This window comes from Acinetobacter johnsonii (assembly GCF_048551975.1).
Lineage (GTDB): Bacteria > Pseudomonadota > Gammaproteobacteria > Pseudomonadales > Moraxellaceae > Acinetobacter > Acinetobacter johnsonii_A.
In genome coordinates this window covers 1-57,671 of the sequence record NZ_JBIMCF010000006.1, presented here as the reverse complement: position 1 = coordinate 57,671, position 57,671 = coordinate 1, and the positions used below count along the sequence as shown (strand labels likewise).

At 40.7% G+C, this 57,671-nt stretch carries 49 protein-coding genes (1 of these 49 running past the window's edge); 26 read left to right on the top strand and 23 right to left on the bottom strand.

Features of this window, described 5'->3' with window-relative positions; translation table 11 throughout:
* From ACG9ZB_RS07050 to ACG9ZB_RS07000, 11 genes are all read right to left on the bottom strand, one after another.
* Positions 1-2,205: the 5' portion of a TonB-dependent siderophore receptor gene (locus ACG9ZB_RS07050; RefSeq protein ID WP_419325110.1), read on the bottom strand. The gene continues 18 nt to the left of window position 1, outside the view; the window shows 2,205 of its 2,223 coding nt (coding positions 1-2,205); the start codon lies at positions 2,203-2,205; the stop codon falls past the left edge of the window.
* Between the two features lie 415 nt (positions 2,206-2,620).
* A complete protein-coding gene (locus ACG9ZB_RS07045; RefSeq protein ID WP_234304817.1) occupies positions 2,621-2,836 on the bottom strand; it encodes a hypothetical protein in 216 nt (71 codons plus the stop codon).
* A complete protein-coding gene (locus ACG9ZB_RS07040) occupies positions 2,829-3,374 on the bottom strand; it encodes an NERD domain-containing protein (protein WP_419325205.1) in 546 nt (181 codons plus the stop codon). Before ACG9ZB_RS07040 ends, ACG9ZB_RS07045 begins: the two co-directional genes overlap by 8 nt.
* Positions 3,361-4,947: a hypothetical protein gene (locus ACG9ZB_RS07035; RefSeq protein WP_419325107.1), complete on the bottom strand. Its 1,587-nt coding sequence runs from the start codon at positions 4,945-4,947 to the stop codon at positions 3,361-3,363. Before ACG9ZB_RS07035 ends, ACG9ZB_RS07040 begins: the two co-directional genes overlap by 14 nt.
* A 63-nt stretch (positions 4,948-5,010) precedes the next feature.
* Positions 5,011-7,650: a bifunctional aconitate hydratase 2/2-methylisocitrate dehydratase gene (locus tag ACG9ZB_RS07030; protein ID WP_058869839.1), complete on the bottom strand. Its 2,640-nt coding sequence runs from the start codon at positions 7,648-7,650 to the stop codon at positions 5,011-5,013.
* A 294-nt stretch (positions 7,651-7,944) separates the two neighbouring features.
* Entirely contained in the window at positions 7,945-8,214 is a 270-nt protein-coding gene (locus ACG9ZB_RS07025; RefSeq protein WP_419325105.1) for a hypothetical protein, read from the bottom strand.
* 120 nt (positions 8,215-8,334) lie between these two features.
* Complete coding sequence (locus ACG9ZB_RS07020; protein WP_419325103.1) at positions 8,335-8,694, bottom strand: hypothetical protein; 360 nt, start codon at positions 8,692-8,694, stop codon at positions 8,335-8,337.
* Between the two features lie 108 nt (positions 8,695-8,802).
* A complete protein-coding gene (locus ACG9ZB_RS07015) occupies positions 8,803-9,237 on the bottom strand; it encodes an I78 family peptidase inhibitor (RefSeq protein ID WP_419325101.1) in 435 nt (144 codons plus the stop codon).
* Between the two features lie 144 nt (positions 9,238-9,381).
* Positions 9,382-9,585 (bottom strand): hypothetical protein, encoded by a 204-nt coding sequence (locus tag ACG9ZB_RS07010; RefSeq protein ID WP_148825839.1) that lies wholly within the window; start codon positions 9,583-9,585, stop codon positions 9,382-9,384.
* A 206-nt stretch (positions 9,586-9,791) separates the two neighbouring features.
* Entirely contained in the window at positions 9,792-14,309 is a 4,518-nt protein-coding gene (locus ACG9ZB_RS07005) for a translocation/assembly module TamB domain-containing protein (protein ID WP_419325099.1), read from the bottom strand.
* Positions 14,310-14,334: 25 nt separating this feature from the next.
* Positions 14,335-17,088, bottom strand: a complete 2,754-nt coding sequence (locus ACG9ZB_RS07000; protein ID WP_419325097.1) for an autotransporter assembly complex protein TamA — start codon at positions 17,086-17,088, stop codon at positions 14,335-14,337.
* Positions 17,089-17,263: 175 nt separating this feature from the next.
* Here ACG9ZB_RS07000 and ACG9ZB_RS06995 point away from each other — a divergent pair, with 175 nt between their 5' ends.
* Together ACG9ZB_RS06995 and coq7 are read left to right on the top strand one after the other, a co-directional pair.
* Complete coding sequence (locus ACG9ZB_RS06995) at positions 17,264-18,583, top strand: MFS transporter (protein WP_419325095.1); 1,320 nt, start codon at positions 17,264-17,266, stop codon at positions 18,581-18,583.
* Positions 18,584-18,587: 4 nt separating this feature from the next.
* Positions 18,588-19,223: a 2-polyprenyl-3-methyl-6-methoxy-1,4-benzoquinone monooxygenase gene (gene coq7, locus ACG9ZB_RS06990; protein ID WP_183172804.1), complete on the top strand. Its 636-nt coding sequence runs from the start codon at positions 18,588-18,590 to the stop codon at positions 19,221-19,223.
* Between the two features lie 68 nt (positions 19,224-19,291).
* Here the strand turns inward: coq7 and ACG9ZB_RS06985 are convergent, their stop codons facing one another.
* The 8 genes from ACG9ZB_RS06985 to ACG9ZB_RS06950 form a co-directional block, all read right to left on the bottom strand.
* On the bottom strand, positions 19,292-19,729 hold the full coding sequence (locus tag ACG9ZB_RS06985) for a hypothetical protein (protein WP_419325204.1): 438 nt from the start codon (positions 19,727-19,729) through the stop codon (positions 19,292-19,294).
* A 169-nt stretch (positions 19,730-19,898) separates the two neighbouring features.
* The gene (locus ACG9ZB_RS06980; protein WP_419325093.1) at positions 19,899-20,342 is read right to left on the bottom strand and encodes a 2-amino-4-hydroxy-6-hydroxymethyldihydropteridine diphosphokinase; all 444 of its coding nucleotides are present in this window, start codon (positions 20,340-20,342) and stop codon (positions 19,899-19,901) included.
* Positions 20,299-20,679, bottom strand: a complete 381-nt coding sequence (gene folB / locus ACG9ZB_RS06975) for a dihydroneopterin aldolase (protein ID WP_419325091.1) — start codon at positions 20,677-20,679, stop codon at positions 20,299-20,301. Before folB ends, ACG9ZB_RS06980 begins: the two co-directional genes overlap by 44 nt.
* A gap of 146 nt (positions 20,680-20,825) precedes the next feature.
* Positions 20,826-22,124 carry an ABC1 kinase family protein gene (locus tag ACG9ZB_RS06970; RefSeq protein ID WP_419325089.1) on the bottom strand — a complete coding sequence of 433 codons (1,299 nt, stop codon included), beginning with the start codon at positions 22,122-22,124 and terminating at the stop codon, positions 20,826-20,828.
* Positions 22,125-22,181: 57 nt separating this feature from the next.
* Complete coding sequence (locus ACG9ZB_RS06965; protein ID WP_419325087.1) at positions 22,182-22,952, bottom strand: HesA/MoeB/ThiF family protein; 771 nt, start codon at positions 22,950-22,952, stop codon at positions 22,182-22,184.
* Positions 22,953-23,509: 557 nt separating this feature from the next.
* On the bottom strand, positions 23,510-25,156 hold the full coding sequence (locus tag ACG9ZB_RS06960; protein ID WP_419325085.1) for an AMP-binding protein: 1,647 nt from the start codon (positions 25,154-25,156) through the stop codon (positions 23,510-23,512).
* Between the two features lie 259 nt (positions 25,157-25,415).
* Entirely contained in the window at positions 25,416-26,552 is a 1,137-nt protein-coding gene (locus tag ACG9ZB_RS06955) for an acyl-CoA dehydrogenase family protein (protein ID WP_419325083.1), read from the bottom strand.
* A gap of 298 nt (positions 26,553-26,850) precedes the next feature.
* The gene (locus ACG9ZB_RS06950) at positions 26,851-27,621 is read right to left on the bottom strand and encodes a 3-hydroxyacyl-CoA dehydrogenase (protein WP_419325082.1); all 771 of its coding nucleotides are present in this window, start codon (positions 27,619-27,621) and stop codon (positions 26,851-26,853) included.
* A gap of 143 nt (positions 27,622-27,764) precedes the next feature.
* On the opposite strand from ACG9ZB_RS06950, the gene ACG9ZB_RS06945 reads away from it, so the two are divergent.
* The 6 genes from ACG9ZB_RS06945 to ACG9ZB_RS06920 all read left to right on the top strand — a co-directional run bounded on the left by ACG9ZB_RS06945 (position 27,765) and on the right by ACG9ZB_RS06920 (position 34,310).
* Entirely contained in the window at positions 27,765-28,790 is a 1,026-nt protein-coding gene (locus tag ACG9ZB_RS06945) for an AraC family transcriptional regulator (RefSeq protein ID WP_419325080.1), read from the top strand.
* 328 nt (positions 28,791-29,118) lie between these two features.
* Complete coding sequence (locus ACG9ZB_RS06940; RefSeq protein ID WP_419325203.1) at positions 29,119-30,441, top strand: sphingomyelin phosphodiesterase; 1,323 nt, start codon at positions 29,119-29,121, stop codon at positions 30,439-30,441.
* 9 nt (positions 30,442-30,450) lie between these two features.
* Positions 30,451-31,410 (top strand): hypothetical protein, encoded by a 960-nt coding sequence (locus ACG9ZB_RS06935; RefSeq protein WP_419325078.1) that lies wholly within the window; start codon positions 30,451-30,453, stop codon positions 31,408-31,410.
* A gap of 477 nt (positions 31,411-31,887) precedes the next feature.
* Positions 31,888-32,241: a hypothetical protein gene (locus ACG9ZB_RS06930; RefSeq protein WP_419325076.1), complete on the top strand. Its 354-nt coding sequence runs from the start codon at positions 31,888-31,890 to the stop codon at positions 32,239-32,241.
* Positions 32,242-32,529: 288 nt separating this feature from the next.
* Positions 32,530-33,489 carry an aliphatic sulfonate ABC transporter substrate-binding protein gene (locus ACG9ZB_RS06925; RefSeq protein WP_419325074.1) on the top strand — a complete coding sequence of 320 codons (960 nt, stop codon included), beginning with the start codon at positions 32,530-32,532 and terminating at the stop codon, positions 33,487-33,489.
* A complete protein-coding gene (locus tag ACG9ZB_RS06920) occupies positions 33,489-34,310 on the top strand; it encodes an ABC transporter permease (protein ID WP_419325072.1) in 822 nt (273 codons plus the stop codon). Before ACG9ZB_RS06925 ends, ACG9ZB_RS06920 begins: the two co-directional genes overlap by 1 nt.
* Before the next feature lie 56 nt (positions 34,311-34,366).
* Here the strand turns inward: ACG9ZB_RS06920 and prmC are convergent, their stop codons facing one another.
* Together prmC and prfA are read right to left on the bottom strand one after the other, a co-directional pair.
* Complete coding sequence (gene prmC, locus ACG9ZB_RS06915; RefSeq protein WP_126037063.1) at positions 34,367-35,185, bottom strand: peptide chain release factor N(5)-glutamine methyltransferase; 819 nt, start codon at positions 35,183-35,185, stop codon at positions 34,367-34,369.
* Positions 35,185-36,273 carry a peptide chain release factor 1 gene (gene prfA, locus ACG9ZB_RS06910; RefSeq protein WP_419325070.1) on the bottom strand — a complete coding sequence of 363 codons (1,089 nt, stop codon included), beginning with the start codon at positions 36,271-36,273 and terminating at the stop codon, positions 35,185-35,187. The genes prmC and prfA overlap by 1 nt, the downstream gene beginning before the upstream one ends.
* Before the next feature lie 461 nt (positions 36,274-36,734).
* Between prfA and ACG9ZB_RS06905 the strand changes: the two genes are divergently transcribed.
* The 4 genes from ACG9ZB_RS06905 (at position 36,735) to ACG9ZB_RS06890 (ending at position 40,002) form a co-directional block, all read left to right on the top strand.
* A complete protein-coding gene (locus ACG9ZB_RS06905) occupies positions 36,735-37,160 on the top strand; it encodes a glycine zipper domain-containing protein (protein ID WP_058869860.1) in 426 nt (141 codons plus the stop codon).
* A gap of 224 nt (positions 37,161-37,384) precedes the next feature.
* On the top strand, positions 37,385-37,912 hold the full coding sequence (locus tag ACG9ZB_RS06900; protein WP_262470214.1) for a hypothetical protein: 528 nt from the start codon (positions 37,385-37,387) through the stop codon (positions 37,910-37,912).
* A gap of 281 nt (positions 37,913-38,193) precedes the next feature.
* Positions 38,194-39,195 (top strand): LLM class flavin-dependent oxidoreductase, encoded by a 1,002-nt coding sequence (locus tag ACG9ZB_RS06895; protein WP_419325068.1) that lies wholly within the window; start codon positions 38,194-38,196, stop codon positions 39,193-39,195.
* Positions 39,196-39,438: 243 nt separating this feature from the next.
* A complete protein-coding gene (locus tag ACG9ZB_RS06890; protein ID WP_419325066.1) occupies positions 39,439-40,002 on the top strand; it encodes a flavoprotein in 564 nt (187 codons plus the stop codon).
* Between the two features lie 41 nt (positions 40,003-40,043).
* On the opposite strand, the gene ACG9ZB_RS06885 is transcribed toward ACG9ZB_RS06890, so the two are convergent.
* Positions 40,044-40,718 (bottom strand): hypothetical protein, encoded by a 675-nt coding sequence (locus ACG9ZB_RS06885; protein WP_419325064.1) that lies wholly within the window; start codon positions 40,716-40,718, stop codon positions 40,044-40,046.
* A gap of 132 nt (positions 40,719-40,850) precedes the next feature.
* Complete coding sequence (locus ACG9ZB_RS06880; protein ID WP_005400687.1) at positions 40,851-41,687, bottom strand: pyruvate, water dikinase regulatory protein; 837 nt, start codon at positions 41,685-41,687, stop codon at positions 40,851-40,853.
* 156 nt (positions 41,688-41,843) lie between these two features.
* Between ACG9ZB_RS06880 and ppsA the strand changes: the two genes are divergently transcribed.
* The 14 genes from ppsA (at position 41,844) to alr (ending at position 57,588) form a co-directional block, all read left to right on the top strand.
* A complete protein-coding gene (gene ppsA, locus ACG9ZB_RS06875) occupies positions 41,844-44,222 on the top strand; it encodes a phosphoenolpyruvate synthase (protein WP_419325062.1) in 2,379 nt (792 codons plus the stop codon).
* Between the two features lie 343 nt (positions 44,223-44,565).
* Positions 44,566-45,333 carry an RDD family protein gene (locus ACG9ZB_RS06870; protein ID WP_419325060.1) on the top strand — a complete coding sequence of 256 codons (768 nt, stop codon included), beginning with the start codon at positions 44,566-44,568 and terminating at the stop codon, positions 45,331-45,333.
* A gap of 299 nt (positions 45,334-45,632) precedes the next feature.
* The gene (gene cyoA, locus ACG9ZB_RS06865) at positions 45,633-46,706 is read left to right on the top strand and encodes a ubiquinol oxidase subunit II (RefSeq protein WP_419325058.1); all 1,074 of its coding nucleotides are present in this window, start codon (positions 45,633-45,635) and stop codon (positions 46,704-46,706) included.
* A gap of 3 nt (positions 46,707-46,709) precedes the next feature.
* Positions 46,710-48,698, top strand: a complete 1,989-nt coding sequence (gene cyoB, locus ACG9ZB_RS06860) for a cytochrome o ubiquinol oxidase subunit I (protein ID WP_419325056.1) — start codon at positions 46,710-46,712, stop codon at positions 48,696-48,698.
* A gap of 4 nt (positions 48,699-48,702) precedes the next feature.
* Positions 48,703-49,323: a cytochrome o ubiquinol oxidase subunit III gene (gene cyoC, locus ACG9ZB_RS06855; RefSeq protein WP_004696446.1), complete on the top strand. Its 621-nt coding sequence runs from the start codon at positions 48,703-48,705 to the stop codon at positions 49,321-49,323.
* Positions 49,320-49,649, top strand: a complete 330-nt coding sequence (locus ACG9ZB_RS06850) for a cytochrome o ubiquinol oxidase subunit IV (protein ID WP_026056475.1) — start codon at positions 49,320-49,322, stop codon at positions 49,647-49,649. The genes cyoC and ACG9ZB_RS06850 overlap by 4 nt, the downstream gene beginning before the upstream one ends.
* 10 nt (positions 49,650-49,659) lie before the next feature.
* Positions 49,660-50,538, top strand: coding sequence for a heme o synthase (cyoE, locus tag ACG9ZB_RS06845; protein WP_419325054.1), 879 nt, complete (start codon positions 49,660-49,662; stop codon positions 50,536-50,538).
* 105 nt (positions 50,539-50,643) lie between these two features.
* On the top strand, positions 50,644-52,758 hold the full coding sequence (locus tag ACG9ZB_RS06840; RefSeq protein WP_419325052.1) for a hypothetical protein: 2,115 nt from the start codon (positions 50,644-50,646) through the stop codon (positions 52,756-52,758).
* A 7-nt stretch (positions 52,759-52,765) separates the two neighbouring features.
* Entirely contained in the window at positions 52,766-53,521 is a 756-nt protein-coding gene (locus tag ACG9ZB_RS06835) for a DUF3142 domain-containing protein (RefSeq protein ID WP_419325050.1), read from the top strand.
* A 143-nt stretch (positions 53,522-53,664) separates the two neighbouring features.
* On the top strand, positions 53,665-54,051 hold the full coding sequence (rpsF, locus tag ACG9ZB_RS06830; RefSeq protein ID WP_004696436.1) for a 30S ribosomal protein S6: 387 nt from the start codon (positions 53,665-53,667) through the stop codon (positions 54,049-54,051).
* Between the two features lie 11 nt (positions 54,052-54,062).
* Positions 54,063-54,290 carry a 30S ribosomal protein S18 gene (gene rpsR / locus ACG9ZB_RS06825; RefSeq protein ID WP_004278792.1) on the top strand — a complete coding sequence of 76 codons (228 nt, stop codon included), beginning with the start codon at positions 54,063-54,065 and terminating at the stop codon, positions 54,288-54,290.
* A 9-nt stretch (positions 54,291-54,299) separates the two neighbouring features.
* The gene (rplI, locus tag ACG9ZB_RS06820) at positions 54,300-54,746 is read left to right on the top strand and encodes a 50S ribosomal protein L9 (RefSeq protein ID WP_004696433.1); all 447 of its coding nucleotides are present in this window, start codon (positions 54,300-54,302) and stop codon (positions 54,744-54,746) included.
* Positions 54,747-55,018: 272 nt separating this feature from the next.
* The gene (gene dnaB / locus ACG9ZB_RS06815; RefSeq protein ID WP_419325048.1) at positions 55,019-56,464 is read left to right on the top strand and encodes a replicative DNA helicase; all 1,446 of its coding nucleotides are present in this window, start codon (positions 55,019-55,021) and stop codon (positions 56,462-56,464) included.
* A gap of 47 nt (positions 56,465-56,511) precedes the next feature.
* Complete coding sequence (gene alr / locus ACG9ZB_RS06810; RefSeq protein ID WP_419325046.1) at positions 56,512-57,588, top strand: alanine racemase; 1,077 nt, start codon at positions 56,512-56,514, stop codon at positions 57,586-57,588.
* Positions 57,589-57,671: the final 83 nt, after the last annotated feature.

Genomic DNA, 57,671 nt, shown 5'->3' with positions numbered 1-57,671 from the left:
GCTTAAAGTTGCATTTAATGGATCACCCCAAGCCATAGCATTTGGACCAATGCCTTCATAATACTTCTTGTCGAAGATATTATTTACATTTGCTTGCATAATCATATTTTCATCAAATTTATAACCTAGCATCGCATTTGCAAGATACAAATCACCCCGATCAATTCGTGCAGCACCTGTACCGATATAAATTTTACTGTAGTAGTTTAAACCTGCACCTGCATACCACGAATCATTTTTATATTTTACAAAAACATCAGCCGTGGTACGTGAGTTTGTAGGATTATAATCATCACCTTTGGCATCCTTAGCATCAAAATTGGCAACACCAAAGCTGAGCCCCCAGTTTTCATTGATTTCACCATCAACATTCAACTCAACCCCTTTACTCACGACACCATCTGTACCGTAGTAAGCGTTTTCAGAGGTTCCATCAACTTTAACATTTTCACCTTTTTCATTAAGTAACTGTTCTGCCGCATTATCTTGTTCGATACGGAATATTGCCAATCCAGCATTCAAACGACCCTCAAATAGCTCACCTTTGAAACCAGTCTCGTAGCTTTTACCTTCAATCGGGTCTAAATAATCGCCTGATTTCTCTCTTCTGCTTTGCGGTTTAAAAATACTGGTATAACTTGCATACCATGAGTAGTCTTTAGCAAAGTCGAAAATAATACCGGCATATGGCGTCAACTCATTTTCAAACTTACGGTTACCTGCACCCGTTTCAGACTCATATTCCCAGCTCGATACGCGTAAACCAGCAACTGCTTTTAATGGGTCTAGAATATGGAATTTCCCTGATATATAACCCGAAGTTTGCGTGGTTTCATTCAGCGGATTGGTCTTATCCATTTCCAAGGAACCAACCAAATGGGTATTCATGTTATTAAAATCAATAACATCCTGTCCCAATAAATCAATATTATTCTGTTTAGTTAGCGCAGGATTATTTGCAACAAAGGTTTGACCATAGGTGTTCTTTTTCAGCTCGGCTTTATTCCACGAACCACCAATGACAATTTCCTGATTCCTTCCTGCAACGGTAAAAGGTGCAGAAATATACACATCAACATTGTTTTCATCATTTTGTTTATGATCTTTATAAACTGATGCATTTTCAATACCGATGGTATTGGTTGCTTTATCAACTTGTCCTGAAGTATAGAAAATAAAGCTATCAGTATCATCACGACGGTAAGAGTAAGCTACATTTAAATCGACATTCTTAAATAGGTTTTGCTTCAAACTTGCGAAGAATGCAGTATAAGTCACATCCCAATAAGTCCAATCCGAACTCACCGTGAGAGAACGATCAAAATTGGTACGTGTGCCATCGGTGTAAAATGCTGGTAACCCACCCCAACGTACACCATCCCGATTTAATTCTTGATAGGTCGCCCCAAATGATAATGCAGTTTTATCACTTAAGTCATAGTCGATTGCACCATAAGCTACATTACGTTCTTTAGAATAGAAATCCATGTACGAATGTTCATCAGAGTGCTTGACAAATACACGACCACGTAACGAACCATCACTATTGAGCGGTGCAGATAAATCCGCCGAACTCGAATAACTATCCCATGAGCCAACAGACGCATCCACCTTGCCTGTGAACTCTTTAGCATTAGCACGTTTGCGAATCATATTTAAGCCCATCGCTGGGTTACCTGCGCCTGTCATTAATCCATTCGCGCCTTTTACCACTTCGACACGGTCATAAATACTGAGATCTGGATCACCTGCACCCAAAGTTAAGGTACTTGGTAAACCATCCACCAAGTAGTAATCAAGTTCGAAACCACGCGCATAAGCACGTTGACGCTCATCGGTACGAACTGTAGAAACACCAGTAATGTTATTGAGTAAATCTTGGAAAGAATCGATATTACGATCGTCCAAATATTCACGGGTATAGACTTTGACTGTTTGTGGCGTTTCACACAGTGATAAATTTAACTTGGTTGCGGTATTTGTGCTGCTCGTCGTATAGCTGCCTGTATTTTCGGTGACTGCTGTTTTATCTTGGGCTGTAAGGGTAATGGTCGCCAAGTGTGCATTTGGCTGAGACCTTGCATTCGCCTCCTCCTCTTCCACGGTGTTTGCATGTGTTATAGACAGCATGGCAGTTGAAGATAGGAAAATAATTTGCATCGCCAAATAGAGTGGCTTTTGTGTAGACAGAGGACGTTTAAACATATCGGGACATTCACAGCTAATGAGAAAAAATAAGACAATGAATTGATAATTTTAAAGTGCACGCATGCCTACTATGCTTAAGTAAAACAAGCACGTTTGTAGTATCACAAGTTCTAAGATTTATAAAATCCTTTTCGAACATCTCAGTGGTTTGAGTCATTACATATCAATCCATTTCGAAAAATTATAAACAAAAAATAACGCAAGTGATACTAATTATCATTAGCAAATACATCTTTAATTTAGATTTAAGATATTTGTATTGCCGATATACGTTCCTCTTCACAGTAGACTGAGCAAAGAACAAACAATCGCTATTTATAATGCTCTAATTTTTTTATAATTATAAATATCAGAACAAAAAATAGACCAAGTATATTTTGGTCTATTTTTAACTCATAAATCCATTGATGACTTACTCAATGTCATACACCCAATTTCGTGCTTGTTGGTCTGTCGTAGTTTCACAAACATAATAGTCATGATCCCACGAGTCTTGATGGAAAATCTCTATTTTTCGGTAGGTCACTTGTTTTCCATTTTCCACACAAATAAAGCTATCGCCTTGATCTTTAACTTGAGTTCCGTTTAGGAAACCACCGATACAGAGGAAGCGAGATTGTTTAGGCATTCAATTTACTCATCATACGATTCATAAAATTATCATAATTACCTATTTGATGTTTCCAAAATTCATCTTTCTCAATATTTTTTATAAAATTAAGAGGGTCAATATTTTTCACATCACTTTCTTCATCGAATGAACTATTTACAATCGAATCCATAAAATCAACTTTTCCATTTAAAGATATAATTATTTCATCCATTGATATTTTTAAATGATTATCAAAATAGTGATGATCAAACTCTAAGATTGTATCTATAATCCAAGAGTGAATTTTTACATCATCTAAATTTTCAAAAAATTGATTTAAAAAACCATTTTTCACAAATTCAACTTTTTTGGAAAGTTGATAAGCAGCCTTATTCAGAGTGAAATTTCGATATTCATAAATTTCTTGAATACTACTTTTAATATAAGTCGATTTAACCTCTACGACGATAACATGATTTTCACATATAGCAATAAGATCAATTTCACCAACTTCTCTATCTGCAGGTTGATATTGGCAAAATACATTAAACCCAGCATTCTTAAACTTTTTCAGCTAAATTTAATTCAATATTATCTGTTTCACTTTTAAGTTCTAAACGATTTTTATGCAGCTTACGCACATAATTAATCATCATCGTATTTACATTTTGAAATGCAGTTAGCCATGGAAATTGAAAAATGAAATTATCGATTTTGTAAAATGGCTTTTGTTGAAATGTTGAATGATGATCTTCACTATACAAATCACAAGTCCAAAAATTCAAAATTTGTTCCATTTTATTTTTTTTGACAGTATTTGAACTGCCTTTTACCCATGATGACATTCTTTTAATCTTATCTTCTTGCCTTGCAAATGTGAAAGGCATTCTATTTTCACCTATTACAAAACCATGCATAGTTAGTTCTGTTAAAGCATGCAAATTACTTTCAGCATGAGGTAAAAAACCTATAAATTTTTCTATATGATCTTTTAAATAATGAGCTTGTGATAAAGTCATAGTAATCATGATTTCATAAGCATCTAATTTTTGTTGATTAATAATGAAGTCTAAAATCCCATAAACTTGTTCTAATTGTTCTTTAACAGCAAAAGCCTTAGATAAAGCAACTGCATTAGCTTCTAAGTTATGACCAGTATTTATAATGCTATATATAACATCGGAATTTAACAGTTTTTTAGTACCAATACCCAACCAATAACTTATGAGTAATGAATTTTTCTCTGACCAATTATCTTTTTTATCTTTTGTATTAGTATAAATCAATTCTGAATTTTTCAGCTCGTAATTTACCTGCTTATTAAAACTAAACGACTCTAGTACATTTCTTTTATAATTTATAATCTCAATTTTGATAGCCACAAGCTTTTTATACAATTCATACTGCTCTTGAAGAAACGGAGTCATTCCTTCCCCGATTAAGAAAGGCATTAATTTATTTTTCAGTGCTAATCCTATTGATTGATCCGTCAGTTTTTTAGTATTTTTTTTAGAAAATTTAACTATTTCATCAAAAGCTTTCCAAACTGTTTCTGCTGAATTATTTTCATTTTCATCAAACTGATAAGGCAAATAATTAAAGTAATCCTGATTTGGAATCAAATATTCATATGCATATAAACTGCCAAAAGCCATAGCCGTAATTTGACCAATATTCAGCCTATTCTTAATATCTTCATAAATGTCTAATCGATGCTTATATTGTGATTGTAAATACTCTTCAGTCTGAAAAAATATAGACAGTTTTTCCATATTAACTTCTTGTTTAATTTCATTTAGTACAGACCAGGAATGATGTTCCGCATTAAGGATTATGCCAGAATAACGCACCGCTAAAATAAAGCTTTGAACATCAAGTTTTAAATAATTTAGACAAATACTTTTATCAACCAAATTAAAGCGAACATATTGGCTTAGTGCGAGAATATAATTTTCACTTTGTGCATCATCAACTGTCAAAAATTTAATAAAACTTGATTGCCAAAACATATCAAATTTATTTTTAAATGTACCAAGCTTGGGTTGTGAACTTTTATATAAGAGGTTTTGGACAATTTTTTCTTTTGCTACTTCAAAACCAAACTCTGCTACAAGAAATTCAAATTTATTTTCGTAATAATTTTGCATAAAAAATAAGGGCTGATTACTCAGCCCTTATTTCTAACTCAATTTAATTTATTTTTCAACAAATTAAGCCAATTGAGCAGCAGCAATTTTCTTAGTATCGATGTCTTTAGCAGCATCTGTATACTCGCTCATCTTGTCGAAGTTCAAGTATTGGTAGATGTCAGCAGACATACTGTCGATTTGAGCAGCGTACTGTTGGTATTCTTCTGGAGAAGGTAATTTACCCAATACAGCAGCAACAGAAGCAAGCTCAGCAGATGCCAGGTAAACGTTCGCACCTTGACCTAGACGGTTCGGGAAGTTACGAGTAGAAGTCGATACACAAGTAGTGTTCGGAGCTACACGTGCTTGGTTACCCATACATAATGAACAGCCTGGCATTTCTGTACGAGCGCCCGCTTTACCATAAGTATTGTAGAAACCTTCTTCCATCAATTGGTGTTCGTCCATACGAGTTGGAGGAGCCAACCATAGACGAGTAGATAAAGAACCACCAGGTACTTTGTCTAGAAGTTTACCAGCTGCACGGAAGTGACCGATGTTAGTCATACAAGAACCGATGAATACTTCATCAATTTTTACGCCTTGAACGTCAGAAAGAAGTTTCGCATCATCTGGGTCGTTCGGGCAGCAAAGAACTGGTTCTGTGATTGTAGAGAGGTCGATTTCATACACTTTAGTGTATTCAGCATCAGCATCAGCTTTAAGAAGTGATGGGTTAGCCAACCATTTTTCCATGTTCTCAACACGGCGCGCCATAGTACGAGCATCGCCATAGCCTTGTGAAATCATCCACTTCAGCATAGTGATATTAGAACGTAGGTATTCAGCAACTTTCTCTTCAGAAAGAGTGATCGCACAACCAGCAGCAGAACGTTCAGCAGAAGCGTCAGAAAGTTCGAATGCTTGCTCAACAGTCAGGTCAGTTTCCATTTCTGTCAGGTCGATCTCAAGGATACGGCCAGAGAAGATGTTTTTCTTACCTTTCTTCTCTACAGTCAGGTCACCTTCTTGGATCGCTACGTAAGGAATTGCATGTACTAGGTCACGTAGAGTGATACCAGGCTGCATTTTACCTTTGAACTTCACAAGAACAGACTCTGGCATATCAAGTGGCATAACACCAGTTGCTGCAGCGAATGCTACAAGACCAGAACCCGCTGGGAATGAAATACCGATTGGGAAACGAGTATGTGAGTCACCACCAGTACCAACAGTATCTGGAAGAAGCATACGGTTTAACCAAGAGTGGATAATACCGTCACCTGGACGTAGAGAAACACCACCACGGTTCATGATGAAATCAGGAAGCGTGTGTTGCATTTGAACGTCAACTGGTTTTGGATACGCAGCTGTGTGACAGAAAGATTGCATTACCAAGTCAGCAGAGAAGCCTAGGCAAGCCAAGTCTTTCAGTTCGTCACGAGTCATAGGACCAGTTGTATCTTGAGAACCAACAGTGGTCATACGTGGTTCACAGTAAGTACCTGGACGGATACCCTGACCTTCAGGAAGACCACAAGCGCGACCAACCATCTTCTGAGCAAGGGTGAAGCCTTTGCCAGTGTCAGCAGGTTGTACTGGAGTACGGAACAGAGTTGATGGCTCAAGACCAAGCTCTTCACGTGCTTTAGTTGTCAAACCACGACCAATGATCAGGTTAATACGACCACCCGCACGAACTTCGTCTAGAAGTACTGGAGTTTTAAGGTCAGCTTCAGCGATTTGAGCGCCGTCTTTGAACGCAGTTACTTTAGCAGTAGCCTTGTCGATTTTAAGAGTGATTTCATCACCCATGTTCATGTTTGCTACGTCAATTTCAACTGGTAACGCACCAGCGTCTTCCATAGTGTTGAAGAAAATCGGAGCAATTTTAGAACCTAAGCAGTAACCGCCTTCTTTTTTGTTCGGGATATGAGCAATTTCGTCACCGAAGAACCAAAGTACAGAGTTAGTTGCAGATTTACGAGAAGAGCCTGTACCTACAACGTCACCGACGTAAGCAACTTGGTTACCTTTAGCAACAAGTTCTTTAATTTGGTTTAACGGACCAACTTCACCAGGAACTTCTGGGTTGATACCGTCACGCACGTTTTTCAACATTGCATTTGCGTGTAATGGGATGTCTGGACGGCTCCAAGCGTCTTGAGCTGGAGACAAGTCATCAGTGTTGGTTTCACCAGTAACTTTGAAAACTGTCAGTTTAATTTCAGTCGGAACGTCTTTGCGGCTGGTGAACCATTCAGCGTCAGCCCAAGACTGCATAACCGCTTGTGCATTCGCGTTACCCGCTTTTGCTTTGTCTGCAACGTCATGGAACGCGTCAAATACTAGAAGCGTTTTCTTCAGCGCTTCAGCAGCAAGTTCACCTAATTCAGCGTCATCAAGAAGAGCAACTAAAGGAGCAACGTTATAACCACCAAGCATAGTGCCTAGTAAGTAAACCGCACGTTCTTTAGAAACTAATGGTGAAGTCGCCTCGCCTTTAGCCAAAGCAGCTAAGAATGCAGCTTTAACATATGCAGCTTGGTCAACACCCGCTGGAACACGGTTTTCTAGTAAATCAACTAAAAATGCTTCTTCGCCAGCTGGTGGGTTTTTTAATAATTCAACTAATGCAGCTGTTTGAGCATCGTCAAGTGGCTTCGGTGGGACTCCGAGTGCGGCACGTTCTGCAACGTGTTGGCGGTAAGCTTCTAGCACAGTGTTATTCCTCTTTTTTAAAAAATTATTTACGTATTCCTGCTTTAAATAAAGCTACGTAAATAATATGGACTGCTTAATTTTACTAAAATTCCAGTTAAAAGTTAATGCGCTACAAGTGTTTCTTCGTGATGCCCATTATTTTCTAACTAAATGATGTTCATATCAATTGCACATAAAAACAGCAATATAGTCAGATCATTTGGAATTATTTCACATTAACTTTGAACTGCCATTTAAAAACAAAAAAGGCAACCTATGTTGCCTCTTTTTACTCAATATAAATATTCAACCTTAGTGTACTGTTGTCGCTTGGATATATTGTTTGAAACTTTCACGACAGCCTTCAAATTTCATTTGAATTTCATCCTCATGCAAATTTTGATGTGCGGAGCTTGCAAAAGAAATTTGCACTGAAATACATGAAGATTCGTGGTCAAGCGCGTGTTTCAAGTATACATGGTCACCCAAGCTAAGGACATAATGACCACCGCCAATTACGGCCACACCATTTTCATCTTCCAAGAGTAAATCTGCGTGATTTAAATAGCCAACAACTTCCATTTTCTGCTCCTCTCGTTTTTTATTTTATGTTCATTATTCTTTATTTTTATATGCTTTGCTATATATATGATTTAGAGTTTTGTCACAAAAAGTTCCATCCAAAAATAAAAAAACCGTTCCTTAGAACGGTTTGTAATCTGGCATTTCAGTATGCGGTGTTGCGATACATTTTTCAGTATATTTCACACGAATTTTTTCACGTGCACCTTCAATATCAGATTTAATTTCAGCCTCAGGTAAAGCATAAACATCTTCAATAATTTCTAATGCAAATGACTTAGTCATTTCATCTTCAACTTTATTGGCATGCTCAATCGCTTTATCTTTTTCAATGGCATTTTGACGATCTAACATAATTGAACGTGCTGCATTACCAATACTTTTACAATAGCCATGCCATTGCTCTTCTGGTGTTAACGGTTTTTTTTCAGCACAACCCACCAGTGCAATCACAGCAGCCAAAGCGAATAACTTTTTCATTACAACTCTCCTATTCGCCCTATCATAATCAAACTTTTTCAAATGAAGAACCATTACCCACGTTAAATAGTATAAAAGCCCAAATTTGGGCTTTTATACTTAGAAAAATTAACCGCAGCTTGCTTGAACGACTTTATTGGTTTTCGGATCAACTGTTACTGTCACGCGGTCTTCGCGATAATCCATAGTCACAGGCTGCCCTGGTTGTACTAAGCGTACCATCTTCGCACTGGTTTTTTGCTTAATCTGTGCTTCAGTTAAATTTGACTGACCAATCAAAGCTGTTGCTTGCTCGGTAACACATTTGCTTTGACTAGCACGTAAAAGCGTCCATTCATCAATGATTTGACCATTCGGCAAATGGCAATAGCCTACTTCACCATTGGGCTCTTTTCGAATCTCTAATTTACCACCCTGTTCAACACAGTATGTACTGGCAGGATTAGCCATACCTAAAGTTTGCTTTTCAGTTTCATTTTTTTGCGCAGTACTACAACCCGAAATAGCTGCAACCATTAATCCAAGCATTACGATTTTTTTCATAAAAAATATTTCTTTAAATAAAAGATCAACATAGCAAATATGTTTGAAAAAAATTGTGCGAGTTTTGCAAAATTTAAGATTGCATAAAAAGCCCATCATTTGACGGACTTTTGTATGCTGAAAGGCTATATTTTCAGGTCATTTTTAATTGACTGAGTGAATATCAAGCTCTTCATTTTTCGCTAAAACTACAGATGCTAGAATTGGAGTACCTAAAATGAACGGCATAGCAAAGATCCAAAAGACCACGGTATAGTGCGGATCAAAGAAAAACTGAATAGCAAGCGCCACTAAAATTAAAACTGAAAATAAAATCGCTGCAAAGCGTACTACAAATTTGATCGGCATAGGGATCATCACTCTAAATTTAGCAAGTCCATTTACTATACACCTACTTTCATTATGGTTTAATTGATTTTAAGTATCTAGTGTCTGTAATTCATAGGTTTTCTTCATCTATCAAATAAAGTTTTATCTAATGTCTTATTAAACTTAAGTGAGCAGCTAAAAATAAAGCCTAGATGATGTAGGCTTTATTCAGCTGAAGAGTGGCTTTAGAACTTCCAGTTATAGAAGACGTCGATAGCACGCTCTAATGACTGACTCGCTTCTAAGTACATACGTTTGTTCATTTGATAGCGTAGAGTCAGTTTATTGACTGGTGTAAAGACACCCACGCCATAACGAATATATAAGTCAGGTGTAATATAACCAGTCAAGCTGACTTGTGTGTCATCCCCTGTACCTTGCGCATCCAATGCTAAACCGCTTAAACCAAAAGTACGTCCAATTTGGTTAGTGAAGGCGCGTGTGCCGCCTAAACCTAAACTAATCCCTGCGGCAGCAATGGTGTTATTAACATCTGACTTAAAGCCTTCCGTTTGACTTAAACCAGTTGTACCTTCATTAATGCGGCCTGTAATTAACGCATTCAAAGCTTCTTGCTCAGAAAGACCTGCATCGTTATAGACTTGAATAGTTGGTGATGTTGCCGTACCCGTCACACGGAAACCCACCGTGCTGCCTTGTACATTTTTATTTGCATCGACATCCAGTGTTGGGTTGCTCAACACACCGTTAAAACGCGCAATGGCACGGTTTAAGTCCAAACTCTGCCCATAGGCTTCAATTTTAACTTTCTGACTTACCCCAATTGCACCATTGGCACGCATTGCGGTTTCAGCACCGCGCTGCGATAGATATAAACGTCCTAACAATGGAATACGGCTATTAAACCCTTGGAACACAACTTGATTACCTAGTCCAACCATCAGATCAGCACGAATGTCCCAAGGTTTTGCGCTATTTAAAATCGCCAATTGGTTTTGACCTTCTCTGACCACGCGTACATCAGATGATACATTCACCACAGGTACAGATGCTTCAGGCATCGAAATCAACGCACGAGGAACTTGAATTTCACCGTTTAAGGTCAACTTCTTACTCAACGGTAAAACATCCAGTGTGATTTTTGGTGTAACTAGCGCGGTAATTAATGGTGCTTGGCGAATCAGTAAATTTTCTCCATTCAACTGAAGCTGAATGCGTGGATCATTTTTCCAATCTACCATCCCTGTAAGTGTGCCTACACCACGACCACTGTTAAAAGCACCATTAATGGTGGCTTGGTCTTGGCGTATAGCGGAATACAGCTGAATATTGGTCAAATTGACTGGCAGTGAGATCATACTAATTGAACCGTCTTTCAGACGGACATCGCCTGTAAGTAACGGTGCTTTTAGCGTTCCATTAATCTTACCTGCATACGAAATTGTTCCGCCCATCGAACGTACATCAGCAATGAATGGTTTAAAGACTTTGAGTTGCACCTGATCAAATGCTATTTCACCGCGCATAGGCATGCTGTCCCGATACGGATCAATAACCACATTGGCATAGCCCATACCAATTTCAGGTGTTTTGACATCCAAACGGATTTGTAATCCTTCTGCGATGCTTTTGGCAACCAAAGCCACTTGTTCGTATTTTAAGGTTGAACCCATATCTTGTGGGTCATCGGCAGCTAGACCAATCACACCATCACGGGTGACTAAGCGCGCATCAATTTTTGGTTTAGATCCTTGTGCCCAAACCGCTTTAGCATGTCCATTTAACTTACCTGTAATTGCTAATCCTTCAGGCATAAAGGCAGCAAAGTCGTTTAAGTCAAGGTTTTGAGTCAAGAATGAAATATTGCCACGTGTTTTACTGACACGAATCGGTTGATCAAAACACAACTGACTTTGTTGACTCATCCAACAATGCGCACCAATCAGCAAATCTGCTTTGGCACTGTTATAGACCACGGCTGCACTTTGGCGCTGTACCAAACGTGCGCGCAAAGAGTCAAAATCACCTTTTTGGATCTGGCCTAACCAATCATTTTGCGCATTAAAACCACCTGCCAATTGCACATAAAATTTCGACTTTTCGTTTTGTGCAGAAACTTTTAATAAATGGGCTTTGCGAATACCTGCCAGTGAAATTTCACCTTGTTGAATTTCACGATTACCACTTCTTAAACTTTCCATTTTTGCAGTCAATAATGACGGTGTTGTTTCCGATGTCGGTAATTGCCCGACAATGCGTAATTTACGCATATCAATCAGATCTTTAAAGCCAAAATTATCCACTGCTAAGTTTGTCGTAGCCCTTAAACGTGGTTGAGATTGGATATTTAAATAGCCGTAGGCACGACCACGTAAGCCCGAATAAATTTCATACAGTGCAGGCGCATTAATATTCAGTCTTAAATTTTGCGCATTACCCGTCGCTTGCACTTGGTTTTTGGCATAAGCCAACAGTAGATTATTCGCTTCAAACTGTTGCGGTAAAAAGCCCTTTTCACTGGATTTGAGCACCAAAGCTAAATTACCTGTACCACGCAGTGGTTTATTATTGAGCATGCCTGCGAGGTTTAAGCTCTCAATGTTAATGCGTTTTAAAGCATCCGACCATGTGCCTTTGGTTTTCACTACACCAGACAATTCGCCTTTAACACTAGATGCAAAATATTGTGGTTTAAAACGAATGAATGCTGCATTCACATCCCAAGTGATACCGTGAATAAAATGCACCAAACCACTGGCATTAATTTGACCTGCCACACCATTGTGTTTCAACTCAGTTACTTTAATAAACTCAGGCGTTCCTGAAAGTTTTAGGTTTAACGCACCCTGACTCGCTTCAAACTGGCTGGCTTTTAAAGCGCCATCATAGTTCACTGCATAGCCTTTGAAAGCACCACCAGCTTTTTCATCATTAAACAGGAGTGCCGCTGTTGACTTACCCGTTAAGTGAACCGTTTCATTATTGCCCACCATTTTTCCAGTCAGATCAATGCCCTGTAGCTGAATGATTTGCTGATTCGGTTTGGCATAGCCACTTGCTTGTAGCTTTCCGTTCAATAGATTAACCGGTGAAGCTTCTGCAACCATTTGCGGATTAAAATCTTTCGCGTTTAAAGCGGCTTTCCACTTCAGTTGACGTTTCTCATCTGGCAGCTCAACCACCGCATTGCCACTTAAGCTTCCCTTACCTGCTACATAACTAAAACTCGGCACATTTAAATTATTATTTTTAAAATTTAACTGCGCGAGGTAATTACCCGCAGGTAACGTCGCTTTTTCGTGTTGACTCACAACAGTAGCAACATGAATATCTTGCTGACCTTCAACCAACGCCAGTTTTACATCCCCTGAAGCACTACTTAACCAGCCGATATAAGGCACGGCACGATCAATATTTTTCCAAGAGACATCCATCAACATTGGCTGGACTTTGTTATTTTTCTCTGGGTTTTGGTCTAGTGCGAGATGCCATGTTTCATAACGATCAAAGTCTAGATCTGCGGTTAAGTGTAAACCCTTTTCAAGCGTACCTTTGGATGCAATTTTTGCATCCAAACTTGGTGGTAGAAAGTCAGAAACTACTTGTGGCAGTACATCATCTTTAGGATTGATTTTATCTAAACGACCTTGTATGTCCCAAGTGACATGATCCTTCCAACTTACCACACCACCCAGATTGACCGAACCTTTCATCAACTGAGCATTTAGGTTATCAATGTCAAGTTGATGAGCCAAGTCGGTATGCATCAAAGCTGTATATTGACCTTTTGGAATATCTTTACCACTCAGATCTGTATTTAAGTCGATATTTAAACGTTCGATATCACCTGAAAATTTAGCAACGCCTTTTTCAGCATAGAGTTTGTAATCGGTCAGGAGCGGTAAGTTGTAATGATTAAATTTAAGCTGACCTTGCATCGGTACATGCTTACGTACAGGGTGCAAAATAGCCCAACCCGTCAACAGGTCAGGTGTCCGCGTTGCAAAACCCGCTTGAATAGTATCCAATGTCCCTGTTGCGTGTACAGCAATATCATGCACATTTAAACTATCACGCAGTGACGGTAGGTTGGCAATAGCAGTCGCCTCAAGTGGATATTTCCCTGAGAATTTCATTTTCCCAGTTGCATTACGAACTGCTAAATAGCCCATGTCCATGCGAGAGTCTTCAAACTCAAGTTCCGTCCCCGACCAGAGGGCATTATTTAAATGCACATCATAAAAATCTACTTGGGCATCGGATGCAGTCCGGATATTTAAATGATCAATATCTGCTGTATCTAAACGTAAAACAAAGGGTAATTTAATTTCGCTGAACTTAAAGGGTTCATCACTCGGTTCACCTTTGGTAATGATGCGCAAATTGCGTACATCAGCTTCACGTAGATGAATCTCCTTATCTAAGATGGCACGCCAACCCAAAATCACGTCAGCACGGTCAATTTTGACATCGACAGGCTTTAAGGTAACCACCACATTTTTAAGGATAATACCTTTCCACAAGTTACCGCCTTCATACTCATATTGGATAATCTGCTGACGTTGTAAAACTTGGTCGAGTAAAAACTTACTGCCTTTGTCGGTAGAAAACATGACTGCAAGCGATATCACCAACAAAATGAGCGTCAACAACAGTGTCAAAATGACACTTCTAAAAATACGTCGCTGTTTGATAAGCGGCGCAGGTGGTGTTGGTTCTTGCTGCTGTTCTACTTCAGCCATAGTCTTCCCAAAAAAGTGTTAAATATTATAATAATGAGCCAATAAAGAAATGCAAACGTATCGGATGACTATCATCAGAAATACCTGAAGCTACATCAATCCGAATCGGGCCTATCGGTGATGCCCAGCGCACACCAAGACCGACACTGTATTCGGTATCATTGCTAAAATCTGTATCATAAGCATTACCAAAGTCGCTGAATACTGCCGCACGCCAGCCTTCTTTAAATTGGTAATTGTATTCCATGGAGCCGACAGCTAAGGCTTGACCACCCACTTTAAAACCATCGACCACAGGTGACAAACTCTTGTAGTCAAAACCACGAATGCCTTGGTCTCCACCCGTGAAATAACGTAAGTTATAAGGAACTTTATTAAAGTCTTCAGTAAAGATATAACCGAGATCACCACGTCCAACAAACTGGTGGTTGTCATTTTCACCCAATGAATAGATAAAGCGCCAACCCGCATTTACGATGGCCATATCTGCCTCTGAAAGTAGGCTTTCGCTTCCAAGTTCAATTTTATAAGTTTGTTTAATTCCCTTACTTGGGTTTACACGTTTATCGCTATCGATTCTAGAAATTTCATAACCCAATAAAAGCGACTCTTGCTCAGGATCATTATTTGCAATAAATGCATCAGGCAAATCATCTACTTTCGCTGAACCCTTTTGCGTCAATCGATCTAAACGGTAACGTACACCATAAGTATGTTGCCAATTTCCCATAGGGTTTTTAATAACACGGTCAGCCCCAGCAACAGCAGACTCAGTGAGTAAGTTTACGCCTTGTCCGATGTCATCTCGTTCTTCACGCTCATACCCGCCCACGAGACTGATATAATCATTTAGTGGATGTTTATAAGGAATATTATAACGACCATCGATAGATTGACGAATTTCTGAAAGTTCTAAGTTGGCATCAAAAGAGTGCCCACGCTGGTTCACAATCGCACGGCGATACTGTGTACGTAAACGAGCACCTGAGTCACTACCATAACCTGCCCCGACTTCTACACTATTTAACTGGTCTGCATTTAAAGTAACTTTAACAGGAATTACTTTTGTTTCCCGAGCTTCAAGTTTTAAACGCTCTTCTTCACTTTGTTTGGTTTCTTGTGCGGTGCGAAGTGCTGCTTGTGCTTGATTTTGCTCGGCATCATTGACACCGGCAAACTGTGCTTCACTGACCACAGACTGTGTCACTTCACGACTCGAAGCAACCTCCTTTTTCTCTTGAACCAAAACATCCTGACGAGAAAGTTGTTGTTCATCGACCAACTGCTGTAAATCAGGCGGTAACTCACGGATTCCTTCAACCGGATCAGGACGAACTGCATCTACCAAGCTGTAGTTGAAGTAACGTGAGTTGGTCAAATTATTGGCCAAACCATTAACACGCCAAAAGGTATAGTCCGCGCCAGGCTCCCAAGTCACTAAACTTTGTAAAACATCTAAATCAATAGGCAGTGGTTTGCTTGGATCACTCATCACAAACTCAACACCGCCGAGTTTATAACGTTGACCTGTTTCATAACGTAAGTTAATGTCTGCCGTATTTTGTGGCTGCTCAACTTTCACATCATGTAAACGCCAGTAACTATCAAAAAAACCGTTATTGCTGGCCGCTTCATTAATTCGTGCTTTGGTCGACTCGTATAAGCCGTGGTGCAATACATCACCGATGTCTTGCTCCGGTAAGACTTTAATCACTTGGAACTGCGGTAAGTACTGACCTGCACCACTAAATTCGATATTTTGTTCTTCAATCCGTATAGGTGTATTCGGTACCACTTGAATGCGCACACGGTTACTGCTGGTTTTTTCAAACTTAAACTCAGCATTATAAAACCCGACGGCTTGAGCGGCTTGGTTGGAAAGTGAACGCAACTGTGGCAGTGCAGAAGGAAAGTCTTCAAAAGACTCTTCGGTAAAGCTAGAAACCTTGCCTTTGATATTTTCTTTTAGATTGACCAAAGCAGCCTGATACGCTTTATTGGATATCTCGCCTTCATATTTCGCATTGATGATTTCGACATCCGCACTGATCCGCGGAACTTTTGCAGTATCCAATTCTCTTGGTGGTCGAATTTTATAAAGCATGCGTTTAAAGAAATTAGGTTCTTTGGCAATTTGCTCTTCAGCACTCATGCCAAAATCTAAAGTATTTCCTTCCGTGTTTGCTTCTACTGAAATTTTACTGTCTGCTTGAATACTTTGCATCAGTTGATCAACATTGACCGGAGCTTGATTGATTTCAGCCATTTCCTGCTGAGTTACATTGCTCAGCACCAACTCGGTCGTTTTACCACTTCGGTAAGCTTGAGCTTCTGCTTTCGCTTGCTCAGCCATCTGATAAATATCATTGGCCATGCCTTGATCAACTTGCACAGTTGGCAAGTCCTCAAGGTCTTCAAACTCAATCGGTGCAAATTCAGGTAAATTTTTTAAAGCCGTCTGCTGCTCTTGCAACATTTGCATACTGTCTGGAACCGTAGGCTGAACCACAGAATTTTCAACTTTTTTTAATTCGTCCGCACTGCCCATACCTTGACGAATCGCTTCTTTTTTTATGTCTTCAGTGAGTTGCGTAGAAGTTTGTGGCTCGACTTGTGCATTACTTGGTTCAATCGCAACGGGCGTTTCAGCCAAAGTGGCTTGTGACAAAAGCGTTAAAAAGATACTCAGACACAAATATTTATTGTTATGATGCCACGGTATGAAAGAATTCATACTCAATGAAAGAGTCGACTTTTTAAATTGTGTTTTGGCAAGCATAGAAAACTCTAAATTTATTTAATCGTTATGGATTTGCTCTAATGAATTGTCACAAAAGAACTGAAATCTATTGATTATTTTACCCAATTTCAGGTTTTAAATATATTACATGATTTTATTGAACGTTTGAGCAATTAGTCACATTTCTTAATAAAACTTAATGCAGTGCAAAAGCATGAAAAACAATGAACATCTATTAAGTACCCGTCGTTTTCTTCCCATGTTTATTACCCAATTTTTTGGCGCTTTAAACGACAATGTCTATAAACAAGCTTTGCTTTTAGTCATTACTTATGGATGGATTAATCAACAAGCCGCGGATGTCAGTACCTTAAATAATTTAGCCGCGCTGTTATTTATTTTGCCTTACTTCATTTTTTCTGCAACTGCAGGACAAATTGCCGATAAGTTTGAGCGCTCACAACTCATTCGTGGCATCAAAGTTCTAGAAATTGTGATTATGCTCATCGGTTCCGCGGGTTTCTTGTTGGGCAATTTATGGCTGCTGCTCTTGGCTCTATTTATGATGGGCACACACTCTACCTTCTTTGGCCCCATTAAATATGCCATTTTGCCAGAGATTCTAAAACCAAATGAACTCATGTCCGGCAATGCGCTGTTTCAGTCAGGCACATCTATTGCTATTTTAATCGGGATGATTTTGGGTGGCGCAGTCATTTCGATGTCTCAAGGCAATCTTATTTGGATCAGTCTGACTGTCGTCGTTATTGCGGTTTTGGGTTATTTCTCCAGTCGATTTATCTTAAAACAAAAAGTCAGCTCACCCGACTTAAAAATTGACTGGAATTTCTTTAGAACCAGTTTTCAAACACTCAAATATGCCAAAAGCATCCCTCTCATCTTTATGATTTTACTGGGAAATTCATGGTATTGGTTTTACGGAGCAACCTATCTCACCCAAATTCCACAGTTGACTCAACAAAACCTACACGCATCAGAAAATGTCGTTAGTCTTTTACTCACGTTCTTTTCTGTCGGGATTGGAGTCGGTTCACTGCTGTGTCGTAGGATTGGTGGCTCTGAAGTGAATATTAAAATGGTGCCAATCGGTGCAATTGGGCTCACCCTATTTGCCTTTTACTTGGCTTTGAGTCTGGCTTTTGTACCTGAGCGTACAGGGGCAATGATGAATGTCGCGGATATGTTTAACCACGGTGCAATTTACTACCATGTCATGCTTGCGGTGACCTTACTCGGCATCAGTGGCGGTTTTTATATTGTGCCGCTATACGCCATGATGCAAGCCTATTCACCGCGTTCACATCGTGCACGTGTTGTTGCCGCAAACAATATATTAAATGCGGTGTTTATGGTGTCTTCTGCTGTATTTTCGATTATCATTTTAAGTGTTTTGAAGATTGATATTAAAATACTTTTCAGCATTACTGCTGTATTAAGTGCGAGCTTTACGCTGTGGTTGTTATATCGACTCAAACCCATGCTAAAAACTGTACAACCTGAGTTAGAGGACTAAAGTTATGCGTCATTACACTGGCATCGATAAATTTATCAATTCTTTTGATCAAGCCCTGCGTAGCTTAGTTCCAGGCACAACGTCTGCTCAACGTGAAAACCCAGGCAAGGCGGTCGAAACCCAACTCGCTGTGAGTGAAGCGCGTCATGTTGCAGGTTTAATGCGGGTCAACCATAGTGGTGAAGTCTGTGCGCAAGCACTTTATCATGGGCAAGCATTAACCGCAAAATTGCCAAATGTACGCCGCGAAATGGAACAAGCCGCGATTGAAGAACAAGACCATCTTGCATGGTGTGAAGACCGCTTAAAAGAGCTAGACAGCCATACCAGTCTGCTCAATCCAATTTGGTACGGTTTATCCTTTGGTATGGGTGCAATCGCAGGGATTGCAGGTGATAAATATAGCTTAGGTTTTGTTGCAGAAACTGAACGCCAAGTGAGCCTGCACTTACAGCATCACATCAGCCAACTCCCTGCTCAAGATGAACGTTCACGTAATATTCTTGTGCAAATGAATGAAGATGAATTACATCACCGTGATACAGCACTGAATGCTGGCGGAGTCGATTTACCGATTCCTGTCAAAATTACTATGACGGCTATTTCCAAACTCATGACCAAGACCAGTTATTTTATTTAAGAAAACATGCTTTAACCCAATAAAAAAGCAGTGGAAAAACCACTGCTTTTTTATTTACACCAATTCGCTTATTCCGCTGATATCGGCAGTAATAAGGTATTACCCGCTTGCTTTAAATTCGCCGTATATTTTGATGCTAGTGATGGATTGGATGGATAGCTTTTCCCATTGTACTTCAGTACAACTTGCCCTAAACCTCGGGTATAGACCGATAAATCACGCCAACCTTGGGTTTGGGTACTCAAAGCATAAATCGGTGTAGATGAGACAGTCATTTTGCTATGCGGTTGGAAACTCCCATCTGCAAGGCCTTTAAAGACCAGCAACGTACAGCCACCTGAACCACACCACTCCATCCCACTTAACAACACCACGGCATCATCGACTCCGTCTTGATTTAAATCATACAGACTACTTTGATAATCCGATTGATCTTGCGTATAGGCCTGTATAGCTAGTTTTAGCCCTTGTTTTTCAGTCGGTTGAGGTACACTCATTGTATCCATAGCTGTTGTAGCTGTCGCCGTCATCTTCGATGGAGTTGAATGACAGCCCGCTAGAAGCACTCCTAAAGAAAGAGCGCTAAAAATTTGTATTTTCATGAAAATAGCTCGCTGCGAATTGTGTTTTATAAGTATGTTAAGCCAGTTTAAGGGCCAATCACACTTCAATATGTTATTTGGCTTCCAAACAGCTCACCGTTGGAAATACATGCGCTTGATGTTGAAATGCCTTATCCTTCCACACATCGAACATTGGAATTTTAACGTCTAGAGCCAAAGGCAATTTTTTGGGATTAAACTGCATATGTTCTAAGTCTCTCCCCCATGCAATCAAATCAACATCTAGTGAAATCTGATGTGATGGACGAACACGCCCAGATGTGGCTTCCATATTTTTCAACAGTACTGAAATATCGGTAACAGACAAAGAAGATTTCAGCAAACAGGCTGCATTCCAATAATCTGCCCCAACCCCATCACGGCATGGAATTAAATAAATATTCGAAAATTGCAGTTGCCCAATTTTAGCAAGTTGCTCAGAGGCATATAAAAAATGTTGCTTTGGATTATTATTACTCGCCAGAGCTAGGGCGAAAATCGTTTCGGTGGCGTTCAAGACGAATTCCTACAGAATTTGCTTGCGCGATAATGGCAGGCTTACGGATGGTAATATTAATCGATTCAATCGCATGAAAGGTAGAAAAAAGTGCGTTGATGACCAATTTTGCCGCATGTTCAATCAGTTCAGGCTTAGCATCTTGAATGACCTTTGCTGCAATTTCACAAATTTCAGCATAATTTAAGGTATGGTCTAAGTCATCTGAGTTTGAAGCTTGCTCCAATTCTGTTTGAATAATCATATCCAACATTAAAGGCTGAATAATCTGACGTTCCCAGTTAAAACAGCCAATCACTGTTTCAACTTTTAAGCCTTCAATGATAATTGCGTCCACATTATTACCTTTAACCGATTTTGACTTTTTAATTCCTGCATTACGAAACCATGTTTCTCACCCCTTTAACAGGAAAGCGTTTTTCAGTCCCTCTTTTCAAAAGAAGGACTGAAAGGGATTTTTTGGTGAATGTGCTTCAAAAGAACTTAGTTTTTTAACAACACATTTGGATCCATAGTTTGCACCATTTGCAAACGCTGGTCAGCATAAATGTCGGTATACGGTGCAAGGATGCGCATGAAACGATCGAAATACAACATCTGTTTAAATAACAAAGCAAAATCACGCGGGAAATGAATACCGTGACGCTCACCTACTGCAACCATATCCATCATGATGTCATTCAAATCTGCTGGGTTTGAACTCAGCAATTCTTGCGGATCTGCCAACAGTACACCACTAAATAAACGCTCAAGATCTGCGGCCAACACTTGCGTATCAATCTGCACTGCGGTCATGCCCATTTTCAGCATATTTTCTGCCATGAGTGCATAATCGGTTTTTTGTAAGGCATCCATAAAGGCGATACAAGCTGTCCATACTTCAGGTTTCAACTGGCCCACAATTCCAAAGTCAATAAAACCGACACGACCATCATCAAGCAACATCAAGTTTCCAGCGTGTAAGTCAGCATGGAAGCTATTACACATCATCAGACTACCAAACCATGTATTCATGGCAGTAATCAGGACTTGTGATGGATCTTTGCAACGCTGTTTCACCACATTAAAATCGGTTAATGGTACACCATATAACCGTTGCATGGTCAGCACACGGCGAGTCGAATATTGGTGATAGACCTTCGGTGCCATGGCTTTATGGTTTTGTGTGATATTGAGATAGTTCACAAAGTCATCCAGATTACTGGCTTCTTCAATAAAATCGACTTCACGAACCATGCGGGTTTTAATTTCTTCCACAATGTCTGCAAGAGATGCAAATTTGACTTTAGGCACCGCTTTTTCCAAGACCTTAGTTGCCCAGTGCAGCACATTTAAGTCTGTATAGAGAATTGTTTCTACACCTGGCTTTTGTACTTTAATCACTACATCTTCGCCCGTTACCAGTTTTGCGGCATGGACTTGGGCAATAGATGCCGATGCTAACGGTGTTTCATCAATCGATGCAAAAATCTCAGACAGGTTTCGGCCTTCAAACTCAGACGCCAAAACCCCTTGTACATAACTAAACGGTAAAGATGGGGTTTGGTCCAAACAGCCTTGGAATTCTTCAACGTATTCACGTGGAAAAAGTGAAGGTGTACTGGCAATAAATTGACCCAGCTTGATATAGGTTGAACCCAAAGACTCAAAGGTTTCACGCATCAATTTGGCATTACTTGGTTTTTCAGTTGCGTACTTAATACCTGCACGCGCTGCAATGACTGCTGTTTCCCCAACACGGGCAACAGAACGCAGTCCATCTAAAAAGATATTGTTCTTCATAATATCGGTCAAAAATAAATTGTAGTGAGTGTATCAAAGAATGAAAAAATTGTAGGCTTATCTTGCCTGACAAACGGGACAATCTGTATCTTTTTCGAAAGCAAGCAAACGTTGTTTCATACTTAAGCCATCCCAAAGTAACAAGCGTTGTTTGAGTGCGGCTACATTTAAACCCAAATATAAGAGTGCATGATGCGCTTGAAGGCTGGCCATCACGTTTGGCGTGGTAGCTAAAACGCCCGAATCTGCACAGCGTAGGCTTTCATTCGCTTGTTCTTCTTTCGGGAACAAGCATTCATAGCAAGCGGACTCACCTTCCACCATAAACAGTTGCCCTTGAAAACCAATGGCCGATGCACTGATGAGTGGAATATTGGCCACTTTACACTGCTTATTGACCAAATACCTTGTCGTAAAATTATCACAACCATCAAGGACTAAGTCTTGACCTGCAATTAAACTGGCTGCATTGGCTGTATCAAGTTTTACAGAATGCGCATGGACTTGGATGTAGGGATTGATCTGCTTTAAACGCTGGGCCAAAACCTCTGCTTTATAAAAACCGACATTGTTTTCTACATAGGCAATCTGTCTTTGCAGATTGCTCACTTCGATGGTATCGGCATCTATCAAGGTAATTTGCCCTACGCCAGCACGTGCCAGTAACTCCGCAGTCAAACAACCGATGCCTCCACAACCCACGATAAGGACGTTGGCCAACTTGAGTTTTTCTTGTGCCTCTATATCCCATCCGTCCAATAAAATTTGGCGGCTATAGAGATGCATTTCAGCACTACTGAGTTCTAGACTTTCATCTAACTCGTCCATGATTCAGCCTTTCGCTAAACAAAATGTTGATGCCGAATTATAACCATGAAATCAAGGTTAGCTATGCACAAATTCAATAAATGCGATGTGCTTTAGATGGCTCAACTTTTCATTTTTAAGTTACAGAGATTGAATCATAGTAGTTGCCTAGTTAAATTTACTTAGGCTATTTATACATCTAACTATGTTTAGAGCAGTGTTCCCACAGGTCACTATAAATGGATTAAAGAAAAGCCAGACTATTTAGAACTGACTGGCTTTAACTCGAACTAGATTTCAACAAAAAATATGATACGCGAAAATGTCATCTGCAACCTGCATGGTCTAAGCAAGATAATGTTTCTTCGATATCTTTTAATAAATCCAAGAAAAGAACAGGTTTTGCAGGTGACCATGGTTTTGCCTACTTTTGCCGAAACAAAAGTAGGGCGAGCCGCAGGCTAATGATAAAATTGGATGAAAATTTGATAAAACTCCGCCAAGATAATTTTCTTCAATCGGTTAGATCAACAATTACGTCGAATTCGAGTTCCCCTTAAGACCCTTTTATTTGTAAATTAAATCGCAGATTGTAAAGTTTGCATCTTTGCCACTTCTTGCTGTTTCAGCAAATTACGTTGAATTTTTCCACTCGACGTTTTTGGCAAGCTTTCAACAAACTCAATCTCTTTCGGATACGCATGTTTAGATAAACGTGAACGCACATAAGCTTGGAGTTTACTATCTAGCTCTTTTGATGCTTGGTATTGTGGTTTCAGCACCACAAAAGCTTTCACCACTTCAGTGCGCTCTGGATCAGGCTTACCAATCACAGCTGACTCGAGTACTTCTGCACACTCAAGCAAAGTACTTTCGACATCAAAAGGCCCAACGCGATAGCCTGACGTTGTAATGACATCATCAGCACGACCAACAAAGTCGATACCACCAATTTCATTCAGCTTGACCGTATCACCGGTTAAATAATACTGCCCCACAAAGGATTTACGATTATTGCCACCATAACCCTTAAACCATGTCAGTGGCGACTGGCTAAAGTCTATCGCCAACGTTCCAATTTCACCGTACTTCACTTCTTGGTGGTTCGCATCAAGTACAGCAAAACGGTGTCCAGGATTGGCAAAGCCTGCCGACCCGACTTTTTTCTCATGCTCCAGTGCATGATGGTTGGCAATCACCATGCCTAACTCAGTTTGTCCATACTGGTCATAAATGTTAACGTTCAGATCATTATTGAACCAATGAATCACTTCTGGGGTTAAAGGCTCACCTGCACTACTGACGGCACGTAAGTGAGTTTTAATGGAAGGATCAAAATTTTCTTTAAAACCGAAGAACATTCGAAAAGCTGTAGGTGAACCCGTTAAGTTACTGACGCGATACTTTTTAATAACCTCAACTGCATGATCGACACTAAATGCGCGCTCATCCATAATAATGCTGTGCCCCAAGCTGAGCGGCCCTGTGATTCCGTAGTACAACCCATAAGCCCAGCCCGGATCGGCTAAATTCCAAAATGAATCGTCTTCTCTTAAATCAACCGCATGTTGCATATAACCCTTAAAAGCCAAAACTGCTTTTAAAGGGACAGGCACTGATTTGGCCAAACCTGTGGTGCCTGAGGTAAACATCATGAGGAAATCATCATCAAAGCTACGCAAAACAGCTTCACATTGATTGGACTGTTGTTTTGCTTCCTGCCAAAAATCAGTTTCATTGCTGGTTAAGTTTGTTCCTGCATTCACAGTCAGGATATGTTTGACTTCAACGTGATTTAGCTTTGGACGTTGCTCTGCATTGGTCACAATCAATTTAGTATTCGCAGTTAAAACTCGATGTTCAATCGCCTTCGACTCAAAAGCAGTAAACAAAGGCTGATAAATCGCGCCGATCCGCCATGTTGCTAAAATCGTAATCAACAGTTCAGGCGTACGCGGTAACAGCCCTGCGATACAGTCACCTACTTGAATCCCACTACTTTTAAAATAATTTGCCAACTGAGCTGAGGCAACATCGAGCTGTTCAAAACTCCATTGCTCAGACTCGCCATTTTTTCCTTCCCAGATGAGTGCTGTTTTTTGCTGCCCGACATAGCGCTGACAACACTCAATATAAGCATTTATTGCATTAGGTTGGCCGACCAATTGTTCCCGAATCAATTGCTCATAGTTAAATTCTTGATGGGCTTGTTCTAATGTCTTCATGACGATAACCTCGCATTATCCATTTTTTAAGGCCAAATCCACTTTGGCCGTCCATGTTCTTTATCGTTTTAAGCGTTGAACTGACCTCATTGTCAGTCCTATATTGTTTGAAAACCTAGAGCAGCTCAGCTGCTCGACTTAATACTTGTAACTAACTGCTGCACCTAGATAACCATGTTTTAAATGCGCCTACAATTTCCAAATCCCTCAATGAAAATGCAGGCTTTGAACATCGACCAAGGTCTAAAACTGAGTCGACTTAAACCTTGGTGACTTCACGTGCAATGACAAGACGCTGGATATCAGACGCTCCTTCATAAATCTGGCTCACACGGACATCCCGATAAATTCGTTCAACAGGAAAATCTGAAACATAGCCATAGCCACCATGAATTTGAATAGCATCAGAACAAACACGCTCCGCCATGGTTGAGGCAAACAATTTGGCCATAGAGGCTTCTTTTAAACATGGCAAACCTGCATCTTTCAAAGCGGCTGCATGGAAAATTAACTGACGTGCAGCTTCAATTTGTGTCGCCATATCGGCTAAACGAAAAGCAACTGCCTGATGTTGTACAATTTCAACACCAAAGGCTTTACGGTCATTGGCATATTCAACTGCTGCATCTAAAGCGGCGCGAGCCATGCCCACTGATTGCGCAGCAATACCAATACGTCCCGACTCCAAATTTGAAAGCGCTATTTTATAACCTTCGCCTTCAGCACCTAGCAAATGATCAGCAGGAATGCGGCAGTTCTCCAAAACAATGGTTGCCGTATCCGAACAGTGCTGCCCCATCTTTTCTTCTATACGAGAGACGATATAGCCTTCGGTATCGGTTGGGACTAAAAAGCAAGAAATGCCTTTCTTCCCCGCAGCTTTGTCTGTGACTGCAAAAACCAAAGCGACTTGAGCATGCTTACCTGTAGTAATAAATTGCTTGGTTCCATTCAACACCCATTCATCACCCTCACGAACGGCTTTACACTCCAACGCACCTGCATCTGAGCCTGCTTGTGGTTCAGTGAGACAAAAACATCCCAACCACTCACCTGTAGCAAGCTTGCTTAAATATTTCTGCTTTTGCGCATCAGTTCCATAACACTGGGTAATGCCACACGGCAGTGAATTTTGTACACTGACAATGGTCGAAATCGCACCGTCACCTGCTGCAATTTCCTCAAGTGCCACCACCAGTGAAATATAATCTAAGCCTGCACCACCCCATTCAGGTGAAACAGTCATACCCAAAGCACCTAACTCACCCAGCTCTTTAAGTTCTTGTGCAGGAAACCGTGCGGTTTTGTTACGTTCAGCTGCTGTTGGCTTCAGTTTTTCCTGCGAATAACTACGCAGCATATTTTGAACCATTTTTTGTTCTTCATTTAAAAGCATTAGATGTCCTTTCTCTGTTAGTGCCTGATTTAATTTTTAAAGTTAAATTAAGCCCTGAATACTATTTTTAACGTCCATTCTTAGAATTTGATACGCGAAAAAATCATTTGCAACTGTCCGAGACAGGACTACATTTCTACGTCATGTTTTTGCGAGTTATTGATCAGAAGATGTAATTCAACGAGTTTTGCAAATGACAATGGTTTTGGTTACTTTTGCCAAAACAAAAGTAACTAAATAAGCTAATACAAAAGAATTTATTTAAGTTAAGACTCCGCAATCGGTAAACCCTAAGAAATTATTTAGGCTGCATACGAATCGCGCCATCTAAACGAATCACTTCACCATTCAAATAACTATTTTCAAAAATATGCCCTACAAGCTGAGCGAACTCTTGAGGCTTTGCCAAACGCTTCGGAAATGGCACCATTTCACTCAACGCATCTTGTACATTTTGCGGCATCGCCTTCAACATTGGCGTTTCCATAATGCCTGGAGCAATGGTCATCACTCGAATTTTCTCACGTGCTAGTTCACGTGCCAGAGGTAAAGTCATTGAAACCACAGCGCCCTTAGAGGCTGCATAAGCGGTCTGGCCAATTTGTCCGTCATAGGCTGCAACCGAAGCTGTATTCACAATCACTCCGCGTTCTTCTTCACCGGCTTGAAGTTCATATTTCGAGATTAACTGCGCCGCAAAACGCAGCATATTAAAAGTACCTGAGACATTGATGTTTAATACTTTTTGGAATAACGCCAGCTCATGAATACCATCACGACCCAATACTTTGGCTGAAGGCGCTACACCCGCACAGTTCACCAAACCATTCAATTGCCCATATTCCGCCTCGACTTCTTGGAAGAAACTTTGCACAGCGTGCTCATCAGTAACATCGAGGCTTTTAAACTGAGCATTTTCACCCAACTCACGCTGTAGCTCTGCACCTAAAGCTTGGTTCATATCCACCAAAATGACTTTCGCACCTTGCTCAATCAAATGACGTGCTGTTGCTGCGCCTAAACCCGATGCACCACCCGTGACGACAAAAACCTTCCCTTGAATCTTCATTTATTTTTCCTTGTATGATTGAATGCTACGACTTAAGAAGAAATGTAAACACAGAAGTACTTGAGTACAATTTCCAAATATTGCATCTTCCATGATGGTTTTGGACAATGCTCAAAATGCACAATAAAAATATGGAAGCCACTATGACTGCATCGGAACATGCAAACGCCCAGAAAGATTCCATTTCAATTGCTTTGGTACACGAAGCATTGTTTGAAGCTGAAAAGCAGGGATATGCAGTTGCTGATATTTTGAAAAATGCAGGCATCAATAGCGAATTGTTAAGTGCTACAAAAGCACGGGTCTCAGTTAATCAATATGCACAGCTCTGGACTGAACTGGCCAATGTCATGAATGATGAGTTTTTTGGAATGGATCGCCATGCTATGCGCCGTGGCAGTTTTCAGTTTTTATCTAAATCACTATTACACACCACCCAGCTCGAACAAGCCATTCAGCATATTTTGCAGTTTATGAATTTGGTACTAGACGACTTTAGCAGTCACCTCATGGTACAAGAACATTATGCCTATATTGTGATTTATGAACGACAACAGCCCAAGCGTATGTTTAGTTACGCAACTTACATCATGTTGATTCATGCTCTAATGTGTTGGCTGATTGGGCAACGGGTGATTTTGAACCAAATTCAACTCAAATGTGATGCACCTACAGATGACATCGATTACAAAGTTCGTTTTTGTGAAAATATCCAGTACCAAATGGCTGAAAACTATATTCAGTTCGATGCCAATTATTTAAAAATGCCCATAAAACAGGACAGTAAATCGTGGTATCAATTTATTCAGCAAACCCCACATATTTTACTGACCCGTTATAAAAACCCACATTCAACCAGTGCCCAAATTCGTCGCTATTTAATGCAAGAACCCCCGATACAGTGGCTTGAACTGTCTGAAATTGCCCATCATTTCAATATGTCTGAGGCGACTATTCAGCGTCGACTGAAAAGTGAGGGTTTCAGTTATCAACAGCTCAAAAATGATATACGCCGTGATATGGCGATTGAGCTGCTCAGTAACAGCCAAGTATCATTACAAGACATTAGCACTGAACTCAATTTTCATGATCCGAGTGCTTTTCATCGTGCTTTTAAAAAGTGGACTGGGGTCAGCCCTGGCGCTTATCGTCAAAATAAGGATGCTTAATTTCAGTCGATTGCTATAAGCAACTACGAAACTCTCTTGCTCTTTCTACATAACAAATAACCAACCCATAAAATTCTCTCGTTCAAATAAAACCTTATCATTCTATTGTTCTAGCTTTGGTTTTGATTTGCCAAATCAAATATCAATAGGACTTATAAATTAAATTGATTTTTTGATGCTCATTCATCGGAAAATCAGGGGGCTGTCGCACTTTGTCACTGACTTAAAAAAATTACCTGCCATAGTGATCTCGTCATATTGTTTTACACAATATTGAATAAAAACATCATGGAGGGAACACATGAGCACCCAATTAAATAAAAACTTAATGAAAAATATCGCATGGTTATCATTACTGCTTTGCAGTCAGCAAGCGATAGCAGACTCATACATTTATGTGACCAATACCACCCCTGAAACGGTATCCGTTAATGTTAACCATCACGGTACACGCACCTTAACTCAAGGGAGTCAATGGGCTCAAGAAGCCACCCAAATTGCACCTTATGAAACCAAACGTGTATTGCGTTTTAACCGTTATACAGGGGTAAAGTCAGGTCAAACTTATAATTTTGATACCGTGATTAGAGGCGGTGGTTCAAGCGTCACCCTGAAACAATCTATGACTGGCACTTGGTCTGGCAGTGATATTAAACACTCTGCATCTGGCAGTGATTTCTCTGCACCATGGTTCAACGACCGTAACATTCAGCGTTTCAACACCAATTATGCAGGAAAAGCAGTGCAGACTGCTTTTAAAGCGGAATACACTGGTGGTTATGACGACTTTCACTACACTATCCATCAAAATACCGTGCCAGAACCCGTTGTCAGCAGTGCCGATGAATTTAAAGTTTTAACCTACAATATTTATGCCCTTCCTTTAGTAGCAAGTAAAATTGATTCGCGTTTAGAGCAACTGCCGCAAAACCTAAAAGGCTACGATGCAATCTTGTTCCAAGAAACCTTTGCTTCTGGTCGTACCGCCATGTTGGCCAAATTAGCACAGGAATATCCGTACCAAACTTATATTCCAATTGGTTCAGGCTACAACATTTATGACAGCGGCATATTGGTTGCCAGTCGCCACCCGATTGTACAAACTGATCATTTTATTTACCCAAGCTGTACAGGGATTGACTGTTTTGCCGACAAAGGTGTGATTTATGCTGAAATTCTCAAGAATGGCAAAGCCTATCATGTGACCTCCACGCATACCGCATCGTTTGATACCGACGCGGCACGTGATATGCGCCAGCAACAATTTAAGCAAATCCGCGCTTTGGTCGATAAGCAAAATATTCCATCATTTGATGCAGTCCTCATGGGCGGTGACTTTAATGTCAACAAACTATTGTGGCCGCAAGATTATGCTCAAATGCAAATTAACTTGAATGGTACGGTACCAGTCAGCACAGGATATACCGCATCCACCTTCGATCCACGGGTGAATAAACTCGCGGGTGCAGGACTCACGGGCGGCTCTACCGTAGAGTATTTAGACTATGTGGTGTCATCCAATAACCACCGTCAGCCTATACAAGCACGTAATGATGTCCGCATTCTTCGCTCGGCTACCGATCCCTTGTTTATGACTTGGGACTTATCTGACCACTTCCCTGTCATGGGCCAATTCCAATACAACCCATAAGGAAGAATAATGAAGCGCTTACGGCTTATCTTTTTGGTGCTGAGTGTATTGGTGATCGGTGTGGTGATATGGTTGGGCCTTGGCCCATCCTATGCCACATCGGATCAAACTCAGGCATCCTCAAAGTCCCTTACAGAGACTGCTCAACCCAGCAGTTTGCAAGAGAAGCTTGCTGCTGCAAACAACGACGAGTCAAAAATGCAGCAACAACAGCAACAAGAATCTATCCAACAAATTATTCAACTCTTTCAAAAAAATCCGGGCAATATCACACAATTATTAAACCAGTTACAGCAAAATTGCCCCGATACTAACTGTCAGGCATTATTAAAACAGGTATTGGCCGAATATCCAGATCAGCAGTTTGCCCAGACTTTAAAACAATTGATAGAACGCCTACCACTGTACGAAAAAGAAATGCAAGCTAAAACCATGTCCACACAAATGACACCACAACAGCGTTATCAGGAAATTTGGAACTTACGTGAGCAGACTTTAGGTAAGCAAGAAACACAACTCGGCTTTGCTGAAGAAAAAGAATTTGCCAGCTATCAGTTTGCTTATGGTGAGCTCTTGAGCCGCGCACCGCACATGACCTTACAACAACGACTGAGTGAACTTTCACAACTACAGCAACAATATAAAAACCCGAGCAAAAATATTGATGGTCAAAGTGGTAGTTATGATAAAGCCCTTAAATTGGCTTTAATTGGCGTCACCGACCCAATACAGCAACAAGAAATTACCCAACACATTCGTAACAGCTACTTTTCAGGCAAAGAAGCGGCGCAAATGGCTGAACGCGAACAACAAGTCGCTCGTCAACAACAACAGATCGCCAGTTACCAATCTGAGCTTACTTCTCTAAACCAAGAAATGAACCAGCAAAAACAAAATTTAGCTGAAAGTGCATGGCAACAGCAGTATCAACTCCGCCTAGAACAACTGAGACAAAAGCACTTTAACTAGTGGCGTAAACGTTCATCATTCTCTACCCCAAACACAGACAACTAAAGCAAGGTGATGTACCTCAACTTGCTTTAGCTTATATTTATAAATTGTAATTCCACAATATGTCTACGTTTGAATCAGTAATCTTAAAATAAAGGACATTCCAGAGAATCCAAAATATAATTAATTTATTTCAATAGCTTGAAAACAATTCAAATAAATTTTTAATTGAAACTCCACGATATTCCGCACTGAACGCTTCTTTTTGATCTATCCGAGCCCCTTGCAACAGTCGTATGAAATGCACACAGGCACTCAACTTAATAAATTTAAGCTTTTCATTCACTTAACAAATCCATCTTTCATTTATCGGAATCTATTTGCAAAAAGTTCCAAAATGGATTATTTTTCAACCAATTTTAAAGCATTCTTTAATGCTTATTTCTGGCTGTACTCCCCCTGTTTAATCACCTTATTTCTTTTAAAGGTTATGACATGCTTAAAATGATTGATGTTCTCGATCAACGTCTGGTGCAAAACTTTACTCAAGCTTTGCAGTCTCCTACCCCACAATTTGAAGAGCAACTGGATCAAGGTATTCTCAATGCATCAGACTTTGACTTAAATCATGCTGTTACTGCATTTTTTAATGAAGTTAATGCGATTGAAGCTGCTCAAGCGTTGGATATTAGCGCTGACCGTATTCAAGCCCTACAGTTAGGTGCATCGTTTAAAGATGAACAATATTTAGCCGATCTAAAGAAAATTGTGACGCTTTGTCTTGCACTTGAAACTGATGCTTTAGAGCAAGTTGAAGTGTTTGAGAGCTTACAAGACTATCCTATGTAAGCTTGCAACCCCCTTAAAAAAGCGACTATTGCAGTCGCTTTTTTACATTCAAAATGAATGATTTAGTTATGTAATCTTCATATAAGAAGAAATTCTTCTATGCTTTTTTAAAGTTATTCTATATCGCACAATCTCTACACCCTCAATATATTTATTAAAATTCAATAACTTAAATCAATATCTTCTACTTATTTCAATTTAATATTTTGTTATCGATTTTTCTTTTTTTATTTTTCGCATACATCAGGTTAAAAGAACCCTCAAATAAACTTATTTAAATGATGCAACATGAAAAACTTTAAACTACTGAGCACTTCACTGATTTTAGGTCTGATCGGTTCTTATGCCCATGCCGCTATTCCAAACACACTTAAACTCGATTATGCCTACTACGCACCAACCAGTCTTGTGGTGAAGGAGCAGAAATTGTTAGAAAAAGCCTTACCTAAAACTGAAATTAAATGGGTGTTTAGCCAAGGCAGTAACCGTTCGCTGGAATATTTAAATAGTGGCAGTGTCGATTTTGCTTCAACCGCAGGACTTGCAGCCGTACTCAGTCGTGCCAACGGCAGTCCAATCAATACCGTTTATATCCAGAGCCAACCTGAATGGACCGCTTTGGTGGTTGCTAAGAACTCCCAAATTAAAAGCCTAAAAGACTTAAAAGGAAAAAAAATTGCCGCAACCAAAGGCACAGACCCTTTTCTGTTTACCTTACAAGCGCTGGATACAGTGGGTCTAAATAAACGTGATGTACAACTGGTCCATTTACAACATCCAGATGGCAAAACAGCTTTAGAACGTGGTCAAGTTGATGCTTGGGCAGGCCTAGATCCACTGATGGCTTCGGCACAAGTGCAATCTGGCGCAAAACTACTGTATCGAAATATTGGGTTTAACAGTTATAGCGTACTCAATGTCAAAGAGTCTTTTACTCAGCAAAGTCCCGAAGCCATTGAAGCAGTGATTAAAGCTTATGAGCAAGCACGTAAATGGGCCAAAGCTAATCCAGAGAAATTGGCGGAGTTATTGGCACGCGAGTCCAAACTTCCGTTGAATGTCGTAAAATTACAATTAAGCCGTACCAACTTTGATCAAAACATTCCGTCAGCCAAACAGATTGCCGCATTACAAAAGTCTGGCGGCATTTTGAATGAAGAAGACTTAGTCCGTAAAGGCACCAATGTTAATCAAGTCGTGACTCAGTTGTTTAAACCACAATATGCACAAAAGGTTGTAATCAAATAATGACCAAATCAATCGCGAGCTCTTTCCCCCCTATTGAAGTAAAAAAGGGTTCCTCATTTCAGTTGAAATTGAAGAGTGTTCTCAAAGCGATCATCCTTCCAGCGCTCTTACTGATTGCTTGTGAATATCTAGTCCGTGCTAGTTTTATTGAACCTTATTTATTGCCTGCTCCCAGTAGTCTATGGCAAACCTTTCTAGATTTATGGCAGGCAGATTTATGGATGCATGTCTGGACCAGTACATGGCGGGTGTTTTTAGGATTTTGTATTGGCAGTGCTCTGGCTTTAATATTTGCGATTTTGGTGGGACTCAATAAACAGGTTGAAGCGTTTTTAGAACCCAGTTTTTCAGCGATCAAATCCATCCCGAGCTTAGCGTGGATTCCTCTACTTTTACTGTGGTTGGGAATTGATGAAGCATCGAAAATTACCCTAATTGCAATTGGCGCATTTTTTCCGACCTATACCAACACTGTCGCAGCGATTAAAGGTGTCGATCGCAAGCTCATCGAAGTCGCACAAGTCTATCGGCTGAAGTACTGGCAGCAAGTGCAACAGATTATTTTGCCTGCAGCATCTCCGGGGATCTTAACGGGACTGCGCAACAGTTTAAGTTTGGCATGGATGTTTATGATTGCCGCAGAGCTCATTGCCGCAACACAAGGTATAGGCTACTTACTGAGTGATGGCCGAGAAACTTCGCGTCCCGATATTGTGATCTTAGCGATTATTCTTTTAGCCGTGCTCGGAAAACTCAGTGATAGCATCATGAAAGCCATCGAGACTTGGCTCCTGCGTTGGCGTGACGTATTTGGAACATAAGGTACAAAAAATAAAAGCGCATCAAATGCGCTTTTATTTTGGAGGAAACAATGAAATTATTGTGTCCACTGCCCTAAAGTAACGCGGTCATTTCCACCATAATCTTTCACCGTACGGACTTGTTTATAGCCTGCTTCTTTAAAGATTTTCTGTACAGCGTCACCTTGATCATAACCATGCTCAAGTACCACCCAGCCATCAAGAGTTAAATGCTTTTTACCTTGCTGGATAATGACTTTTAAATCAGCCAAACCATGATCTGCCGCAACTAGAGCACGTTCAGGCTCAGTTGCTAAGTCTTGCATGTGAGCATCATCAGCATCGATGTACGGCGGGTTCGATACAATCACATCAAAAAACTTTCGATTTAGCGGTGCAAACCAACTGCCACATACAAAAGTCACATCATTTAAGTCATGCTTTTCTGCATTTTGCTGCGCAACAGCTAAAGTTGGCTCATAAATATCGGTCGCCGTGATGTCCCATGTGTCCCGTTCACTGGCCAATGAAAGCGCAACCGCACCCGTCCCCGTACCTAAATCGACAATACGGGCATCTTCAGGTAAGTCTAAACGTAATACAGTTTCTACAAGTACCTCAGTATCTGGACGTGGCACTAAGGTGTCAGGAGTAACAATCAAATCGAGCGTCCAAAACGGCTGTGAACCTGTCACATAGGCCAAAGGTTCACCTGCTTCGATTCGTGCCAAGGCAGCAACATAGGCCTGCTCTTGTTCATCGGTCAGCACTTGATCTTTTTTCATAACCAAATCAAAAGAATCAATTTTGGTAATGTGCTCCAACAACCATGCATTCTCTTGACGTTCGTAACTCTCAGCTTCACCACGTAAAGCCAAAGCTTGGGCAATATTCATTATCCACCATTCTGCTGTGCAAGCATCGCAAGCTGATCTGCTTGATATTCACGATGTAAGCTATCTAATAGTTCAGTTAAATCGCCTTCCATAACCGCGTCTAACTTGTATAAAGTTAAGTTAATACGGTGATCGGTCATACGACCTTGCGGGTAGTTATAGGTACGGATACGTTCTGAACGATCACCCGAGCCAACCAGGTCACGGCGCATTTCAGAAGTTGCTGCATCAGCCGCTGCACGTTTTGCATTTTCCAAACGTGAAGCAAGTAATGCCATCGCTTTGGCTTTGTTTTTATGTTGCGAACGCTCTTCCTGACATTCCACCACTGTTCCTGTTGGAATGTGGGTAATACGCACAGCAGAATCGGTTTTATTGATGTGCTGACCACCCGCACCTGAGGCGCGGTAGGTATCAATACGTAAGTCTGATGCATTAATCTCAACCGTTGTATCGACATCAATTTCAGGCAAAATCGCAACAGTACACGCCGAAGTATGTACACGCCCCTGAGACTCCGTTGCAGGTACACGTTGTACACGGTGCGCGCCACTTTCAAACTTCAAGCGCCCGTAAACGCCCTCACCATTCACCAAACAAATAATTTCTTTATAACCACCGTGTTCGCCTTCATTTTCAGACAACACTTCAATACGCCAGCCTTGTGATTCAGCGTACTTGGTGTACATGCGGTATAAATCACCCGAGAAAATAGCAGCTTCATCACCGCCTGTTCCCGCTCGAATTTCTAAATATGCAGAGTTCGCATCATTTGGATCTTTCGGAATCATTAAAATATTTAAATCAGCTTCTAAAGACGCAATAATGGCTTTATTTTCTTTAATTTCATCAACAGCCATTTCCTTAAAATCAGGATCTGATAGCATCGCTTCAGCCGTTTCAATGTCTACTTCAGCTTGTTTGTACTTGGTCCACACTTCTGTGATTTCGCTTAAATCACTATGTTCGCGTGACAACTGACGAAAGCGTTTGTTATCCGAAATGACTTCTACATCTGCAAGTAATGCTGTTAATTCTTCGTGACGGTCAGAAAGTTGATCTAATCGTAAACGTAACGATTCTTTCATTAGGAAAATATCTCAATATAAAGGCTGCAATACAGTTTCACAGCACCAAAAAATTTGCGCTTAGTTTAACGGCTCTATCACTCAAAGAACATCTTTATTCAATCCTGAGCGATGTTTACTTTATGGATCGCAGTACATTGATCCACTTTTAATGTGTGTTTATGCAGTTACTAGCGTTCAGAAAATGAAGAACAGCTTATTTCATATTCACCTTTTAAATAGGTCATTTCAGCTCAAAATTCAGAGTGTGAACTGCATCACTCCTAAGTTTATCCACATTTGAATGATTTCGGATAAATTTCATTCTGCTTATTCACATTTGTAATAAAACTGATACAAACAAGAAACCAACAGGTTTCAATTTGGTTTTAACTCTCCACAATTAACTGGAATCTTTTTGTTACATTAGCCTCATCGAAAAAAGTAAAACAGTTCAACCAATGTTGGACATGGAGAAACACATGAAACTCAATACACTCTTAATGTCAGCAACATTAGCAACGGCATCTATGTTTACTGCAACTGCATATGCAGACAGCACAACTCGCGTTGCAGCAGCCAGTGCTTTAGGTAGTGTTGCAGGCACAGCGATTGGTAAAAATATGGGTGGTACAACTGGTGCAACTATCGGCGCAGCACTTGGTGGTGCAGGTGGTGCAGCCGTAGCGAGCAACAAACGCAACCGTACTGAATCTGCTATTGGCGGCGCTCTTGGTGGTGGTGCAGGCTATACCGTAGGTAAAAGCATGGGTGGCACCAATGGCGGCTACGTTGGATCTGCATTAGGTGCAGCAGGCGGGGCAGCTCTCGGTAACAAAATTTCAAAAGACAAACAATACGATTCTTACCATGGTAAAAAATGGAAGAAAAAACATAAACGCCATTAATTCACTGCATTGTAAAGATGTCATTGAAAGCACCTTCGGGTGCTTTTTTATGGCACAGATTTAGACGCAATAACACATCAGCCAAATTGGTAGAAAATACGAAGAGTCGTTACACGGCATTTACCAAAGCAACGATTTCGATAAAGTTTGTCTTCATTATTCTTCCAACATGTTTCGCTAAAGTGAAATCAAGACAAAATAGACATGCTCTTAGGAGTTTAAAAATGAAAATTAAATCAATTTTAATGAGTACCGTAATTGCAGCTTCTGCATTAACGATGACCACAACATATGCAGGTAATACAACCAATACCGCACTGACTTCTGCGTTAGGTGGTGTTGTCGGTGCGGCGATTGGTAACCAAATGGGTGGACAAACAGGCGCGATGATTGGTTCTGCCATTGGTGGTGGTGCAGGTGCAGCTGCTTCAGCCAACAAACGTGACCGTAATGGTGCAATCATTGGTGGAGCACTCGGTGGTGCAGGTGGTTATACCGTAGGTAAAAACATGGGCGGTACCAATGGTGGGTATATTGGTGCAGGTCTAGGTTCAGCGGGTGGCGCAGTTCTCGGTAAAAAAGTCTCTGAAGACCGTCGTTACGATGATGAATATGACCGCCGTTACGATAACCGTTATGATCGTCGTTATGACAGCCGCGGCTACCGTAACAGCAATTATAAATATAATGGTCGCGACTATCGTGGTGATAATGGCCGTCACTTGGGCTGGTACAAAAACGGGAAACGTTAAGCCCCTATAAAATATTTTCAAATAAAAGAGTACCTTCGGGTGCTTTTTATTTATCTGACAACTACACTCAAAAAAGACACTGTATCTTCTCTGCCATGCAGTAGCTTACTTCTTTTTACTTTAAACGCATGTGTGGCTGGTGTGGTTCAATGATATTGAATAGATATTTATTTTTAAATCAACACCTTATATGAAACAACCAGAATATCGAATAAAATCGATATACAAAATAACAGTTATATCGTATTATTTCGATATATAAAGCAAAACTGAGAAGTAGAATGCGCACGTTGTCCGAGACTCAATTTTCTATTTTAGAATTAGCTCCTGTCCGCGAAGATCAAACTGTACAACTCACCCTACAGCATAGCTTAAAGTTGGCCCAACAAGCTGAGCGTTTAGGCTATATCCGACTTTGGCTTGCAGAACATCATAATATGGATGGTATTGCCAGCTCTGCAACTGCGGTGCTACTCGGCTATTTACTCGCGAATACCTCAACCTTAAAAGTGGGTTCTGGCGGTATCATGCTCCCAAACCATGCACCACTGATCGTAGCGGAGCAATTCGGTACGCTTGCGACACTCTATCCAAACCGGATCGAATTAGGCTTAGGTCGAGCACCAGGTACAGACCAAATGACCATGCGCGCACTTCGCCGTGGCCGTCAAGAAACTGAAGATCAGTTCCCACAAGATGTCTTAGAAATTTTGCATTACTTTAAAGACGCTGAGCCAAATCAACGCATCATTGCCACTCCAGGGCAAGGGACAAATGTGCCTGTATGGCTACTCGGTTCAAGCTTATTTAGTGCACAACTGGCAGCAAAACTCGGACTTCCCTACTCTTTTGCATCACACTTTGCACCGCGTATGCTGAAACAAGCGATTCAGCTCTATCGTGAAAACTTTGAACCCTCCGAATACTTATCGAAACCTTATGTATCTATGGGTGTCCCGACGGTCGTTGCTGAAACCGATGCTGAAGCTGAATATCTAGCGACTAGTGCCTACCAACGAGTTTTAGGTCTTATGCGCGGTCAAAGTTTAAAGTTAAAAGCACCAATTACCAGCATGGACGGTCTATGGTCACCTGCGGAAAAAATGTCGGTAGATAGTTTTTATGCCATGGCCCAAATCGGTTCCAATGGCACGGTAAAAGAAGGCTTGAAACAGCTTCTTTTAGAATATGATGTCGATGAGTTCATTTTCACCTGTGACATCTATGACACGGACAAACGTTTAGAAAACTTTGAACGTCTCATGCAGATCAAAAATAGCTAAGTACAAATAAAAGCTAATCGCCTTATGCGTATTAATGCATACCCATAAGGCGACATACATAAATGAATAACTAAAATCTCAGCCGATATCTAAAAAATCCTTAAAACCCTGCAAAAACTGCTGCTATGTCTAGACTAAAGTTAGCGTGACTGCTCAGACAATTTATCACTTTGCCTTTTTAGAGCAAAAGCACTAAAAATAATAAATTAAGGATAGACGATAAAAAACAATTAAGGATCGAACATGGTCAATTTGGATTCAACAGAAAACATATCTGGTTTATTTCAAAACCATCCCGAGTATTTTCAGCATTTTAAAGGGCAATTGATTTCCTCATCAGAAATTAAACAACATACTTTTGCCGAGCAACGTGTCGCGATTATTGGCACCAACCAACATACAGTAACTGCCCTCGAGTCGATTTGTCAGGTCGCTCAGTCGGTCTATGTTTTTCAAAATGCACCGCAATTCATCTTGCCAAAAACAGAGCGCGGAATTCAGCGTTTAATCCAACATCCTTTGGTTATTAAGAACCGACGCTTATTTAATACACGCATCAAATGCCTACTGGCCCTACGCTTTTTAGAAACCCAAGTTCAAGACCCATGGCTTAGACATCAACTCAAACCTAACTCCGCTGCCGATAAACTTAAATTTTTCAAGTCCGATCATTATTATCACGCCCTACAGCGCGACAACTGTAAGCTAATCACTTGGCCGATCGTCAAAATTCGAGAACATGATATTCAAAGTTTAGATGGCGCCGAATATCCCGTCGATGTGATCATTACCACCTATAACCATTAACCATTAACCATATAGGGTGAGTTTCCCTACTTACCCGTTGTTTATTTCGTCACACCTGTACATTGATAGCCTGTATTTGAGCGCTGATACCGTAAATATTTTCCAGTCGGGCGGCTGTTTTGATCTAATAAAATGATATCAATCTTGTTTAAGCTTTTTGAAACACGAATATATGAACCGCGCTGCTCTTCGTCATAATGACAGTCATAATCTACTTCAATCGAACTTAGTTGCTTGTTCTTGGTATGAAAAACTGGTGTTGCTGTCAAAGCTTGGGCATGCATTTTAAAGGCTTGAATTTGATAGAGACCGTGACAACTATCGCCTTTGTAATAACTTTGAATCAGATAAATCGACTGTGCACCCCATTTCACTTGGTCAATCTTTAAAATATAGCCTGTTTCTAAAGGCTGAAGTTTAGTGGACTTGCTCGATTTCATCTGCACATAGGATGAAAATTCACCCATGGTACCACCACCACCTACATCAAAGGTATAGAATTTAAGCAGTTGGTCCGGTGAGGTATTAATCTTTAGTCTAAGATTTTCAGTCAATTTGGGGAAAGAATAAGCATAACTTTCTGCATTTTCACGGATTAAATCAACCACATCATTTTCGATCTGCTGATTCACCGCATAAAAATCTAGCGCTGAATATTTTTGATCAATCGCCTGCTCAGCCTGTTGAATTGATATATTTTGCGCATATAAAGCCATATTAAAATGAGCAAAACAAAATACACCCAATAGGCATTTTGATATTATTTTCATTTGATCTAATCTGTATTTTTATATTGATCAACATTATAAAGCATCATCAATATGACGCTTTATAATGTAATGACAATATCAACCAATGCGACGTTTTAAACCCGTCATTTGGAGTACACGGGTTGAAATTTCTTCAATCGACATTTCCGAGACATTTAAGTATTTAATCCCTTCAGAAATATAAATCCCTTCAATTGCGCGAAGCTCCATTTGGCACTGGCTGAAGCTTGCATAACGGCTATTGGCTTTACGTTCAGAGCGAATAGCGACAAGGCGTTCAGCATCAATCATCAAACCAAAAAGCTTCTGCTTATGTGCGCGAAGTACCGCAGGTAAACGGTTGTCATCCAAGTCTTCTTCGGTCAATGGATAGTTTGCTACACGAATCCCAAACTGTAATGACAAATAAATTGAAGTCGGTGTTTTACCCGAACGTGATACCCCAATCAGAATCAGGTCAGCCTTGTCATAGTGGCGTGTACGTGCACCATCATCGTTATCCAAAGCAAAATGCACCGCATCAATACGTGCTTTATAAGACTCCGAATCGGTCACCGCATGGGTCTGTCCGACTAAAGTTGTAGGCGGTGTTCCCAACTCTTCAGACAATTTACTAATAAGCCCTTCAAATACATCAAGATTTATAGCATTTGCAGTATTAATGATGTCACGCACGTACGGGTCGACTAAAGTGTCAAAAACCAGTGGCTTTTGTCCGTCTTGTTGTGCCCTTAAATTGATCTCAGCAACGACATTTGTAGCAGCTTCTTCAGAGCTAATATAAGGAATAATATGAATGTCAAAGTCAACATTTGGAAACTGCGCCAATAGCGAGTGCCCAAGGGTTTCAGCAGTAATCGCAGTACCATCAGATACAAAAAAAACACTCCGCTTAAATTGTTTACTTCCTGACATTAAAATTCTCCTCAAAAATTTGTCTTAGTGCTATATAATCTTTATAGTAAACCGATCTTACATGACTGTCGCTTAGTAAAATCAAAAAGCTAAGTAGATTTGTTATAATCTGATGCCAAGATAGTGATTAAATACTGCAAAAGTGGAGTAACAACTTTGGAAGCGCGCGTAATTGGTCTAGAAAAATTAGGGAAACACGACGTTGAACTTGTAGGTGGGAAAAACTCATCTTTAGGTGAAATGATCAGCCACCTATCAAATGCAGGTGTATCTGTACCAGGTGGCTTTGCTACTACAGCTCAAGCATATCGTGAATTTCTCGAGCAAAGTGGCCTAAACGCTAAAATCAATGCAGAGTTAAAAGTCCTCAATGTTGATGATGTAAATGCTCTTGCTGAAACAGGCGCGAAAATTCGCCAATGGATCGTAGATACCCCACTTACGGCAGAACTCGAACAAGAAGTTCGTAAAGCATTTGCAGAGCTTTCAAACGGCAACCCAGACATCGCGGTTGCCGTTCGTTCTTCAGCGACAGCAGAAGATTTACCAGATGCTTCTTTTGCAGGTCAACAAGAAACCTTCTTAAACATTCGCGGTATCGACAACGTATTGATCGCGATCAAAGAAGTATTTGCATCACTGTATAACGACCGTGCAATTTCTTACCGCGTACACCAAAATTTTGCGCATGATGTTGTGGCTTTATCTGCTGGTGTTCAGCGTATGGTCCGCTCTGAAACTGGTGCAGCGGGTGTAATGTTTACACTCGACACTGAATCAGGTTTCCGTGACGTAGTATTCATCACTGCATCGTATGGTTTGGGTGAAATGGTTGTTCAAGGTGCAGTAAACCCTGACGAATTCTACCTCTCTAAACCCCTTTTAAATGCAGGCAAGCACGCTGTCCTCCGTCGTAATCTGGGTTCTAAACACCAAAAAATGATTTATGGCGAAGAAGCATCTGCAGGTAAATCAGTTGTTATGGTTGATGTTGAAAAACAAGAGCGCCAACAATTCGCATTGAACGACCACGAACTACAAGAACTTGCAAAACAAGCGCTGATCATTGAAAACCATTATGGTTCTCCAATGGACATCGAGTGGGCAAAAGATGGCGATGACGGTCAAATTTATATCGTTCAAGCGCGCCCTGAAACAGTGAAGAGCCGTGAAAACGTCGGCACTATGGAACGCTATCTTTTAAAACAAAAAGGCACTGTGATTTGTGAAGGTCGTTCAATCGGTCAACGTATTGGTTCTGGTAAAGTCCGTATTGTTACGTCTATTAAAGAAATGGACAAAGTACAAGACGGTGACGTACTTGTATCTGACATGACTGACCCAGACTGGGAACCAGTAATGAAACGTGCGGCTGCAATTGTGACTAACCGTGGTGGTCGTACTTGCCACGCAGCGATTATTGCACGTGAATTGGGTGTTCCAGCAATTGTTGGTTGTGGTAATGCAACTGAAGTTCTAGTAGACGGTCAGGAAGTGACTGTTTCATGTGCGGAAGGTGATACAGGTTTCATCTACGAAGGTGCTTTAGATTTCGAGATTCAAACCAATTCAATCGAATCGATGCCAGAGCTTCCGTTCAAAGTAATGATGAACGTCGGTAACCCTGACCGCGCATTTGACTTTGCACAAATTCCAAATGAAGGGATTGGTCTTGCGCGTCTTGAGTTCATCATTAACCGTATGATCGGTGTCCACCCTAAAGCATTGTTGAACATTGACAGCTTGCCACGTGAAACACGTGCTGCGGTAATGGCACGTACTGCGGGTTATGCATCTCCAATCGAATTCTATGTTGAAAAACTGGTTGAAGGTATTTCAACCCTTGCTGCAGCATTTGCAGACAAACCTGTGATTGTTCGTATGTCTGACTTTAAGTCAAATGAATATGCAAACTTGATCGGTGGTAAATTATACGAGCCTGAAGAAGAAAACCCAATGTTGGGCTTCCGTGGTGCCAGTCGTTATGTCTCTGACAACTTCCGTGACTGCTTCGAATTAGAATGCCGCGCGTTGAAAAAAGCACGTGACGAAATGGGCTTAACCAATATTCAAATCATGATTCCTTTCGTACGTACTGTACATGAAGCGAAACGTGTAATTGAATTATTGGCGTTAAACGGTTTGAAACGTGGTGAAAATGGTCTGAAAGTGATCATGATGTGTGAGTTACCAACAAACGCATTATTGGCTGAACAGTTCCTTGAACACTTCGATGGCTTCTCTATCGGTTCAAACGACTTAACTCAGTTAACGCTTGGTCTAGACCGTGACTCTGGTATTGTATCTCACCTATTTGATGAACGTGATCCAGCAGTAAAAGCACTTCTTTCTATGGCAATTCATGCATGCCGTAAAGCAGGTAAATATGTGGGTATCTGTGGTCAAGGCCCATCAGATCACCCAGATCTTGCGCAATGGCTCATGGAACAAGGTATCGAATCTGTATCACTTAACCCTGACTCAGTATTAGACACTTGGTTCTTCCTTGCAGAAGAAAAAGTTAAAAAAGCTTAACTTTTTGATCTGATAAAAAAAGACCCTTTCAAGGGTCTTTTTTTATCTCCACTCTTTCAACGTATCCGCATTAAAACAAGCATATTGATACAAAAATTTAGACTAGGTTTGATACTCATGCATCAACATCTTGATTGAGAAGAGATCACATTGCGATAAAGCTAGAAGAAGCAGCATAATCCTTGGTACACTGTCCCGCATTTTGTGTAGTTTTGGTTAATTTCAGCTTGAAATTCTCTAGACTATCCGCATGTTTTATCATAGATTTTTTATTTGTTTTTCATCTGAAACAAATACATTTATTATTTGAATATCCCAATTTATATTTTGAGATTAAGTTTATATGCAGATTTACTTGGCACGAAATAATCAACAAGCCGGTCCATATACCTTAGAGCAGTTGAATCAGATGCTCGCAAGCCAACAAGTTTTATTGACGGATTTAGTTTGGCATCAGGGTATGCCTGAATGGAAAGCTTTAGGTGAACTCACCCAAGGAAAACTGGCGTATGAACCTGTAGGTTATCAGCCTCAGCCCCCTATTCCTGAGCCAATGCATACACCAAATCAATTTTCACAACCAAACCGCACTGCGGCGAAAGTTGCTCAACCTGAATTGGCATCAATAGGCACACGCGTCTTAGCCAAAGTCATTGATTTACTTCTTTGGCTCCCTGCCGCTGCGATTCCCTCGTTCTTTTTACAAGCAGATAAATTTGGTGAACTCACTGAAATTCAGCAAAGAATGCAAGCTGCCACCACAGCAACACAGGCCAGTGAACTGCAAGCACAACTGTTCAGTTTGATTCCAACTGAAGCATGGACCACCATGGGCATTTACCTGCTGATTATGCTCGGTATACAGGCCTTTTTCTTAGCAAAAAATGGTCAAAGTATTGGTAAAAAAATCACCAAAATTAAAATTGTAGACGTTGAAACCAACGAAAAAGTCAGCCTTTTACGTGTATTCACATTACGCAGTGTTGTCTTTATTGTACTCAATATGCTGTTCATGCCGTTTATTACCATCGCCGATCACGTCTTTGGTTTAACTGCAAAGCGTCAAACTTTGCACGATAAGCTGGCGAAAACTAAGGTCATTAAGCACTAATTTGACCATATTTAATCTGAGATTTGGCTCACCTCAGTTTTCTGCAGTTTATTGATATTCAAAATAAATCCCTAAATAATTTATAAAATTCCGAGTGAAAAATCGGTTTTTATAACAGTTATTTAAAGCACCTTTACGTATAGCTTAGTTTGTCGATATGAGGCATAATGCCCTACAACGTAGCGGTGTCTTATGATTGAGAAGTGTTTTAGACTTAAAAAGAAACTTTTCAACCATGCGACACTTTAATCGCTATCCCAATTTTATTAGGGAATGGGACTCTTCACCGAGGTTGTAAAATGAGACAAACGATTTTAGCTGTATTGTCTTTATCTGCGATCGCCGCGCTCTTAACTGGGTGTGGTGGTGATATGGTACTTCTAAACTCAAAAGGTCCAGTTGCACAAGGTCAATCTGACTTAATGATGACTGCGATCTATTTAATGCTATTGGTGGTTATTCCATCAGTTGTAATGGCATTATGGTTTGGTTGGAAATATCGCGCGTCGAATAAAGATGCAGACTATAAACCTACATGGGCACACTCTACTGCAATTGAAATTGTAGTTTGGGGTATTCCTGTCATTATTATTGGTATTCTGGCTTGGTTAACTTGGTGGGGTTCACACAAGTATGACCCTTACCGCCCGATCGAATCTGATAAAGCACCTGTAAATATCCAAGTCATTGCAGAACAGTTTAAATGGATCTTCATTTACCCTGATCTTAACATTGCGACAGTTAACGAAATTCGTTTCCCTGAAAAAACTCCAGTTGCACTTAAAATTACCTCTAACTTCACGATGAACTCGTTCTTCATCCCTGCGTTAAGTGGTCAAATTTATGCAATGGCAGGCATGCAAACGCACTTGAATTTGTTAGCAGATGAAACTAGCCCAGTTGAAGGCTACCGCGGTTTCTCTTCAAACTATTCAGGCTACGGCTTCTCGCAAATGCGCTTCCGTGCTCACTCTGTAACTGACGCTCAATTTGCTGAATGGGTTGCTGCAGTTAAAGCAGGTAACGGTACAAGTATTAATCCTAAAGCTGTACAAAAAACAATTTTAGATCAAGCTGAATTTGAGTCTTTACGCGATGGTAACCGTAGTAAACACCAAATTGAAGCTTTGATTTCAAAAGCAAAAACTCCTGAAGAGAAGGCTGCTGCTGAGGCAATGAAGCCTTATCCAACTAAGCCACACCCTGTGACTTACTACTCTTCTGTAGAGGAAGGCTTGTTTAAGTCAGTTATTAGCAAATATATGAGCAACTATCACGGTGCTGATCACTCAGCGACTGCGGGTGCTCACGGGGCTGCTTCATCTGAAGCACATGCCGCTGTTGAACCTGCTTCATCAGTTGTAGGGGAATAAGACATGAGCTTCTTAGGTAAGTTAGGTCCGGACGCTATTCCGCACGATCCAATTGTACTGGTCACAGTTGCAATGATGATCTTAGGTGGTATCGCAGTTGTTGCTGGTATTACCTACTTTAAAAAGTGGGGCTACTTGTGGAACGAATGGTTCACAACAGTCGACCATAAAAAAATTGGTATCATGTATCTTTTCGTATCGATCATCATGCTTTTGCGTGGTTTCGCCGATGCGATTATGATGCGTCTTCAACTGTTCCTTGCAAAAGGTGGCGGTGAAGGTTATTTACACCCAGAACACTACGATCAGATCTTCACCGCACACGGTGTAATCATGATCTTCTTCGTAGCAATGGGTCTAGTTGTTGGTTTAATGAACATCTCTGTACCACTTCAAATTGGTGCACGTGACGTTGCCTTCCCATTATTAAACTCTCTAAGCTTCTGGTTATTTGCTGGTGCTGCAGGCTTAATGATGGCATCTCTTGCAATTGGTGAATTCGCTGCGACAGGTTGGATGGCTTATCCTCCTCTTTCAGGTATCGAATACTCTCCAGGCGTGGGTGTGGACTACTATATCTGGGCACTTCAGATTTCAGGTTTAGGTACGCTATTAACGGGTGTTAACTTCTTCGTTACCATCATTAAAATGCGCGCACCTGGTATGTCACTTATGGACATGCCGATCTTTACTTGGACATCTTTGTGTACTGCGGTATTGATCATTGCGTCATTCCCAGTGTTAACAGCAACAATTGCGATGTTAACGCTTGACCGTTACTTTGGTTTCCACTTCTTTACAAATGACATGGGTGGTAGCCCAATGTTGTATGTAAACTTGATTTGGACATGGGGTCACCCAGAAGTTTACATCTTAGTATTACCAGCATTTGGTATTTACTCTGAAGTTGTTTCAACGTTCTCTCGTAAAACGTTGTTCGGTTACAAATCAATGGTGTATGCAACAATTGCGATCACAGTACTTGCGTTCGTAGTATGGCTTCACCACTTCTTCACCATGGGTGCTGGTGCGAACGTGAATGCGTTCTTCGGTATCATGACCATGGTTATTGCGATTCCTACTGGTGTGAAAATCTTCTCTTGGTTATTCACGATGTATAAGGGTCGTATCACCTTCACTACTCCTATGTTATGGACGCTTGGCTTCCTTGTAACATTCGGTATTGGTGGTTTAACTGGTGTATTAATGGCTGTTCCACCTGCGGACTTCCTTGTACACAACTCATTGTTCTTGATTGCTCACTTCCACAACGTAATTATCGGTGGTGTGGTGTTTGGTATGTTTGCCGGCATCATTTTCTACTGGCCGAAAATGTTTGGTTGGAAGCTCAATGAAGCATGGGGTAAAGCTGCGTTCTGGTTCTGGTTCTTCGGTTTCTACTTTGCATTCATGCCACTTTATATCCTTGGTTTCATGGGTATGACTCGTCGTTTGAATACATATGACAACCCTGAATGGGATCCGTACATTGCTATTGCATTCTTCGGTTCTGTGTTAGTCGCGATTGGTATTGCATGTTTCGTTATGCAGATTGTTGTTGGTTACTTACAACGCAACGACAACCTCGACCTTACAGGCGATCCTTGGGATGGTCGTACACTTGAATGGGCGACTTCGTCTCCTGCTCCGTTCTACAACTTTGCTCACCTTCCAACAATCAATGGTATTGATACATTCTGGAATGACAAAGAGAATGGCGTAGCGTATGCGAAACCCACTTCATACGAAGACATTCATATGCCAACGAATCGTGCTGCTGGTGTTGTGATTGCCATGTTCATTACTGTAATGGGCTTTGGTTTAATCTGGCATATCTGGTGGTTAGTTGTTGTGATGTTCATCGCTGCTATTATCAGCTTCATCGCGTCTTCGTTTACGAAGAATGTGGACTACTATGTTCCTGCTGCTGAAGTTGAGCGTATTGAAAATGAACGTTACGCGATTCTTGAAAAACATTTGAAGAAGGACTAAGACAATGGCTGACGTACTTCATCACGAAAACCACGGACACGATGAGCATCATCACCACGATGATACTGACATCACCGTCTTTGGTTTTTGGACTTATTTGATGAGTGACTTGATTCTATTCGGTACACTCTTCATTGCATTCGCTGTTTTAAGTAGCCATGTGCCTATGGGCACACCAAGTGCAAAAGAGTTATTCGGTGAGTCTTTAGGTTTCGTTTTAACTGAAACTTTCGCTCTCTTGATCTCTTCTGTAACTTTTGGTTTTGCGGTTCTTGCTGCATACAAAAAGAACGTCAACCAAGTTTTAACTTGGTTAGCGATCACTTGGTTATTCGGTGCTTCATTCATCGGGATGGAACTATATGAGTTTAATCACTTAGTTCATGCTGGCCACGGTCCAAGCGTAAGTGCGTTTTTATCGTCGTTCTTTACTTTAGTAGGTACGCACGGTATTCACGTAACTTCAGGTTTGGTATGGATGATCATTTTGATGATTCAGATCAAGAAAAATGGTTTGACTCTTCCAAACACTCGTCGTCTTGCTTGCCTAAGCTTGTTCTGGCACTTCCTTGACATCGTTTGGATCTGTGTATTCAGCGTAGTTTACTTGATGGGAGTTCTATAATGAGTCACGATCATAACTCAGCTGGTGCTTCACACGGTAACACCAAGCAATACACGATCGGCTTTATCCTTTCAGTTATCCTGACCGTAATTCCATTCGGTATGGTAATGGCTGGTGGTTTTGGTCGCGGTATTGTTATGGCGGTTATCGCAATTACAGCGGTTGCTCAGGTTCTAGTTCAATTAGTTTACTTTTTGCACATGAACTCATCTTCAGAGCAACGTTGGAACGTGATTGCATTTATCTATACAGTACTTTGTATTGCTGTACTTCTAGTCGGCTCTGTATGGATTATGAACTACTTACACTACAACATGATGATCTAAACTGATCGTCATGTTGAAAAAGTATTTATTCCTGACTAAACCAGGAATTCTCTTTGGTAACTTCGTTACCACTCTGGGCGGCTTCTTTTTAGCCGCTCAGGGGTCTGTAGATTTCCTCCTTCTTCTCATCACCCTACTCGGTACAACACTGGTTGTTGCTTCTGGCTGTGTCGTCAATAACGTCATTGATCAAGATATTGATCAAAAGATGGAACGTACGATGAACCGTGCATTAGTTAAAAAAACCATCAGTCCTTCCTTTGCTTTGGCATTTTCTGCTGCGCTTGGAATATTAGGTTTCGCCTTACTCTGGTTCTTTGTTAATGCTTATGCCTTTGGCTTTGCTGTACTTGGTTTTGTGGTTTATGTGATTTTTTATAGTCTATGGAGCAAACGCACATCCATTCACCAAACTGTGATTGGAAGTATTTCTGGTGCTAGTCCACCAGTGATCGGCTATACAGCTGTGACCAATGAATTTGACGTTGCCGCATTGTTGCTTTTCTTAGCATATGCACTTTGGCAAATGCCTCATTCATGGGGAATTGCGGTATACCGCTTTGACGACTATAAAAATGCAGGCATTCCAATTTTACCTGTAGCACGCTCAATTTTTCGCACGAAAGTTGAAAGCTTGATTTATGTTTTGCTGTTTGCTGCGGTGTTAAATGGTTTGTATTGTTTTGGCTATACCAATATGTTTTTTCTTATCACCTTTAACGCACTCTGTGCTTATTGGGTATATTTATCAATCATTGGTTTTAAAGCTGAAAATGATCAGGTTTGGGCAAAACGCTATTTCTTATATTCAGTGATTTTAATTACTGCATTAAGTTTTAGTTTTAGTTTTAGCTATGTCTCACCTGCGCCACATTTGCCGCTGTTTTAAAAAAGATAGAGTTCTCTCTATCTTTTTTATTTCAACTTATTCAATATTTAAGTCTAGTCTTTAAATTGCTACCATAGCAGACACAACAATAACTCATGCTCTGCAATGAAAATGCCATCACAATTTTTAAAAAAATCTATTTTTATTAGTCTATTCCCTATCACTCTTGCTTATAGCACGCACAGTTTTTCTGGTTTCGATGTTTCTTGCTACCCATCGACCAACATTCAAACCAATGCCTATACAGCCTGTGACAATTTGCCTGCGCTCACGCCCGCCAATGACAATCAAACCAATATGCTCTTACTTCTGAGCGACATGGGCTTGGCCAAATTGAATTTTAATCAGCCAAATAGTCCACTTTGGGAAACTGAATATACTAACGTACCATTTGCAGCTAAAACAGTGTTTGAAAGCGTAACCAATAAACGACCGAATGCCCGATTAAAACCAAACAATGAAAAGACGCCTTACCAAGAACATTGTAGTAGCCTAGACAATGGTGCAGATCAATTTACCCAGCAGGTGAAAGCCGACAAAAATCTCAGCAAAGCGGAAAAAGATTTACTGATTCAAGAAAGACAAAATATCTCAGCCTGTGACCGTGATCTTGCCCTCATCCAAGTCAATCCGAACTGGTCTATACAAGCACGTCAGTATGCGTCTTATTTAAATGCAACCATTGCCTTTTACAATAGTAACTTTTCTACAGCTACTAAAATTTACTCAGTATTAACTACGGTTGATCAGTCTTGGATCAAAGAAACATCACAATATATGTTGATTCGTAGCAGCCTCAATGAAAGCTATCAGTCGGGTGTCGGTGAATATGGTGACTTAAAAATCGATAAAGTAGATCAGACTTTACTCAAAAACACCTATGAGCATATCACTACCTACTTCAAACGCTTCCCTGAGGGAAAATATGCAGCAAGCGCACGCGGTTTACTACGTCGTTGTTATTGGCTGAGTGGAAATACCGAACTCCTGACCAACGAACTCGCATGGCAAATCAATCATCCTGATTCTAAATACTATAATCTAGAGCTCGATAATCTAGCCTTTGAAATGGATCGCCATGTTTTTCAAAGCCACTCATTCAATCCAAAAAATCTAAAAGATCCGTTCTTTCTGGCTATTTCAGATTTAATGCAAATGCGTCAGGCAACATCAGCAGAAGATAAAGTCTTAAGCTGGTCTGAACTCAACAACCAAAAAACACTATTTAAGAGTCAGCCAGATCTGTTCCAATACCTACAAGCCAATCACTTATTCTTTGTGCAAAACAAACCAGCCGAAGCTTTAAAATATTTGCCAGAACATTCCTCTAATTCAATTGATAGCTACCTTCAACTCAGTCAAATCTTGTTAAAAGGTCGTATTCTAGAGAAACTCGGACAAACTCAAAATGCACAGCAGTATTGGGAAGGTTTACTTAGTCAATCAAAAGGAGTTGAACAACGTGGCTTATTTGAGCTGATGTTATATCCACATTATACCCAACAGCAAAATGCCAGCGCCTTTATCGGTTCAAATGCTAAAATCAAACAAGCTTCATTGCAAAAAAGCTTTATTGAAAATGAAGCCAATGAAAAAAGCTTAATGCAAATTGTACAGAGCAAAGCATCAAATACAGATCAAAAAAATTTAGCTTTATATAAAACTTTGCAAAAGTCATTGGTACATCAGAACTTTAAACTGTTTAATCAAGCCTTTGTACTGCTACCACAAGATGCCGCGAAGTATAAATATGACTCAGAAACATATAAAAATTATAAAAACCAACCGCCCCTTAGTGATTTCATTTGGGCAGGAACAAAAATCACTCCACAGATTCAATGCCCTGATTTATTCAGTCTGACTCAAAAACTTGAAAATTCACCTCAAGATTTAAAGCTCCGACTTTGTTTGGGCGAATATGCACGCTCGACTCAAGGCTACAACATAAGCTATGTCACCGCTTTAGAAAAAGAAACTTCCAGCTTTCAAGGTGCAATTTTTGCCCGTGGTCAAGTGTATAAAGACATCATCAAATCCAGTTCTGTACCCGATTTAAAAGCTTATGCGCTTTATCGTTCAATCATGTGTTATTCACCAAGCGGGATGAATGACTGTCAGGATGCAGAGGTTGAAAAATCTACCCGCAAACAATGGTTTGACCACATTAAACGCGACTATCCAAATACCTCTTGGGCACAATCTTTAAAGTATTACTGGTAAGACGTCTATGTTGAAGCAGATTTTTTCAGTTGTTATGACGTTGATCTGTATGCTGAGCATCATGGCTTGTCAGCCGAGTCAGTCAGCTTCAACATTTGGTCAGGTAAATGCTGAAGACTATGATGCATTTTGGATTTGGGGCAATATTTCATCAGCCCCTTACCTCAAAGCGGCTAAAGAACTTTATATTTTACAAGGTGAAATCCGTTTAGATTCCCAAACACATCACTCTAAGCTCATACCGCAAGGCGTAAGCGTCTTAAAAATTCCTCAGCAAAAGGTGTGGCTGGTTTTTCGTAATTATCATCTAGACTGGCAGGGCCAAGAACTTACACACATTCTAAAACGTATTCAGCAATGGGAAAATACAGGGAATCATATTCAAGGCATACAAATTGATTTCGATGCCAAAACCAAACACATTCACCAGTACGCCCTATTCTTAAGTCAATTAAGAGAACAATTACCGCAGCACTATCAACTCAGTATCACGGGTTTAATGGACTGGACCAATGTGACAAACCAAGAGACTTTAAACCTCCTGAATAAGACCATCGACGAGTTGGTCATTCAAACTTATCAAGGTTCAACCACCCTACCCAACTATACAGCTTATCTAAAAAAAGTTTCAGCACTAAAACTGCCTTATAAAATTGGCATTGTTCAACACGGTCAGTGGCATAGACCTCTAAAGCTTGAAAATGATACAAACTTTAAAGGCTATGTCGTCTTCCTTTTGCGCTCAAAACCTCAAAATAATTAGGGCTTTTTAAGAGAAGCTCTTGAATTTGGCGAGCAAAGTCTCTAAAATTCCCCCTTCGCATCTAATGCGACACAACCTTGGTTGTGACTCCTTGCTTCTAACAACTTTTTGTTAGGGGCTGTTTAAACCGTAAGGAGCTGACAATGCGTCATTACGAAATCGTACTTTTAGTACACCCTGATCAAAGCGATCAAGTCGTTGGTATGGTAGAACGCTACCTAACTCATATCAAAGAAGCTGAAGGTCAAATTCACCGTCTTGAAGACTGGGGCCGTCGTCAATTGGCTTACCCAATCAACAAGATCCACAAAGCTCACTACATTCTTATGAATGTTGAGTGTGGTCAAACTACTCTTGATGAGTTAGAAGAATTGTTCCGTTACAACGATGCAATTATTCGTAGCCTTATCATCCGTCGTGAGAACGCTATCACTGAAGAGTCACTATTGGCTAAGAGTGCTGAAGAAAAACGTGCGCGTAAAGCTCAACGTGAAGAAGCACAACAAGCTCAAGACTCTGCTGAAGCATAAGGAGAACATCAATGGCACGTTTTTACCGTCGTCGCAAGTTCTGCCGCTTTACAGCTGAGAACGTTACGTACATCGACTACAAAGATATCGACACTTTAAAACAGTACATCACTGAAAACGGCAAGATTGTTCCTAGCCGTATTACAGGTACTAAAGCTCGTTACCAACGTCAATTAGCGCTTGCTATTAAACAAGCTCGCTACTTGTCTTTGATCCCTTACACTGACAATCATAAGTGAGGTTGAGCTGTGGATATTATCTTATTACAACGCATTAAAAACCTTGGTAAATTAGGCGATAAAGTTTCAGTTAAAGCTGGTTACGGCCGCAACTACCTTATCCCTCAAGGTCAAGCAGTAGCAGCTACTGAAGCTAACACTGCTGCTTTTGAAGCTCGTCGCGCTGAACTTGAGAAAGCTGAAGCTGATGTTTTAGCGGCTGCTCAAGCACGTGCTAGCCAATTAGACGAAGTTAACATCGTAATCACTGCGAAAGCTGGTGACGAAGGTAAACTATTCGGTTCTATCGGTACTCGTGATATCGCTGACGCGTTAACAAATGCTGGTCTTGAAGTTGACCGTGCAGAAGTTCGTTTACCGAACGGTGCACTTCGTCACACTGGCGAATTCAACATCGCAATCCAATTGCACCATGATGTTGTTGCTGAAGTTCTCGTTACTATCGTATCTGAGTAATTTCTTGCAAAAAAAAGAGCATGCTTTTGCATGCTCTTTTTTTATCTCTATGAAAAAGTAGTTTCTTCGCTCAGCTTAAAACTTCATCAGTCTACCCCGCAAAATGCCAAATTTGAATATTATGGGTTTTATCCATAAGCCTTGAATTCAGCACACAGCAGCTGCATTTTTTGATAAAGTGCATAGAGTTAAATGTCTGTAATTTTTTCCAAATTTACAGTGAAATTTATCTTAAGTTATCCCTCTTACTGTATTAAAAATCAGGGCGTTATATGTCACAGGCGAATGCCACTGCTCAAAAGAGCTCATCGAAACAAGACAATAAACCGAATGAGTCGGGGCAACTGAAAGAATTCCGTACACCTCCACATAACTTAGCATTGGAACAAGCCGTACTTGCCGCTTTAATGACGGTTGCTGAATCCTTTGAACAAGTTGGCGATGTCCTGACTGAAAATGACTTTTATGCGACGCGCCATAAGTATATTTTCCGCGCGATTGCGCAACTCTCCAAAGACAGCTCACCCTATGATGCGGTTTTAGTTCATGACTGGCTCACCACACAAAACCTACTCGATGCGGTTGGTGGTGAAGAGTACCTGATGCAATTGATGGCAGACTCCCCGTCTAGTTTCTATAACATGGAAACTTATGCCACCAAGATCAAAGAATTTTCGACTTTGCGTAGCATGATCAAGGTTAGCTCTGAAATTTTACAAAATGCCTATGACACCAAAGGTCGTAATGTTAGTGAAATTTTAGATTTGGCCGAAACAAATATCTTCTCCTTGGCAGAACAACACAATAACAACGCCAAAGCTCAAGGGCCTAAAGCCATCAATACAGTTGTGGCCGATGTCTTTGATAAGCTGAATGAGCTGTCGCAAATGGAAGGCAGCATTACAGGTTTAACCACAGGGTTTGTTGAACTCGACAATAAAACCTCGGGCATGCAAGCAGGTGATTTGATTATTGTTGCAGCGCGTCCATCGATGGGTAAAACCACTTTTGCCATGAATTTAGTTGAGAGCGTGCTGTTTAATAATGACTTACCTGCCTTGGTTTATTCCATGGAGATGCCAGCCGACTCCATCGCCATGCGTTTGATTTCATCTTACGGGAAAGTCCATCAGGGACATTTACGTTCAGGTAAACTCGATGGCGATGAATGGTCAAAAGTTACTGGCACCATTTTGCAACTGCAAGAGAAAAAGCTCTATATCGATGACTCCTCTGCTCTTCCACCTACAGAAGTTCGAGCACGTGCACGTCGTATTGCCAAACAGCACGATGGTAAACTCGGCTGCATCATGGTCGATTACTTACAGCTGATGAAAGTACCAGGTATGGGTGATAACCGTGTCGGTGAGATTTCAGAAATTTCACGAAGCTTAAAAGCTCTTGCCAAAGAAATGATGTGCCCTGTGATTGCACTATCGCAGCTTAACCGTTCCCTTGAGAACCGCCCAAACAAACGTCCCGTGATGTCAGACTTACGTGAATCCGGTGCGATCGAGCAGGACGCCGACTTAATCATGTTTATTTACCGTGATGAAGTCTATAACAAAGAGTCCAAAGAAGCGGGCACTGCCGAAATTATTATTGGTAAACAACGTAACGGTCCTATTGGTACCGTTCGACTTGCTTTTGAAGGCCAATATACCCGCTTTAGCAACTTATCCCCTGAGTTTTATGCTCAGTACGATGATGAGGAATAATTAAAGCCTCATCATCGCCTTTCCATGACCCTGTAGGAGTAATTAGGGTGCGTCAAGCAACAGTTTATATTGATAGCCAAGCGCTGCAATATAATTTAAACCGTGTCAAACAACTTGCCCCAAACGCGAAAATCGTCAGCATGGTCAAAGCCAATGCTTATGGACACGGAGTCAAAGACTGTTTAGCAGCCTTAAGTGAAACCGATGCCTTTGGCGTCGCCTGTTTACAAGAAGCACTAGAGATTCGTGCACTCGGCTTTAAACAGCCGATTACCCTGATTGAAGGTGTTTTCTCAGCAGATGAAATGCCAACCGTCATTGAGCAAAATATCGAGTGTGTGGTTCATCAACAACAGCAAGTCGATTGGTTAATCTCACATAAAACCGCGTATATCGCACAAAAGCTTAAAGTATGGGTAAAACTTAATAGCGGTATGAACCGTTTAGGCTTTAAAGTTGCCGAAATCATTGATGTCATCAACACTTTAAAAGCAGAAGGCTTTACATGTGTACTGGCAATGCACTTTGCCAATGCCGATGCGGATCACCCGCTCAATGAGCAGCAACGTGCGCAATTCCTACACATCAAAGAAGCCTGTTCACCCATCCTAGCCTCATGTTGTAACTCAGCTGCTATATTTAAATGGCCTGAACTTAATTTTGATTTTGTTCGTCCCGGCATCATGCTTTACGGTGCATCACCTTTTGCCGATAAAAATGCACACGACTTAGACTTAAAGCCAGTTATGACTTTCACGGCGGAAATTATTGCATTAAATACCATTCAAGCAGGTGAAGGTGTCGGCTATGGTTCGCATTTCGTCGCGAACCAAGAAACTGAACTAGCCATTGTTTCGATTGGTTATGGTGATGGCTATCCACGTGCATTTCCAAAGCAAAACTATGTTGCTATAGATGGTCAAGCAGTAGCTGTTGTGGGCCGAGTTGCGATGGATATGATTGCGATCGATGTGACGGGGTTAAATGCTAAACTCGGTACAAAGGTTGAACTCTGGGGTGAAAACCGCTTAGTTGACGATGTTGCGGAAGCCAATGGAACTATTGGTTATGAGCTACTTTGTCGGTTAAGCAATCGCCCTACACGTAAGCATGTCTTGTCCTGAAATAGATTGACAGTATTCCACTTCAAACCGAGTTAAGCAATTAGCTCGGTTTTAGTTTGCTCATACATCTGATTCGGGGTGTT

What these genes read in the sequence shown, in the direction of transcription:
- ACG9ZB_RS06950 (WP_419325082.1), bottom strand. Translation starts at nt 27,621, where the DNA reads ATGAAGATTCAAGGGAAGGTTTTTGTCGTCACGGGTGGTGCATCGGGT.
- ACG9ZB_RS06880 (WP_005400687.1), bottom strand. Translation starts at nt 41,687, where the DNA reads ATGTCAGGAAGTAAACAATTTAAGCGGAGTGTTTTTTTTGTATCTGAT.
- ACG9ZB_RS06985 (WP_419325204.1), bottom strand. Translation starts at nt 19,729, where the DNA reads ATGGATACAATGAGTGTACCTCAACCGACTGAAAAACAAGGGCTAAAA.
- dnaB (WP_419325048.1), top strand. Translation starts at nt 55,019, where the DNA reads ATGTCACAGGCGAATGCCACTGCTCAAAAGAGCTCATCGAAACAAGAC.
- cyoE (WP_419325054.1), top strand. Translation starts at nt 49,660, where the DNA reads ATGTTGAAAAAGTATTTATTCCTGACTAAACCAGGAATTCTCTTTGGT.
- ACG9ZB_RS07015 (WP_419325101.1), bottom strand. Translation starts at nt 9,237, where the DNA reads ATGAAAAAAATCGTAATGCTTGGATTAATGGTTGCAGCTATTTCGGGT.
- cyoA (WP_419325058.1), top strand. Translation starts at nt 45,633, where the DNA reads ATGAGACAAACGATTTTAGCTGTATTGTCTTTATCTGCGATCGCCGCG.
- coq7 (WP_183172804.1), top strand. Translation starts at nt 18,588, where the DNA reads ATGCGTCATTACACTGGCATCGATAAATTTATCAATTCTTTTGATCAA.
- ACG9ZB_RS07035 (WP_419325107.1), bottom strand. Translation starts at nt 4,947, where the DNA reads ATGCAAAATTATTACGAAAATAAATTTGAATTTCTTGTAGCAGAGTTT.
- ACG9ZB_RS07010 (WP_148825839.1), bottom strand. Translation starts at nt 9,585, where the DNA reads ATGCCGATCAAATTTGTAGTACGCTTTGCAGCGATTTTATTTTCAGTT.
- ACG9ZB_RS07045 (WP_234304817.1), bottom strand. Translation starts at nt 2,836, where the DNA reads ATGCCTAAACAATCTCGCTTCCTCTGTATCGGTGGTTTCCTAAACGGA.
- ACG9ZB_RS06970 (WP_419325089.1), bottom strand. Translation starts at nt 22,124, where the DNA reads ATGAAGAACAATATCTTTTTAGATGGACTGCGTTCTGTTGCCCGTGTT.
- ACG9ZB_RS06840 (WP_419325052.1), top strand. Translation starts at nt 50,644, where the DNA reads ATGAAAATGCCATCACAATTTTTAAAAAAATCTATTTTTATTAGTCTA.
- ACG9ZB_RS06945 (WP_419325080.1), top strand. Translation starts at nt 27,765, where the DNA reads ATGACTGCATCGGAACATGCAAACGCCCAGAAAGATTCCATTTCAATT.
- ACG9ZB_RS06935 (WP_419325078.1), top strand. Translation starts at nt 30,451, where the DNA reads ATGAAGCGCTTACGGCTTATCTTTTTGGTGCTGAGTGTATTGGTGATC.
- ACG9ZB_RS07000 (WP_419325097.1), bottom strand. Translation starts at nt 17,088, where the DNA reads ATGCTTGCCAAAACACAATTTAAAAAGTCGACTCTTTCATTGAGTATG.
- ACG9ZB_RS06995 (WP_419325095.1), top strand. Translation starts at nt 17,264, where the DNA reads ATGAAAAACAATGAACATCTATTAAGTACCCGTCGTTTTCTTCCCATG.
- rpsR (WP_004278792.1), top strand. Translation starts at nt 54,063, where the DNA reads ATGGCACGTTTTTACCGTCGTCGCAAGTTCTGCCGCTTTACAGCTGAG.
- ACG9ZB_RS06870 (WP_419325060.1), top strand. Translation starts at nt 44,566, where the DNA reads ATGCAGATTTACTTGGCACGAAATAATCAACAAGCCGGTCCATATACC.
- ACG9ZB_RS06940 (WP_419325203.1), top strand. Translation starts at nt 29,119, where the DNA reads ATGAAAAATATCGCATGGTTATCATTACTGCTTTGCAGTCAGCAAGCG.
- ACG9ZB_RS06905 (WP_058869860.1), top strand. Translation starts at nt 36,735, where the DNA reads ATGAAACTCAATACACTCTTAATGTCAGCAACATTAGCAACGGCATCT.
- ACG9ZB_RS06895 (WP_419325068.1), top strand. Translation starts at nt 38,194, where the DNA reads ATGCGCACGTTGTCCGAGACTCAATTTTCTATTTTAGAATTAGCTCCT.
- prfA (WP_419325070.1), bottom strand. Translation starts at nt 36,273, where the DNA reads ATGAAAGAATCGTTACGTTTACGATTAGATCAACTTTCTGACCGTCAC.
- ACG9ZB_RS06900 (WP_262470214.1), top strand. Translation starts at nt 37,385, where the DNA reads ATGAAAATTAAATCAATTTTAATGAGTACCGTAATTGCAGCTTCTGCA.
- ACG9ZB_RS07005 (WP_419325099.1), bottom strand. Translation starts at nt 14,309, where the DNA reads ATGGCTGAAGTAGAACAGCAGCAAGAACCAACACCACCTGCGCCGCTT.
- cyoB (WP_419325056.1), top strand. Translation starts at nt 46,710, where the DNA reads ATGAGCTTCTTAGGTAAGTTAGGTCCGGACGCTATTCCGCACGATCCA.
- ACG9ZB_RS06960 (WP_419325085.1), bottom strand. Translation starts at nt 25,156, where the DNA reads ATGAAGACATTAGAACAAGCCCATCAAGAATTTAACTATGAGCAATTG.
- ACG9ZB_RS06955 (WP_419325083.1), bottom strand. Translation starts at nt 26,552, where the DNA reads ATGCTTTTAAATGAAGAACAAAAAATGGTTCAAAATATGCTGCGTAGT.
- ACG9ZB_RS06920 (WP_419325072.1), top strand. Translation starts at nt 33,489, where the DNA reads ATGACCAAATCAATCGCGAGCTCTTTCCCCCCTATTGAAGTAAAAAAG.
- ACG9ZB_RS06890 (WP_419325066.1), top strand. Translation starts at nt 39,439, where the DNA reads ATGGTCAATTTGGATTCAACAGAAAACATATCTGGTTTATTTCAAAAC.
- ACG9ZB_RS07020 (WP_419325103.1), bottom strand. Translation starts at nt 8,694, where the DNA reads ATGAAAAAGTTATTCGCTTTGGCTGCTGTGATTGCACTGGTGGGTTGT.
- ACG9ZB_RS06965 (WP_419325087.1), bottom strand. Translation starts at nt 22,952, where the DNA reads ATGGACGAGTTAGATGAAAGTCTAGAACTCAGTAGTGCTGAAATGCAT.
- cyoC (WP_004696446.1), top strand. Translation starts at nt 48,703, where the DNA reads ATGGCTGACGTACTTCATCACGAAAACCACGGACACGATGAGCATCAT.
- ACG9ZB_RS06835 (WP_419325050.1), top strand. Translation starts at nt 52,766, where the DNA reads ATGTTGAAGCAGATTTTTTCAGTTGTTATGACGTTGATCTGTATGCTG.
- rpsF (WP_004696436.1), top strand. Translation starts at nt 53,665, where the DNA reads ATGCGTCATTACGAAATCGTACTTTTAGTACACCCTGATCAAAGCGAT.
- ACG9ZB_RS06930 (WP_419325076.1), top strand. Translation starts at nt 31,888, where the DNA reads ATGCTTAAAATGATTGATGTTCTCGATCAACGTCTGGTGCAAAACTTT.
- ACG9ZB_RS07025 (WP_419325105.1), bottom strand. Translation starts at nt 8,214, where the DNA reads ATGGAAGTTGTTGGCTATTTAAATCACGCAGATTTACTCTTGGAAGAT.
- ACG9ZB_RS06925 (WP_419325074.1), top strand. Translation starts at nt 32,530, where the DNA reads ATGAAAAACTTTAAACTACTGAGCACTTCACTGATTTTAGGTCTGATC.
- ACG9ZB_RS06885 (WP_419325064.1), bottom strand. Translation starts at nt 40,718, where the DNA reads ATGGCTTTATATGCGCAAAATATATCAATTCAACAGGCTGAGCAGGCG.
- prmC (WP_126037063.1), bottom strand. Translation starts at nt 35,185, where the DNA reads ATGAATATTGCCCAAGCTTTGGCTTTACGTGGTGAAGCTGAGAGTTAC.